The 57671-nt window shown below is 36.9% G+C and carries 48 protein-coding genes and 1 tRNA gene (2 of these 49 running past the window's edge); 15 read left to right on the forward strand and 34 right to left on the reverse strand.

Translation table 11 applies throughout. The features are described 5' to 3' along the window. Positions 1-133, forward strand: partial view of a PD-(D/E)XK nuclease family protein gene (locus IEW94_RS03010; protein WP_188649821.1) — the 3' portion only. It extends 2633 nt beyond the left edge of the window; the window shows 133 of its 2766 coding nt (coding positions 2634-2766); its start codon lies beyond the left edge, outside the window; it ends in the stop codon at positions 131-133. A 3-nt stretch (positions 134-136) separates the two neighbouring features. Then, entirely contained in the window at positions 137-976 is an 840-nt protein-coding gene (locus IEW94_RS03015) for an alpha/beta hydrolase family protein (RefSeq protein WP_188649823.1), read from the forward strand. A gap of 7 nt (positions 977-983) precedes the next feature. On the opposite strand, the gene IEW94_RS03020 is transcribed toward IEW94_RS03015, so the two are convergent. The 3 genes from IEW94_RS03020 to IEW94_RS03030 form a co-directional block, all read right to left on the reverse strand. Beyond that, the gene (locus IEW94_RS03020; RefSeq protein WP_188649824.1) at positions 984-3335 is read right to left on the reverse strand and encodes a hybrid sensor histidine kinase/response regulator; all 2352 of its coding nucleotides are present in this window, start codon (positions 3333-3335) and stop codon (positions 984-986) included. A gap of 151 nt (positions 3336-3486) precedes the next feature. Continuing rightward, positions 3487-3560: transfer RNA gene (locus IEW94_RS03025), tRNA-Ala, on the reverse strand. Between the two features lie 7 nt (positions 3561-3567). Further along, entirely contained in the window at positions 3568-4365 is a 798-nt protein-coding gene (locus tag IEW94_RS03030; protein ID WP_188649826.1) for a universal stress protein, read from the reverse strand. Between the two features lie 230 nt (positions 4366-4595). Between IEW94_RS03030 and IEW94_RS03035 the strand changes: the two genes are divergently transcribed. From IEW94_RS03035 to IEW94_RS03050, 3 genes are all read left to right on the forward strand, one after another. Beyond that, positions 4596-5921 carry an MATE family efflux transporter gene (locus IEW94_RS03035; protein WP_188649828.1) on the forward strand — a complete coding sequence of 442 codons (1326 nt, stop codon included), beginning with the start codon at positions 4596-4598 and terminating at the stop codon, positions 5919-5921. Positions 5922-6256: 335 nt separating this feature from the next. Beyond that, the gene (locus tag IEW94_RS03045) at positions 6257-6709 is read left to right on the forward strand and encodes a 6-pyruvoyl trahydropterin synthase family protein (protein ID WP_188649831.1); all 453 of its coding nucleotides are present in this window, start codon (positions 6257-6259) and stop codon (positions 6707-6709) included. Between the two features lie 10 nt (positions 6710-6719). Next, entirely contained in the window at positions 6720-7472 is a 753-nt protein-coding gene (locus IEW94_RS03050; protein ID WP_188649984.1) for a UDP-2,3-diacylglucosamine diphosphatase, read from the forward strand. On the opposite strand, the gene IEW94_RS03055 is transcribed toward IEW94_RS03050, so the two are convergent. From IEW94_RS03055 to IEW94_RS03065, 3 genes are read right to left on the reverse strand one after another with little or no spacing between them, the layout of a single operon-like run. Continuing rightward, entirely contained in the window at positions 7469-8737 is a 1269-nt protein-coding gene (locus IEW94_RS03055) for an MFS transporter (RefSeq protein ID WP_188649833.1), read from the reverse strand. The two genes, IEW94_RS03050 and IEW94_RS03055, sit on opposite strands and share 4 nt — an antisense overlap. Continuing rightward, positions 8730-10439: a single-stranded-DNA-specific exonuclease RecJ gene (gene recJ, locus IEW94_RS03060; protein WP_188649836.1), complete on the reverse strand. Its 1710-nt coding sequence runs from the start codon at positions 10437-10439 to the stop codon at positions 8730-8732. Before recJ ends, IEW94_RS03055 begins: the two co-directional genes overlap by 8 nt. A 22-nt stretch (positions 10440-10461) precedes the next feature. Beyond that, a complete protein-coding gene (locus IEW94_RS03065) occupies positions 10462-10884 on the reverse strand; it encodes an OsmC family protein (RefSeq protein ID WP_188649838.1) in 423 nt (140 codons plus the stop codon). 64 nt (positions 10885-10948) lie between these two features. Here IEW94_RS03065 and IEW94_RS03070 point away from each other — a divergent pair, with 64 nt between their 5' ends. After that, entirely contained in the window at positions 10949-11539 is a 591-nt protein-coding gene (locus tag IEW94_RS03070) for a carboxymuconolactone decarboxylase family protein (protein WP_188649840.1), read from the forward strand. A gap of 12 nt (positions 11540-11551) precedes the next feature. Beyond that, complete coding sequence (locus IEW94_RS03075) at positions 11552-12334, forward strand: toxin-antitoxin system YwqK family antitoxin (protein WP_188649842.1); 783 nt, start codon at positions 11552-11554, stop codon at positions 12332-12334. 4 nt (positions 12335-12338) lie between these two features. Here IEW94_RS03075 and IEW94_RS03080 read toward each other — a convergent pair whose 3' ends face one another. From IEW94_RS03080 to IEW94_RS03090, 3 genes are read right to left on the reverse strand one after another with little or no spacing between them, the layout of a single operon-like run. Beyond that, entirely contained in the window at positions 12339-12908 is a 570-nt protein-coding gene (locus IEW94_RS03080; RefSeq protein ID WP_188649844.1) for a uracil-DNA glycosylase family protein, read from the reverse strand. A 1-nt stretch (position 12909) separates the two neighbouring features. Next, positions 12910-13584: a 16S rRNA (cytidine(1402)-2'-O)-methyltransferase gene (gene rsmI / locus IEW94_RS03085; RefSeq protein ID WP_188649846.1), complete on the reverse strand. Its 675-nt coding sequence runs from the start codon at positions 13582-13584 to the stop codon at positions 12910-12912. Beyond that, positions 13581-14318 carry a DUF8457 domain-containing protein gene (locus tag IEW94_RS03090; RefSeq protein ID WP_188649847.1) on the reverse strand — a complete coding sequence of 246 codons (738 nt, stop codon included), beginning with the start codon at positions 14316-14318 and terminating at the stop codon, positions 13581-13583. The genes rsmI and IEW94_RS03090 overlap by 4 nt, the downstream gene beginning before the upstream one ends. Before the next feature lie 106 nt (positions 14319-14424). On the opposite strand from IEW94_RS03090, the gene IEW94_RS03095 reads away from it, so the two are divergent. From IEW94_RS03095 to IEW94_RS03115, 5 genes are all read left to right on the forward strand, one after another. Beyond that, on the forward strand, positions 14425-15072 hold the full coding sequence (locus IEW94_RS03095) for a thymidine kinase (protein WP_188649849.1): 648 nt from the start codon (positions 14425-14427) through the stop codon (positions 15070-15072). Then, a complete protein-coding gene (gene alr, locus IEW94_RS03100) occupies positions 15065-16171 on the forward strand; it encodes an alanine racemase (protein ID WP_188649851.1) in 1107 nt (368 codons plus the stop codon). The genes IEW94_RS03095 and alr overlap by 8 nt, the downstream gene beginning before the upstream one ends. 63 nt (positions 16172-16234) lie before the next feature. Further along, positions 16235-16636 carry a large conductance mechanosensitive channel protein MscL gene (gene mscL, locus IEW94_RS03105; protein ID WP_188649853.1) on the forward strand — a complete coding sequence of 134 codons (402 nt, stop codon included), beginning with the start codon at positions 16235-16237 and terminating at the stop codon, positions 16634-16636. Between the two features lie 134 nt (positions 16637-16770). Further along, the gene (locus IEW94_RS03110) at positions 16771-17760 is read left to right on the forward strand and encodes an aspartate-semialdehyde dehydrogenase (protein ID WP_188649855.1); all 990 of its coding nucleotides are present in this window, start codon (positions 16771-16773) and stop codon (positions 17758-17760) included. Positions 17761-17778: 18 nt separating this feature from the next. Continuing rightward, complete coding sequence (locus IEW94_RS03115; RefSeq protein WP_188649857.1) at positions 17779-18219, forward strand: hypothetical protein; 441 nt, start codon at positions 17779-17781, stop codon at positions 18217-18219. Between the two features lie 62 nt (positions 18220-18281). Here IEW94_RS03115 and IEW94_RS03120 read toward each other — a convergent pair whose 3' ends face one another. Next, on the reverse strand, positions 18282-19238 hold the full coding sequence (locus IEW94_RS03120) for a M28 family metallopeptidase (protein WP_188649860.1): 957 nt from the start codon (positions 19236-19238) through the stop codon (positions 18282-18284). A 115-nt stretch (positions 19239-19353) separates the two neighbouring features. Between IEW94_RS03120 and IEW94_RS03125 the strand changes: the two genes are divergently transcribed. Together IEW94_RS03125 and IEW94_RS03130 are read left to right on the forward strand one after the other, a co-directional pair. Then, a complete protein-coding gene (locus IEW94_RS03125) occupies positions 19354-21501 on the forward strand; it encodes a prolyl oligopeptidase family serine peptidase (protein WP_188649861.1) in 2148 nt (715 codons plus the stop codon). 34 nt (positions 21502-21535) lie between these two features. Continuing rightward, positions 21536-22450, forward strand: a complete 915-nt coding sequence (locus tag IEW94_RS03130; protein WP_188649864.1) for an ABC transporter ATP-binding protein — start codon at positions 21536-21538, stop codon at positions 22448-22450. Here the strand turns inward: IEW94_RS03130 and IEW94_RS03135 are convergent. The 9 genes from IEW94_RS03135 to pdxA form a co-directional block, all read right to left on the reverse strand. After that, positions 22443-22904 (reverse strand): GreA/GreB family elongation factor, encoded by a 462-nt coding sequence (locus tag IEW94_RS03135; RefSeq protein WP_229669426.1) that lies wholly within the window; start codon positions 22902-22904, stop codon positions 22443-22445. The two genes, IEW94_RS03130 and IEW94_RS03135, sit on opposite strands and share 8 nt — an antisense overlap. Next, positions 22901-23593: a monofunctional biosynthetic peptidoglycan transglycosylase gene (mtgA, locus tag IEW94_RS03140; protein ID WP_188649866.1), complete on the reverse strand. Its 693-nt coding sequence runs from the start codon at positions 23591-23593 to the stop codon at positions 22901-22903. The genes IEW94_RS03135 and mtgA overlap by 4 nt, the downstream gene beginning before the upstream one ends. A 1-nt stretch (position 23594) precedes the next feature. Then, a complete protein-coding gene (locus tag IEW94_RS03145; protein ID WP_188649868.1) occupies positions 23595-24710 on the reverse strand; it encodes an NAD(P)/FAD-dependent oxidoreductase in 1116 nt (371 codons plus the stop codon). Positions 24711-24884: 174 nt separating this feature from the next. Further along, on the reverse strand, positions 24885-26237 hold the full coding sequence (accC, locus tag IEW94_RS03150; protein WP_188649870.1) for an acetyl-CoA carboxylase biotin carboxylase subunit: 1353 nt from the start codon (positions 26235-26237) through the stop codon (positions 24885-24887). Positions 26238-26320: 83 nt separating this feature from the next. Next, entirely contained in the window at positions 26321-26812 is a 492-nt protein-coding gene (gene accB / locus IEW94_RS03155) for an acetyl-CoA carboxylase biotin carboxyl carrier protein (protein ID WP_188649872.1), read from the reverse strand. Between the two features lie 11 nt (positions 26813-26823). Continuing rightward, positions 26824-27828, reverse strand: a complete 1005-nt coding sequence (locus IEW94_RS03160; RefSeq protein ID WP_188649874.1) for a beta-ketoacyl-ACP synthase III — start codon at positions 27826-27828, stop codon at positions 26824-26826. Between the two features lie 177 nt (positions 27829-28005). Next, the gene (rpmF, locus tag IEW94_RS03165) at positions 28006-28209 is read right to left on the reverse strand and encodes a 50S ribosomal protein L32 (protein WP_188649876.1); all 204 of its coding nucleotides are present in this window, start codon (positions 28207-28209) and stop codon (positions 28006-28008) included. A gap of 9 nt (positions 28210-28218) precedes the next feature. After that, positions 28219-28758 (reverse strand): YceD family protein, encoded by a 540-nt coding sequence (locus IEW94_RS03170; protein WP_188649878.1) that lies wholly within the window; start codon positions 28756-28758, stop codon positions 28219-28221. Positions 28759-28832: 74 nt separating this feature from the next. Continuing rightward, a complete protein-coding gene (pdxA, locus tag IEW94_RS03175) occupies positions 28833-29879 on the reverse strand; it encodes a 4-hydroxythreonine-4-phosphate dehydrogenase PdxA (RefSeq protein WP_188649880.1) in 1047 nt (348 codons plus the stop codon). 65 nt (positions 29880-29944) lie between these two features. Here pdxA and IEW94_RS03180 point away from each other — a divergent pair, with 65 nt between their 5' ends. Beyond that, positions 29945-30544, forward strand: a complete 600-nt coding sequence (locus IEW94_RS03180; protein ID WP_188649882.1) for a riboflavin synthase — start codon at positions 29945-29947, stop codon at positions 30542-30544. Here the strand turns inward: IEW94_RS03180 and IEW94_RS03185 are convergent, their stop codons facing one another. From IEW94_RS03185 to IEW94_RS03255, 15 genes are all read right to left on the reverse strand, one after another. Continuing rightward, positions 30545-30733: an Fjoh_0651 family PID-CTERM protein gene (locus IEW94_RS03185; protein WP_188649884.1), complete on the reverse strand. Its 189-nt coding sequence runs from the start codon at positions 30731-30733 to the stop codon at positions 30545-30547. A gap of 342 nt (positions 30734-31075) precedes the next feature. Further along, the gene (locus IEW94_RS03190; RefSeq protein WP_188649886.1) at positions 31076-35839 is read right to left on the reverse strand and encodes a glycosyl hydrolase; all 4764 of its coding nucleotides are present in this window, start codon (positions 35837-35839) and stop codon (positions 31076-31078) included. A 118-nt stretch (positions 35840-35957) separates the two neighbouring features. After that, on the reverse strand, positions 35958-37496 hold the full coding sequence (locus IEW94_RS03195; protein ID WP_188649888.1) for a T9SS type A sorting domain-containing protein: 1539 nt from the start codon (positions 37494-37496) through the stop codon (positions 35958-35960). Between the two features lie 362 nt (positions 37497-37858). Beyond that, on the reverse strand, positions 37859-38797 hold the full coding sequence (locus tag IEW94_RS03200; RefSeq protein WP_188649889.1) for a glycoside hydrolase family 17 protein: 939 nt from the start codon (positions 38795-38797) through the stop codon (positions 37859-37861). Positions 38798-38814: 17 nt separating this feature from the next. Continuing rightward, the gene (locus IEW94_RS03205; protein WP_188649891.1) at positions 38815-39699 is read right to left on the reverse strand and encodes a glycoside hydrolase family 17 protein; all 885 of its coding nucleotides are present in this window, start codon (positions 39697-39699) and stop codon (positions 38815-38817) included. After that, complete coding sequence (locus IEW94_RS03210; RefSeq protein ID WP_188649893.1) at positions 39689-41146, reverse strand: MFS transporter; 1458 nt, start codon at positions 41144-41146, stop codon at positions 39689-39691. Before IEW94_RS03210 ends, IEW94_RS03205 begins: the two co-directional genes overlap by 11 nt. 31 nt (positions 41147-41177) lie before the next feature. Continuing rightward, a complete protein-coding gene (locus IEW94_RS03215) occupies positions 41178-42443 on the reverse strand; it encodes a glycoside hydrolase family 17 protein (RefSeq protein ID WP_229669427.1) in 1266 nt (421 codons plus the stop codon). Positions 42444-42458: 15 nt separating this feature from the next. After that, positions 42459-44279, reverse strand: coding sequence for a glycoside hydrolase family 3 protein (locus tag IEW94_RS03220; protein WP_229669428.1), 1821 nt, complete (start codon positions 44277-44279; stop codon positions 42459-42461). 3 nt (positions 44280-44282) lie between these two features. Then, complete coding sequence (locus IEW94_RS03225) at positions 44283-47738, reverse strand: 1,3-beta-D-glucan phosphorylase, GH149 family (RefSeq protein WP_188649897.1); 3456 nt, start codon at positions 47736-47738, stop codon at positions 44283-44285. A 74-nt stretch (positions 47739-47812) separates the two neighbouring features. Beyond that, a complete protein-coding gene (locus tag IEW94_RS03230) occupies positions 47813-49132 on the reverse strand; it encodes a glycoside hydrolase family 2 TIM barrel-domain containing protein (RefSeq protein ID WP_188649899.1) in 1320 nt (439 codons plus the stop codon). Between the two features lie 13 nt (positions 49133-49145). Next, the gene (locus IEW94_RS03235) at positions 49146-50711 is read right to left on the reverse strand and encodes a sugar porter family MFS transporter (RefSeq protein WP_229669429.1); all 1566 of its coding nucleotides are present in this window, start codon (positions 50709-50711) and stop codon (positions 49146-49148) included. Next, on the reverse strand, positions 50692-52212 hold the full coding sequence (locus IEW94_RS03240; RefSeq protein ID WP_188649903.1) for a glycoside hydrolase family 30 protein: 1521 nt from the start codon (positions 52210-52212) through the stop codon (positions 50692-50694). Before IEW94_RS03240 ends, IEW94_RS03235 begins: the two co-directional genes overlap by 20 nt. Before the next feature lie 97 nt (positions 52213-52309). Next, positions 52310-53173, reverse strand: a complete 864-nt coding sequence (locus IEW94_RS03245; protein WP_188649905.1) for a glycoside hydrolase family 16 protein — start codon at positions 53171-53173, stop codon at positions 52310-52312. 33 nt (positions 53174-53206) lie between these two features. Next, complete coding sequence (locus IEW94_RS03250; protein WP_188649907.1) at positions 53207-55072, reverse strand: immunoglobulin-like domain-containing protein; 1866 nt, start codon at positions 55070-55072, stop codon at positions 53207-53209. A 14-nt stretch (positions 55073-55086) separates the two neighbouring features. Continuing rightward, positions 55087-57671: the 3' portion of a glycoside hydrolase family 2 TIM barrel-domain containing protein gene (locus IEW94_RS03255; RefSeq protein ID WP_188649909.1), read on the reverse strand. 565 nt of this gene lie beyond the right edge of the window; only the last 2585 of its 3150 coding nucleotides appear in the window; the start codon falls outside the window, past its right edge — the gene reads right to left on this strand; its stop codon occupies positions 55087-55089.

Raw genomic sequence — 57671 nt, forward strand, 5'->3', positions numbered from 1 at the left:
CCGGGTTGGTGCTTATGCCAAAAAGGATACTTTAATTACCGATGAAACATTGGAGCATTTTAAGGTTGAATTAAAAAGCCTTATTTTAGAAATCTGCAATCCAGACGTTCCGTTTACTGAAAAAGAAATCTAAACTATGACTCAAGGAGAAACCATTATTCAAGGCAAGCACGAAAAACCAATTCTAATTGACTATCATTATTTGGAAAATGGGCAGTTAAAACCCATTATCATATTTTGTCACGGCTACAAAGGATTTAAGGATTGGGGCGCCTGGCATTTAATGGCTGAAGCATTTGCAAAAGCTGGTTTTTTCTTTGTGAAATTTAATTTTTCCTATAATGGTGGCACCATGGAACAACCTATTGATTTTCCAGATTTAGAGGCGTTTGGAAACAATAATTACAGCATCGAGCTTGATGATTTAAATAGTGTTATTGATTGGGTTTGTTCAAATTCTGAAATTAAAAATGAAAGCAATAGAAACGACATTTCATTAATGGGCCATAGCAGAGGTGGTGGTATTGTATCGATTAAAGCAGAAGAAGATTCCCGTATAAAAAATGTGATAAGCTTGGCAGGCGTGAGCGACTATAAATCCAGATTTCCTAGTGGTGAAGCTTTTGAAAATTGGAAAAAAGACGGTGTTTACTTTGTAGAAAATGGTAGAACCAAACAGCAAATGCCCCATTATTTTCAATTTTATACCAATTTTATTGAAAACGAAGAGCGTTTGACCATAAACCGAGCGGTTAAAAACCTAAAGATTCCTCATTTAATCATCCACGGAGATGCCGATACCAGTGTTTCTATAGAGGAAGCTAAAAAACTTCACGCATGGAACCCAAAAAGCACGTTGCAAATCATTGAAGGCGCCAATCATGTGTTTGGAGCTTCCCACCCTTGGAAACAGAACGATTTGCCCAATGACCTAAAACTTGCCATCAATACAATTATTACATTTTTAAATAAGTAACTTGGTTCTAAACGGCTTGCCTAAATTGGTTGATTTTTTCGATAAGCAAATCAAATTTTACAGGTTTTGTCATGTAGTCGTTCATTCCCAAATCAAATACTTTTTGTCTTGTTTTATCCATAGTATCCGCTGTAACGGCAATAATTGGCAGATTGATCAATTGTTCACCTATTTCGCCGCTTCTAATAATTTTAGTGGCCTCAAAACCATCCATAACGGGCATTTGTAAATCCATAAGTATCAGATGGTATTTAGCCTTTTTTAACGCCTCAATAGATTCGGCCCCGTTATTTACAACTTCAAACGTAATATTGTCGCCCTTACTCAATAGTTTTTTCATAATCATTTGGTTCATTACGTTATCTTCTACTACCAAAATATTAACTGTATTGCGTATTGATTTCTCTTTACTTTCGTTATTTATTTCGGATGACTTATTTATAATCGCTTTCATGGGCAATTCTAAAGTCACTTGGGTACCTTCTCCCTTAATACTATCTATTCGGATTTTGCCATTAAACAGATTTACCAAATGGTTTACTATGTTTAATCCCAAACCAACGCCACCAAATCGCCTTTTGTTATCCAATCGCATTTGGCTGAAACTATCAAACACATGCTCTTTCCTTTTGGTATCCATGCCAACACCCGTATCTGAAATTATAAAACTAAACAGATACTTATCATCCGGTAACAATTCCCAATTTGCCTTAAAACAAATGTGACCGTGTGTTGTGAATTTTACAGCATTGCTGAGTATATTGTTGATAATCTGCTGAAACCTATCGGCATCGCCACATGCATTCTTGGGGAAATCTTGAGATATCTCCAATTGATAGGCCAATCCTTTATTTTGGGCTTGTGCTTCCCAATTATTGCTGATTTGCGTTAATGACAAAAATGGGTTGAAAGCCTCTTCTCTTAATATTAACTGGTTTTTTTCAATTTTTTCATAATCCAAAATGTCATTTACGCTGCTCAATAAGCTTAAGGACGCATGTTTGATAAGTTCGTAATTCTTTTTATCCTCAACCGTTTTTAATGAAGCCAGTTGTTCTTCGGCAATTCCCATAATGGCATTGATGGGCGTTCTTAGCTCATGGCTCATATTAGACATAAAATAACTCTTTAGCTCGCTAATCTCCTGAGATTTCTTTAAGGCTTGCTCTTGTGACAATTCCTTTTCTTCTCGTAACTTTCTAATTAAATTGGTCATGGAAAGAGATAAAAATATAACCTCAAATCCTGATCCAAACTTGGCGCTGTTGAGTGTTACAAAATTGTTGGGGAGCATGCTCAAATTGTTCATCACAAATCCCAGTAAGCCTATTACCAAAAACAGAATTCCGAAGGAAAAATAAGTGTCAACTGGAATACGTTTTACATACATAATGCCCAAAGCCGTCAAAATCAATAGTAAGCTCAATAACCCATTTACATTGCTCAACGGATAAGACAATTCCATTGTTTGTGGACTAATAAGCACCATGATAAACAAAACGACCAAACAACCATATATAAACTGAAAACCATAGTGGACTACCCGCAACCTTTCTTTAATCTTTAAAAAGCTTGCGCAATATTTCAATAAGAAAAAATTTGACAATAAGGCCGTTATCAAAACCGCTTTACTATTTAAAAAACCTCTTGGTAGAATATATTCAAAAATCAAACCGTCCAACGAAGCTTGTAATAGAGCTATTGAAAACACATATAAGCTGTAATATAGAAACGTTTTTTCTAACAAGCTACTGTAAAAAAACAAATAGATGAATCCTGCCAATAGCAAGAGACCGTAAAAAATCCCTAAGAAAAGTTGTTGCTGATTGTTAACCAATAAAAACTCACTTTCAGTATATAAATTAAGTGGTAGATTAATGGTCTCTCCATCACTTTTTAAATGCAGATAAAACGTGCTTGAACTTTTAGCAGACAATTTTATTTTGAAAACTGAAGCACGATGGCTGACTTGACGCTCATTGAACGGGATTTGATCACCACTTTTATAATGTTTAATATCTCCGTTTGTTATTTGATACAAGTCAACCTCATCTGTTATGGGGCGAGCTGTTTGCAAAAAATATGTTTTAGTCTCGTCATCTGTGTTTTCTAACAAAAACCGCATCCAAAAATGACTGGACGTAAACCCAACACTTTGGTTTTCTGATTGCAGCGGTTTAAATTGCAATACGGAATCTTGTATAACCTTATTGATTGCATACCGTTCATGGCCTCCATTGGCAAATTCTGCATACTCATAAAGTTGTCCTTTACTATGCTTATAATTAAATGGTGTGGTTTGCGCTTTTAATCCTAGTACTAAGCAAAGCGCGGCGGCTATTGTAACTAATTTTTTCATGGCTTTGGGAGTTAGAAAAATATAAACGGAAACCAATAAAAAAGGGTTTTGAAAGTGTGAAGTTTTTAGATAAAATGATTGGTTTTATCTATAAAATACTGATTTTAAACAAAAAAAGGCAATGTTAAAACATTGCCTTTTTTGATAAAAGTGGAGAAGATGGGGCTCGAACCCACGACCTCTTGGCTGCCAGCCAAGCGCTCTAGCCAACTGAGCTACATCCCCAAAATATTTATTTCAATCCGCTTAAAACCAATACCGGAATATCGCTTGAGAAATCTTTTTTCAAAATTACATTTTTTTCCCATTTTTTCATGAAAAATCCTCTTTTTCGTCGAACGACACATAACATATCTGGATTGTGGGATTCATAATGTCTCAAAACTCCTTGAAAGGTTGTTGCGTTTTCTGTTTCAGTAATGTTATCAACCAATTGTGACAGCTCGTCGTTAACATCAAAATCACCTTCATTGTGATACGGTGTCTTAACCAATAACAAATCTACAACGGGTTTAAAATGGTCTTTAAAAAACTTAAGCGGCTCCAACACATTCTCTTTTTTAATGATTGCCGATTTTACAGCCATTAAAATATGCTTAACCGGTTTAAAAACATAGCCTTCTGGAACAATTAACGTTGCCGGTCCATTCATTTGTTTTATGATTTTACCGGACGTTTCTCCTAAAAACACTTCGTCATTAACAGAATTTGTTCTAGGCTCTATCATGATCAAATCTATATTGGCTATTTTACAAACCAACTCCAAGGTATTTATTATTTTCCCCTTTAATGCTTTAGTAATGACCTCAACATTCTTAGTGTCAATTTTAGAAACAAGATCATTTAAAAACTCCTTACTTTCGCGTTCTAAAATTTGATCTAAATTAACCATTGTGCCAGCCTTGCTGTATACTTTATAAACATGCACAACATAAAGCTTTGCCCCAAAAGATTCGGCAAAATCTACCGCATATTGCAAATGGCTAATGGTGTTTGGGGACGTTCCAACTGGTACTAAAATGTTTTTCATGAGTGACCGTTTAAAAACTAAATTTACAACAAAATGTGGTGCAAAATTAAACATAAAATTGATTTGAAATAGATCTCTTAAAAATATTCATGTTTTTTTACATCCATTTGGTTAGATTCGCTTAAAAAATAAAAAGAAGCAAAAGTTTTCCGATCTTTGAAACTAAAGATGTAAGGCTATAATTTCAAAAATAAAGTGAACATGCTTTTATTGTCTCTTGAAGGAATCTTGTGAATTCAGATATTAGCTTCAAACATATAAACAAGCTAGCTATTCCGGCTTTAATTTCCGGAATATCGGAACCTATACTATCGTTAACTGATGCCGCAATCGTTGGGAACATACCTGTTCATGCTACAGAATCTTTGGCTGCTGTTGGAATAGTAAGTACGTTTTTGTCCATGCTTATTTGGGTATTGGGGCAGACCCGCAGTGCTATTTCGTCTATCGTTTCACAATATTTGGGTGCCAATCAATTAGAAAAAATAAAAAATCTTCCTGCCCAGGCCATTTTTATAATAACCTCTATCAGTGTTTTCATCATTCTGTTTACCTATCCTTTTGCGAGGTCCATTTTTAAACTTTATAATGCTTCTAACTTAATTTTAGACTACAGTGTTTTATACTACAAGATCCGTGTGTTCGGGTTTCCATTCACACTTTTTACCATAGCTGTTTTTGGTGCTTTTAGAGGATTGCAAAACACTTTTTACCCAATGGTCATAGCCATTTTAGGTGCTTTAATAAACATTGTTTTGGATATTGTTTTGGTTTATGGCATTCATGGTCTTATTGAGCCTATGAATATTGAAGGAGCCGCTTATGCCAGTGTCATTTCCCAATTAATCATGGCCTTGTGCGCTGCCTATTTTTTACTTAAAAAAACCGTAATTCCGTTAAAGGTTAGCTTTCCTTTTAATACAGAAATCAAGCGCTTTGTTTTAATGATTTTAAATCTTTTTGTTAGAACTGTCGCATTAAATGTTACCTTATATTTTGCAAGTGCATTTGCCACAAGTTATGGTGCCGAATACATTGCGGCATATACCATAGCCATTAATTTGTGGTTTTTGGGTGCTTTTATTATCGATGGTTATGCCAGTGCCGGAAATATTTTATCTGGTAAATTTTTGGGAGCTCAAGCATACCAACTGCTAATCCAACTAAGCAATCAGCTCATTAAATACGGAATCATTGTTGGCATTATTACGGCTGTCATTGGAGCGGTTTTTTATGTTCCTATTGGACATATTTTTACTTCAGACCCCAAAGTGCTCACCGTTTTTTACAATGTTTTTTGGATTGTCTTGCTCATGCAACCCCTTTGTGCCCTAGCCTTTATTTTTGATGGCATGTTTAAAGGAATGGGTAAAATGAAATATCTAAGAAACGTCTTATTGTTTTCAACATTTATGGTGTTTGTCCCTCTATTGTTTTGGTTAGATTCACTCCATTACAAACTTTACGCTATTTTTATAGCGTTAACCGTTTGGATACTTGCAAGAGGCGTTCCTTTAATAATAAAATTTAGGCGCCTATTTTTACCTCTTATTTAAAACACCTAACTTTGAATTTAATTTTTTAATTTAAAATGTTGTTAACCGCTCTAATACAAGACATTAATATTGAAGAAAAAATTAAAACTGCACCTGATTCCAATTATGAAATAGGTGTTTTTATTGGCTCCATGCTGCCTTTTGTTGTATTGGTGGCTCTGGCTTATTTACTATACAGATATAACAAAAAAAGACTAAATAAAGACTCATGAATATTTTAAGATTTTTTAGCGGAAATGGCTTATTTCTTTTATTGGGCTTAGTACTAATAATAATCTATTTTGTAAACAGAAGAAAAAGAAGATAGTATCTTTGCACTGTAAATAATTTTACTAATGAGCAATATTCGCATCACAAAACAATTTTCTTTTGAAACAGGCCATGCCCTTTACGGATATGATGGTAAGTGTAAAAATGTACACGGCCATAGCTATAAATTATCAGTTACCGTTATAGGAAAACCAATTACTGATAATACTAATGTAAAATTTGGGATGGTCATAGATTTTGGTGATTTAAAAAAAATAGTGAAAGAGGAAATTGTAAATGTGTTTGATCACGCTACGGTATTCAACAAAAACACACCACACGTTGAACTGGCCAAAGAACTGGAAGATCGTGGCCATAATGTGTTGCTTGTTGATTACCAACCAACCAGTGAGATGATGGTTATTGATTTTTCTAAAAAAATAAAAAGTCGTTTACCAAATCACATCAAGCTCCATTCTTTAAAACTACAAGAAACCGATACCTCTTTTGCAGAATGGTACGCCAGTGATAATGACTGATCCAAACCACATATCCATACCAAAAGGAGGAAAAATTTATTTTGCCTCAGATAACCATTTAGGGGCGCCAACCAACGAAGACTCGTTACCTCGCGAAAAAAAATTTGTAACTTGGTTAGATGACGTAAAAAAAGATGCTGCTGCTATTTTTTTATTAGGCGACTTGTTTGATTTCTGGTTTGAATACAAAACGGTCGTCCCAAAAGGTTTTACCCGTACACTTGGTAAATTAGCTGAAATATCAGATGCCGGAATACCCATTTATTACTTTGTTGGCAACCATGATTTATGGATGGCTAATTATTTTAACAAGGAGTTGAATATTCCTGTGTTTCACAGACCACAAGAGTTTACACTTAACAACAAAACGTTTTTTATTGGCCATGGTGATGGCTTAGGTCCCGGTGATAAAGGTTACAAACGCATGAAAAAAGTGTTTACCAATCCATTTTTTAAATGGTTGTTTAGGTGGTTGCACCCTGATATTGGCGTTCGTATTGCACAGTATTTATCGGTAAAAAACAAATTGATTTCTGGTGAAGAAGATGCTCAGTTTCTTGGTGAAGACAATGAATGGTTGGCACTGTACAGCAAGAAAAAATTAGCCGAAAAACACCGTGATTATTTTGTGTTTGGCCACAGACATTTGCCTTTGGAAATTCAACTCAACAAAACCTCAAAATACATTAATCTTGGTGATTGGATAACACATTACACCTATGGCGTTTTTGATGGAGAAACCTTTGAGTTAAAAACGTATTAGTCTTCTTTTTCGTGTTCCTCAATATCTTTGGTGAGGTCTAATCGTCTAAATGATGGAGATACCAATCCTGTTGTGACCACGGTAATCAAGGTCATAGTTCCGCCAAAAACCACCGCCGTTACCGTTCCCATAAGTTTAGCTGTTAAACCACTTTCAAATGCTCCCAATTCATTGGAAGAGCCAACAAACATAGAATTTACTGATGCTACACGACCACGCATATTATCGGGTGTTTTTATTTGCAGAATGGTTTGCCGTATCACCATGGAAACGCCATCGGTAACCCCACTAAAGAATAATGCTAAAACGGAAACCCAAAAAATGGATGACAATCCAAAAACAATAATACAAACCCCAAATCCAAAAATAGCGCCCAACAGTTTCATACCCGCATGTTTGCTGATGGGCAAATAGGCCGTAACCAACATGGTCAAGAATGCACCTACTGCTGGTGCCGCCCGTAATACACCAAATCCTTCTGAGCCAACTTTTAAAATATCCTGCGCAAACACTGGCAACAAAGCCACGGCTCCTCCAAACAAAACGGCAATCATATCCAACGTCAATGCACCTAAAATAGCTTTCGTTTTAAATACAAACCGAACACCTTCCTTTAAACTTTGAATAACGGGCTCTCCCAATTTCGGATTTAATATGGGCTTTCGTTTTATTTGAAGCGTTATGAAAAGCGACAGAACCACCAATCCAAAAATGATACAGAGCGACCAGTGTACGCCTATCCAACTAATAGAAAACCCCGCAAATGCTGGACCCAAAACCGATGCCATTTGCCAAGTAGAACTGTTCCAAGTAGCGGCATTGGCGTATAATTTTTTGGGAACAATCAGTGCTATAAGCGAAAAGATGGTCGGACCAAAAAAGGATCGTAAAAAGCCTCCGAAAAATACCAAGGCATATATGGCGTACAAAATGGATTTGGTTGACCAACCTGACGTCACCTTGTTCCACGTTAGCAAAAACAATCCGAAACTAATCAGTGAAAACGCAGCGATACACATTGCCAAAAGATTTCGTTTTTCCTTTTGATCTACAATATGCCCAGCAAACAAAGCCATAGTAAAGGCTGGAATGATTTCCATGAGGCCAATAACGCCAAGTGATAGTGGGTCTTTAGTAAGGCTATAGACTTCCCATTCAATGACAATAAATTGCATGGACCATCCAAATACCAGGACAAACCGCAATAATAAAAAAATGTTGAATTCCTTGATTCTTAAGGCAGCATAGGGGTCGTTATTAGCCATCAATTTCGTTTATATCTTTTATGTCCCTTAATTTTAATTGCAAACTTACGTTGCCCTGCCATTCGTTTTCATCAATGGAATAGACCGCTTTAAATGGTTTTTTATCAGAAATTATATCATATTTATCGCCCATACCAAAACCTATGGCTACTAAGCTGTTTGACTGCGGTTGTTTGACCGTTATTCGTAAATGGGTTTTATCCTCTCCAACACATTTACCATAGCCTGTGTCCTGCAAATGATCCGTCATAAAAACAGGTGTCATGTTTTGGGGTCCAAAAGGGGCAAATTGTTTAAGAATTCTATAAAATTTTGGTGTTATATCTTTTAAATCAATTTGGGCATCAATCTTAATTTCAGGAACCAATAATGATCTATCAATGGTTTTGGAAACTTCATCTTCAAAAGCTTGCTTAAAGGCTTGATAATTTTCTTCTTTTAGGGTCAATCCAGCCGCATATTTGTGTCCGCCAAACTGTTCAATGTGCTCACTGCAAGCCTCCAAAACATTATAAATATCAAAATCCCTTACAGAACGGGCTGATGCCGCTAGCTTGTTGCCGCTTTTGGTAAATACCAATGTTGGTCTGTAATACGTTTCCGTTAATCTGGAAGCGACTATCCCTATAACGCCTTTGTGCCAATCTTCTTGATACACAACTGTGGTAAGATTATGTTCCTCTTTATTTTCTATGATTTGATTTAAGGCCTCTTCGGTTATGCGTTTATCTTCTTCGCGCCTATCCGAATTATAATCATCAATCTCTTTGGCATGCAGCAGCGCTTTTTCATAGTCTGTTTCAACCAACAAAGTTACCGCATAATTGCCATGTTTCATACGCCCTGCGGCATTGATTCTGGGCGCCACAATAAAAACCACATCGGTTATGGTCAGTTCTGTTTTATGGACTTGCTCTAGTATAGCTTTGATACCTGGTCTTGGGTTGCTGTTGATAACCTGCAATCCAAAATAAGCCAGCACCCTGTTTTCACCATTAATAGGAACTATATCGGCGCCAATAGCCGTAGCAACCAAATCAAGATACGCAACTAAATCTTCAACTGTTTGTCCATCTTTGGAAGCTAGCGCTTGAATCAGTTTAAACCCAACACCACAGCCGCATAATTCTTCATAAGGGTAGTTACAATCGTCTTGTTTGGGGTCTAAAACAGCGATTGCATTGGGTACCTCACTACCCGGTCTATGATGGTCACAAATAATAAAATCGATGCCTTGTTCTTTTGCATAGGCCACTTTTTCAACAGCCTTTATACCACAATCCAAAGCAATAATAAGCGTGAAGTCATTTTCTAAAGCAAAATTGATGCCTTTGAGTGAAATACCATAACCTTCATCATATCTGTTTGGAATATAGGTGTAAACCAGAGGGTATTTGGTTTTTAAGTATGAAGCTATTAATGCAACAGAAGTAGTTCCATCTACATCATAATCACCATACACCAAAATATTTTCATGATTGGCAATGGCTTGTTCAATGCGAGCAACGGCCTTGTCCATATCTTTCATCAAGAACGGATTGTGTAAATCATTTAAACTCGGCCTAAAAAATTTTTTGGCTTCATCAAACGTTTCAATGCCTCGTTCTAAAAGCAAGGTTGCCACAACAGGATCTACTTGAAGGGCGTTTTGTAAGGCTTCAATTTTTGATGAATCGGGTTGTTGCTTAAGTGTCCAGCGCATGAAACATGTAGTTTTTAAGAACTTATTTTTTGTGAAAATAGGTCTCTACTTTTAAATCGGCAAACTGGCGGAACATTTCCATAACACCGCAGTATTTTTCAACTGATAAGTCAACGGCTTTTTGAAGTTTACTTTCTTTGAGGTCTGACCCAAAAAAATGAAACGCCATGGTTACCTTATCATAATATTTTGGGTGTTCTTCTGTAAGATTGGCATCTATTTCAATTTTAAAATCGTCAACTTGTAACTTCATTTTCTTGATGAGCGATGCTACATCCAACCCTGAACAACCCGCTAATGCTGATAACATCAAGGCTTTGGGGCGATAGCCTTCACCGTTTCCATCGTTTTCTGGTCCGGCATCAATAAACAAATTATGCCCAGATGGATTGGTGCTTTCAAACTTCATGTTGCCCAACCAAGTAGTTGTGATATGAATTGCCATTTCTTTGATTTTTTTGTTACTTGTAAGTTCAAAAATACATATAAATTCACAAAAAAAGCATCCTATGCCATTAGTTAATCCGCTTTCTGCAGACCACGATTTAGAAACCAAGCGCCTTGCAGAATTTTTTAATGAAACCTTGGGCTTTTGTCCAAACTCGGTTTTGACCATGCAACACAGACCCGCCATAAGTAAGGCCTTTATTAATTTAAACAAAGCGGTGATGGCCAATGAAGGCAAGGTAACTTCAGCCTTAAAACGCATGATTGCCTGGGTAAGCAGCAATGCTTCTGGATGCCGGTATTGTCAGGCACATGCCATACGAGCGGCCGAACGTTATGGTGCTGAACAAGAACAGTTAGATAACATTTGGGAGTACAGAACGCACCCTGCTTTTAACGAAGCCGAACGCGCTGCACTGGACTTTAGTTTGGCCGCATCACAAATACCCAACGCTGTGGATGAGTCTATTAAAAAAAGATTATATGAGTATTGGGATGAAGGAGACATTGTTGAAATGCTAGGCGTTATTTCATTATTTGGTTATTTAAACCGATGGAACGATAGCATGGGAACGTCTATTGAAGAAGGCGCTGTTGAAAGTGGCACCAAATACTTGGGAAAGCATGGTTGGAACAAAGGGAAGCATATTTAAACTCAAACTATTATGAAATCTATTTTAAAAATACCATCTGTAGCCCTCCTCTTTCTTGCGCTCATCTTTCTAATAAGTTGTAAAGAAGAAAAGAAATCGTCTGGTTTTACTCTAATAGAAAGGAATTCATATTTTATGGACTCTTATAACGGTATCATTGTTTATCGTGATAATGAAACCAAAAAACCAATGGATGGCTACTTTATTGTTGGTAATAAATACTCTAAATGGGAAGAATTTAATTTAAAAAATGGTGTTTTGAATGGTGATGATATTGTGTTCCGTGATAATGGAGAAATGTATACCCATTCAACCTATGTAAGAGGGAAACTTCATGGTGAAGAAAAAAAATATTATCCATCTGGAAAGCTTCAAAGTGTTGACACCTACAATAACGGCATTCAATATGGAAAAAGTAAAGACTATTATGAAAGCGGCCAATTAAGAACAGAATCAAAAATTGAAAATGAAACAGTCGTTGAGTCTATAACGTATGATATTATTGGAAATATAATTTCACAAATGTTTATAGATGACGGCAGAAAGATAACACAGTACATTAAAAATGGGAAACTGTTTTCTGAAGATATATCATCAACCTATGATAATTTTGAGGCCAAGAAATTTTATAATAGGGATGGCAGTTTAAAAATTTATCTACAAATGCTGGATGATCAAGATGATAACCATTTTTTGATAGAACTTGATGAAAATGGCGATGAAATAAAACGAATTGATGTTAAAGCAAACCCTCAAGAGTTTTTAAAATACAGGCAGTATTTTGTAGATATGTGATTTTTTATAATAACTCTCCAACTCTATTTCTTAACTCTGGTAGCACCTCAACTTCAAACCACGGGTTTTTGGTTAACCAAAATCGATTTCTTGGTGATGGGTGTGGTAATGGTAAATATTTAGGTAAATAAGCTTGGTAGTTTTTAACGGTTTCGGTTAATGTTTTCATGGCCTCTTTTCCCAAATAATAATTTTGTGCATACATACCAATTAAAATAACCAACTCAATATTCGGCATTTTTTCAAGTAACACATTATGCCATTGCGTAGCACATTCTGGTCGTGGTGGTAAATCGCCCGTTTTTCCTTTTCCAGGATAACAAAAACCCATAGGAACTATTGCAAACTTAGTTTCATCATAAAAAACATCCTCAGAAACATTTAACCAGCTTCGAAGCTGTTTTCCACTTGCGTCATCCCAAGGAATACCAGACGCATGCACTTTAGTTCCTGGAGCTTGACCAATGATTACAATTTTAGCATCTGGATGAGCCGTAACAATTGGTCTTGCTCCAAAAGGTAAGTATTTCTCACAGATTGTGCATTGCTTTATGTTATGCAATACATCTTTCATTTTACTGTTTTTTTCCTCCAACCACAATCACAATTTCGCCTTTAGGTGGTTTGTTGGTGTAATGCTCTAAAACTTCTTTGGCCGTTCCGCGAATGGTTTCTTCATAGAGTTTGGTCAGCTCTCTGGACACAGAAACGGGTCTGTCTTCTCCAAAATACTCACAAAAATGGGTTAACGTTTTAATCAATTTATGTGGTGATTCATAGAAAATAATGGTTCTGGTTTCTTCAGCCAGTAGCAATAATCGTGTTTGGCGACCTTTTTTAACGGGCAAGAATCCTTCAAATACAAACTTATCATTGGGCAAACCAGAATTTACCAAAGCTGGTACAAAGGCCGTTGCTCCTGGTAAACAATCCACTTCAATACCATGTTCAATACAAGCACGCACCAATAAAAATCCAGGGTCTGAAATGGCTGGTGTTCCGGCATCGCTAATTAATGCCACACTTGTACCGCTCTGAATTTTTTGAATGAGATTTCCAACGGTTTTATGTTCATTATGCATATGATGGGATTGCATGTGGGTGGTAATCTCAAAGTGCTTTAACAATTTCCCTGAGGTACGGGTGTCTTCAGCAAGGATTAAATCCACGTCCTTTAAAACGGCAATGGCCCTAAAGGTCATATCGTTTAAATTCCCAATAGGTGTAGGAACAATATAAAGTTTGCTCATGAATTAAATTTGCTTTCAATGATTTCCATGAAGCGCTCTTCAACCTCTTCTTTTCCAATCCAATTGTTGTAGTCTGGTTTCACTATTTTTTGGATGAGCTTGCTGGCCTCAATAAAACTACTGGATGTGTTTATCTGGGAAATAACGCGTTCGTAATCTTCAGTTCTACCATCAAACAAATGCTTAATAAACGCTAACTTATCATTTAATCCAATATTTAAAGTGTTGGCTTTAAACTTATCGTTGAGTGATTTTTGCTTGTTTGACTCTACTTTGCTGGCACCAACAACAGGCTCAAAATCAGGCAAGTTTTCAAAACCAGCCGTTAAATCTTCCAAATGCTCACTGCGACTGCTTTTCTGCGTATTGGCAATATGCGTAAAGGTATCTTCTTCTTTGGGCATGTGCTCAACCATGTCCCTGATGGTTTTCATACCCGGTTCCATAATGGTATCGTCTTCAACCTCATCAAGATTGATATAGATTTTATCTTCAACTTCTATGGTATCACTTAACGTGTTATTAAAAGCATTATCCAGCATGCCAAAAAATGACGAATCATTTCCAATGGACGGAAAGTCTTCTTCCTGATTTTCATGGGCAAATTTTAGCACCGATAATTTTTCAAAAAGAACGGATACTTCAGCATGCATTTTTATAACATCTTCCTTGCCTTTTAATTGAAGAATTCTGTGGGCTATACTCATCAATTCACTTTCCAGCTTCTTCTTCATTTTTTTTAATTTTTAGAATTATAGTTATTGGGCTTTTATTTTTAATAAATTTACGCCACCTTTATACAAACGAATAATCGATTTGTTTTAGTGTTAAAATTACAAAATGTTTCTCGAAAATACCGTAAATCATAAAGAACAATTTGGATGGATTGAAGTCATCTGTGGCTCTATGTTTTCAGGAAAAACTGAAGAACTGATACGCAGGCTTAAGCGTGCCCAGTTTGCCAGGCAAAAAGTAGAGATTTTTAAGCCTACCATTGATGTGCGCTATGATGAAAATATGGTGGTCTCACATGACGCCAATGAAATTCGTTCAACACCTGTTCCAGCAGCTGCTAATATTCCTATTTTGGCAGATGGTTGTGATGTGGTTGGTATTGATGAAGCCCAGTTTTTTGATGATGAAATTGTACGGGTTTGTAACGACTTAGCCAATAAAGGCGTCCGTGTAATTGTAGCAGGTTTGGATATGGATTTTAAAGGAAACCCTTTTGGCCCCATGCCACATTTAATGGCAACGGCCGAATATGTTACCAAAGTGCATGCTGTGTGTACCAGAACTGGTAATTTGGCACAATACAGTTATAGAAAATCAAAAAATGACAACTTGGTTCTTTTAGGTGAAGTTGATGAGTACGAACCATTGAGCAGAGCGGCTTATTACAAGGCCATGATGCGGGATAAAGTGAGAAACATGAAAGTCAACGACCCTGAAGAAGTCATTTCAAAACCTAAAAATACGGATGCCTAAAGCTCAAGAAACCATCCTTGAAATTGATTTAAAAGCACTTAAACATAATTTTGAGTATCTAAAATCACAAACCAAACCAGGTACTAAATTGTTAGCCGTTGTCAAGGCTTTTGCGTACGGCAGTGATGCCAATGAAATTGCCAACTATCTACAAGAACTTGGTGTTGATTATTTTGCGGTTGCCTACATACATGAAGGTATAGCGTTACGACAAGCTGGTATTACCAAACCTATTTTGGTGCTACATCCACAGGCGGTTAATTTTAAACTATTGATAGACCATTGTCTGGAACCCAGTATTTACAGTACCAAGATTTTAAATGAGTTTATTGAAATAGCCACAAAAGAAAAGCAAACGCACTACCCGGTTCATATTAAGTTCAACACGGGTTTAAACCGGCTTGGGTTTGCTGAAAACAACGTTGATTACTTGATTTCTAAATTAAAAGAAACAACGTCAATAAAAGTAGCGTCAATCTTTTCACATTTAGCTGCCAGTGAAGATTTAACCGAAAAAGCATTTACTTTAAACCAAATACAATCGTTTAAAAACATTTCAGAAGACTTCATCCCAATGTTAGGATATAAACCCATCCTGCATATATGCAATACATCGGGTATATTAAATTATCCCGAAGCTCATTTTGATATGATACGTACCGGCATTGGTTTGTATGGTTTTGGAAATTCAGAAAAAGAAAACAAACACTTTAAACCCATCGCAACTCTAAAAACCATTATTTCACAAATTCATACCATTGAAAAAGGTCAGTCTATCGGCTACAACAGAGCCTACAAAAGTGATGCTCAAATGAAAACGGCCACACTCCCAATTGGTCATGCTGATGGCATAGGCAGACAATATGGCAAAGGAAAAGGGTTTGTAACCATTCATGGGCAACGGGCACCAATTATTGGCAATGTTTGTATGGACATGATTATGGTTAACATTACCAATATTGATTGCAAAGAAGGGGATGAGGTCATTGTCTTTGGTCCAGATTCTACTGCTGAACAGTTGGCAGAACAAGTCCATACCATTTCTTACGAACTCATAACAGCTATTTCACAACGCGTTAAACGGGTCTTTTTAAAATAAAAAATCCATTTCATTACAAATTTTTAACTATTTTAGATTTCACTAACTAAAAATTTAATAAACATGTTAAAAGAATTTAAAGACTTTGCAATGAAAGGCAACCTTGTAGACATTGCGGTTGCTTTTGTTATGGGTGCTGCCTTTAATAAGGTAGTTACTTCTTTCACAGGAGGTATTGTTTCTCCATTGGTTGGATTGATTTTCAAATCGGATTTTAATGATTTAAAGTATGTCATAACACCGGGCACTCTAGATGATGCTGGAAATATGACAGGAGAAATTGCTGTTCTTTATGGTAGCTTTATAACCAGCCTAATAGATTTTATAATCGTTGCATTTGTCATGTTTATGCTAATAAAAGGCATTAGTAAAATGAAGAAAAAAGAAGAAGCTGCGCCAGCAGCTCCTGCAGGGCCATCTGATAATGATTTATTAAAAGAAATAAGAGATTTGCTTAAAAAATAACAAAATGTTAAATAAATAACTTTGTGTTATTTGTTGTTAAAAAGACCTCGTTTTTTAAAAATGAGGTCTTTTTTTAATTTATAAAATATAATTAATACCTAATTTTGCCTACTGAATTTTTTAAAATAAAACACATGAAAGTAGCTGTTGTTGGTGCAACCGGTATGGTTGGCGAAGTAATGCTAAAAGTACTTGCAGAACGTAATTTTCCAATTACTGAATTATTGTTGGTTGCCTCAGAACGTTCTGTAGGTAAAAAAATGACCTATAAAGACAAGGAATATACCGTTATAGGATTGGCAGATGCCGTTGCGGCCAAACCTGATATTGCTATTTTTTCTGCCGGAGGAAGCACCTCTCTGGAATGGGCTCCCAAATTTGCAGAAGTAGGAACCACAGTTGTTGATAACTCTTCGGCATGGCGAATGGATCCTACAAAAAAATTAGTTGTTCCAGAAATTAATGCCGACGTACTTACAAAAGAAGATAAAATCATTGCCAATCCAAATTGTTCAACCATTCAAATGGTTTTGGCCTTGTCACCGCTTCATAAAAAATATAAAATGAAACGTGTTGTGGTTTCAACCTATCAATCTGTTTCTGGTACTGGAGTCAAAGCCGTTAAACAATTGGAAAATGAAATTGCTGGTATTGAAGGCGAAATGGCCTATCCATATCCTATTGGTAGAAATGCTTTGCCACATTGCGACGTGTTTGAAGAGAACGGTTACACCAAAGAAGAAATGAAGTTAGCAAGAGAGCCTCAAAAAATATTCAACGACAAGTCGTTTTCAGTAACGGCTACAGCCGTTCGTATTCCGACTTCTGGTGGGCATTCAGAATCCGTAAATGTAGAATTTGAAAATGATTTTGAGTTGGCTGAAGTTCGTCAACTGCTTAGCGAAACACCTGGGGTAGTCGTACAAGACAATACGGCTACAAACACGTATCCAATGCCAATTTTTGCGCATGATAAAGATGAAGTTTTTGTTGGTAGGTTAAGACGTGATGAAACCCAACCAAACACCTTGAACATGTGGATTGTAGCTGATAATTTACGAAAAGGTGCTGCTACTAACGCCATTCAAATTGCCGAATATTTGGTAGCAAACAAATTAGTTTAAAATAGTAAACAACAACAAATGAAAGCTTTAAAAGCAATTCTATTATCATTAATTTTAGTGCTCACTGTTTCTTGTGAAAAAAAACCATCACAAGAAGCTCAAGCGTTTAAAAAAGCATTTAAGAATGTCATGACCGTTCATGATGAAGTGATGCCCAAAATGAACGAAATGGGTAAGTTGTCAACTGAGTTAAAGACAAAAGTTGATACTACTGCAGCGGGGAAAACCTATCAAAAAGCATTGGATTCTTTAGGAAATGCCCACACCTTAATGATGACATGGATGGAAGATTTCAGTAATAGATTTCCGTATGCTGAAGACCGTTTAAAAGGAAAATCAACAGAACAAATTCTTGAAGATATTGAAGCACTCAAAAGCGAGAAAAAAAAGGTTGACGCTGTACAAAATGCTGTAAATGGCAGTATTAATAACGCTAAAACTGTTTTGGCTGAAGAATAAGATTTCTTTTAATTAAACTATACTGATATTAAGCTTCTACGTTTTTGTAGGAGCTTTTTTTATCAATCCTGGTTAATAAAATGCATCTCATCGGTTGTTGAGGCCTTTTGTAAAATCGTTTGAAAAACATATTCACAAACTTGTTTCTCACCTTCTAGATTTATTAAATCCAAGGTGTCTTCGGGGGTATGATATTGTGGATGCCCGCCTGTGTGAATGCCCAAAACAGAGATTCCTTTTTTATAAAAAGACACATGGTCTGACCCGCCTACAGAGCCTGCATGAACCACTGGATTCAACCCTAATGATTTTCCTAAAGTGTTCATAAAATCCACACCCCCAGGAAAGGTTCCCGCGCCACCCATATATACTTGCTTTTCGGCATTTAACCTACCAACCATGTCCAAATTAACCATGAGCTTGATTTGGGAAAGTGGCACCGTTGGATGCTCAACAAAATACTGACTACCCAACAAGCCTTGTTCCTCGGCTCCAAAAGCAATAAATATTACACTACGCTTTAATTGTTCTCTTTTAGAAGCTAACTTTTCAGCAATTTCCAATAATGCTGATGTTCCGCTGGCATTGTCATCGGCACCGTGATACACAACACCACGTTTATCGGATTTAGACGAAGGGCCGCCAAGCCCTAAATGATCATAATGAGCTCCTAAAACAATATATTCTTGTTTTAAAACTGGATCATTCCCTTCAATAAAACCAACAACATTACAAGTTGTTACAATTGGCTTTTTTTCAATACCTTTATCTACACGCAACTCGGCTTTAAAGACTTGCTTGTAATTCCCGTTAAAAGGCTTAATCCCTAATCTTTTGAACTCATTTTTTATATACTTGACAACCCATCTGTTTTCTTTTCCTCCCGGATATCTTCCCGCATTTTTATCTGAAGTCAAAAATTGTATGTGTTCTTTTAGTTCTCTTTGTGTAATGTCTTCTTGTGAGAATGTATTTAAACATATCATGCTCAAAAGAAAAAATAATAATATCCTTTTCATGGATGCTTGTTTTATAAATTGATACTGTCAAATATAGAATAACTCTTTTTGAACGTAACAGTAAAGCTCAAATATTAACTGATTTTGCTTATTTTTGGTAGTAAAGATCATCACAATGAAAAAAATATTTTTATCCATCATTTTACTTGTTTTATTAATAAATTGCAAAAATGAACCAACAGAAAAAAAAGCGTTATCCGTGAATTATCCCACAACAAAAACCGTAGACACTGTTGATACTTATTTTGGTGTTGAAGTAAAAGATCCCTATAGATGGCTGGAGGACGACAGAAGTAGTGAAACCGAGGCGTGGGTAACTTCTGAAAACAAAACGACTTTTGACTATTTAGACAAAATCCCTTTTAGAAAAGAAATCAAAGACAGGCTTTCCAGCTTATGGAATTATGAAAAAATTGGAGCGCCATTCATTGAAGGTGATTATACCTATTTCTCAAAAAACGATGGTTTGCAAAACCAAAACGTTTATTATAGAAAGAAAAGTGATGGAGAAGCTGAGGTGTTTTTGGACCCCAATACCTTTTCTAAGGACGGCACGATATCACTTGGAGAATTAAGTTTTTCGAAAAACGGTGAAATTCTTGCCTATTCCATCTCCGAAGGCGGTAGTGATTGGCGAAAAGTAATCGTGATGGATGTTGAAACGAGAACCATTATTGAAGACACGCTTAATGATATTAAGTTTAGCCAAATTTCATGGTATAAAAATGAAGGTTTTTATTATTCAAGCTATGATAAACCAAATGGCAGTGAGCTATCGGCCAAAACAGACAGGCACAAAGTATATTATCACAAACTTGGGACTCCGCAAAAAGAAGATGTTTTGGTTTTTGGCGGTCAACCAGATGAAAAATACCGCTATATTTATGGGAATGTTACAGAAGATAATAAATATTTAATTATTACACCAAGGAACTCAACTACTGGAAACAAGCTGTACATTAAGGATTTAACGGTTCCAAACAGTAACCTAATACCCATATTGGACCATACAGATAGTGACACTTATGTATTGGAAAATGAGGGAGATAAATTATTTCTGGTCACAAATCTTAATGCACCAAATAAAAAAATTGTAACCGTTGATGCCTCAAATCCAACACCAGAAAATTGGGTAGATTTTATTCCAGAAACCGATAATGTTTTAACACCGACTAAAGGTGGTGGTTTTTTCTTTGCCAATTATATGGTTGATGTCATTTCACAGGTAAAACAATATGATTATAAAGGGAATCTTATAAGGGAAATTGAACTACCGGGGTTAGGCACTGCTAGTGGTTTTAGTGGTAAAAAAGAAGATTCGGTCGTTTATTATGCCTTTACCAATTACCATACACCAACCAGTATTTATTCATTAAATCCAAAAACAGGAGAAACTGCCTTGTATTGGAAACCTAAAATAGATTATGATAGTGATGCCTATGAAAGTGATCAGGTTTTTTATAATTCTAAAGACGGCACAAAAATCCCTATGATAATTACTTATAAAAAAGGGTTGGTTCGCAATGGTAAAAACCCTACTATTTTATATGGTTATGGTGGATTCAATATTAGTTTAACTCCTGCTTTTAGTATTTCCAATGCCGTTTGGATGGAACAAGGCGGTATTTTGGCTGTTCCTAATCTTCGTGGCGGCGGTGAATACGGTCGTGCCTGGCATAATGCCGGAATCAAAATGCAAAAACAGAATGTCTTTGACGATTTTATAGGAGCTGGCAAGTATTTAATTGCTAACCATTACACATCACGTGATTATCTAGCTATTAGAGGAGGGTCCAATGGTGGATTATTGGTAGGTGCTACCATGACGCAACGTCCTGATTTAGCTAAAGTAGCACTGCCAGCCGTGGGAGTTTTAGACATGCTGCGTTACCACACCTTTACAGCTGGAGCTGGTTGGGCTTATGATTATGGTACAGCTGAAGATAGCAAAGAGATGTTTGAGTATCTTAAAGGGTATTCGCCTGTTCATAATGTAAAAGAAGGTGTTGAATACCCTGCCACATTGATTACAACAGGAGATCATGACGACCGTGTGGTACCAGCGCATAGTTTTAAATTTGCTGCCGAATTACAACAAAAACAAACCGGAACAACCCCCATATTAATTAGAATAGAAACCAATGCCGGCCATGGAGCTGGAACACCAATCAGTAAAATCATTGAACAATATGCCGATATTTTTGCGTTTACCTTGTTTAATATGGGATTTAATAGTTTGCCAAATGAAAAAATAAAGACATAATGTAAAAAGACCTTAATTATGGTATTTTTGCATCATGCTACAGGTAAAAAACATGACGTTTGGCTATCAAGACAAACCCATTATAGAGAACATAAGTTTTAAAGCAGACAGAGGGGAACATCTTTCCATTATTGGCGAAAGTGGTTCTGGCAAGAGTACACTCTTAAAACTAGTGTATGGAACCTATGATTTGGACGAAGGTCAAATATTTTGGGGAGAACATAAGATTTTAGGCCCCAAATACAATCTAATCATTGACCCTGAATACATGAAATATGTTGCTCAAGAATTTGATTTGATGCCCTTTACCTCGGTGGCTGAAAATATTGGTGAATTTCTTTCAAACTTTTATCCTGAAGAAAAACAACAGCGTATTGCTGAACTTTTAAAAGTTGTTGAACTGGAAGCTTTTGCCAAAACCAAGGTTAAACTATTAAGTGGTGGACAAAAGCAACGTGTGGCATTGGCCAGGGCGTTAGCCAAACAACCAGAAATCATATTGCTTGATGAGCCATTTAGCCATATCGATAATTTTAAAAAACAGTCACTCAGAAGAAGCCTTTTTAAATACTTGAAGGATAAACAGATTACCTGTATTGTAGCCACTCATGACCAAGAAGATGTCATTTCGTTTTCAGATAATATGATGGTGTTACACAATGCGCGGATTTTAGCTTACGGAAGTCCAAAAGATTTATACAATAATCCTAAAGATAAATTGGTAGCCTCCTTTTTCGGTGAATTTAATTTGATGAAAAATCTCGGTATTGTGTATGCCAATCAGTTAAAAGTCGTGCCTAAATCAACCATCGAAGCAACCGTTAAAAAATCATATTTTAAAGGACATTATTACTTAATTGAGGCCACAGTAAATGAAGATACCGTATTTTTTGAACACGACACTGCTTTACAAAAGGGATTAAACGTGTTCCTAAAAGTCATCAAATAACCTGTTCTATTTTAAATTTTTGATTTCTAAAATCAACTATATCTCCAACCTGTTTTGAAATTAGCATTTGCCCAATTGGTGACAGTTGTGAAATGGCATAAAATTTTTGGTCTTTAAATGTGAGTTCGCCTGCTGAAATAGCAATAAAATAATTCACGCTTGAAGTAAACACCACACTGCCCAAACCTATTTTTTCATGGCTTTTTGAGATATCGATTTTTGCCAGTATTTCCTGTAGTTTTTGGATTTCCACTAATTGATTTCCAGCTTTTTCACCTTCCAACTGAAGCATGGCTCGTCCTGTTTCATGCTTATCGCCGGCTGTGCTTTTTGTTTCTGAAAGCAAACTCTCTTGAACTTCCTCAATTACTTTTTGAACGTTGCCCAGTCTTGCTTCAACATATTCCAAACATTGTTGAAATAAATTTTTCTTGATTTCCAATTGAGCGTTCATTTTTTAGTATCATAATCAAGCGGTCCATAAAACCCCATTTGTCTTACAATCCAGTTCTTTCTTCCTTCAATATAATTTGTGGCCGGATTGGCCCGATATCTTAAAGGATTTGGTAAAATGGCAGCAAGAGCGGCGGCCTCATTCCTATTTAATTTTATGGCTGATTTTTTAAACCAAAATTTGGAGGCTGCTTCTGCTCCGTAAACACCATTTCCCATTTCAATACTGTTCAAATACACTTCCATGATACGCTCTTTGGACCAAATTAATTCTATTAAAAATGTGAAATACACTTCAAGCCCTTTACGGAACCAACTGCGTTGTGGCCATAAAAACACATTTTTGGCAGTTTGTTGGCTAATGGTGCTGGCGCCTTTTATACGTCTTCCTTTTTGGTTGTTATCCATTGCTTTTTGAATGGCCTTAAAATCAAAACCATGATGGTTTAAGAAATTTTGATCTTCACTGCAAATAACGGCCAGTTGCAGGTTTTTGGAAATCTTATCAATAGAGACCCAGTCGTGTTTTAAAACCAATGGTTTATTGTTTTGGTATTGCTCAACATTTCTGATTAACATTAATGGGGTAATAGGCACAGGAATCCACCTGAACAAAACAACCAAAACAATAGAAAATATCACTAACCACAGTAGTACTTTAACTATAAATTTGAAGAATTTCTTTATCATATCAATCCGTTATCTGTGCTAATTCCTTACCAATTGTTGACCCAATGGCTACGCCTATGCCACCCAGTCTCACACCACAAAACACATGATTGCTTATTTGTTTTACTATGGCTTTCTTTTGATTGCCAACGCCCATAATACCACTCCAACGGTGCTCAATTTCAAAAGGTGTTGTTGGTAAAATGGTGTCTTTTAAAATAGTTTCCAAGCTATTTTGAATTAAAGTTGTTTGCGAAAATGCCGTGGTTTCCTCACCCTTAAAATCCAAATTACGGCCACCACCAAACAAAATCCTGTCATCAATGTTTCTAAAATAATAATACCCTCTATCTAAATGAAAGGTGCCTTTTATACGTAAGTTCTTAATTGGTTTGGTTATTAAAACCTGCGCTCTGGCAGGTTTAACAGGTTCGTTGATTAATTGTGATGCAAACCCGTTGGTTGCAACGAGCAATTTTGATGTGGAAAATTCCAAAAGATTTGTTTTTACAGAAATAGAGCTATTGGATTCCTGATAGCTTTCTACTGATATATTGTTCAATATTTTGATGTCTTTGCTCTGCACTTTTTGCAGCAAGGCTTCCATCATCTTGCCCGTATCAATTTGTCCTTCAAACGGATTGAACACGTAGTGCTCGTTGATATTCTTAAACTGAAAACAGTTTCCCTTAATGCTAAAAACATCTGCCTTAAAAATGGGTTTCAGCAAGGAGTTAATTGCCTCTCGTTTTGATAAACAGGTTTCATAAAGGACATCATCATCTTTGGAAAACAATTCATAGCCACCATATTGCAAATAATCTATGGTTCTGTCACCAAGATTTTTTCGTAAAAGCTGCAGACCTTCCACCCGTTTTTGCACCAAATTGAGTACCTCGGCTTCTGAATGCGCTTTTAAATCATCCAATATTTCACTGAGGCTGCCAAAACAAGCAAATCCGGCATTTTTTGTACTGGCACCTTGCGGTAAGGTTCCTTTTTCCAACACCAATATCTTTGCTTTTGGGTAACGTTCCCTTAAATGCAATGCGCAGCTTAAACCAACTATACCGCTACCAACGATAGTAAAGTCAATGTTGGTAAACCATGATTTTATTTCCCAATAAGATAGGTTCAATGTTGTTGCTTTTAATTACTGAAATGTACTAAATTTTTGTGTTAAGGATGGCAGCGGCATCCTTTTTTAGTGTGCTAAAAAAGATATAGCGAACAGCCTGACTTTTGCTTTTTATGGAAAAGCAAAAGGAACACCATAAAAAAACTCCGAAATAATTTTCGGAGTTTAGTATGTTTATTCTTCTGTTTCTGGTTGCATGACAAAGTCTTCCATAAACTTGGTGGTATAATTACCGGCTAAATAATCTGGGTGCTCCATAAGTTGTCTATGAAACGGAATGGTTGTTTTTATCCCTTCAATAACAAACTCGTCCAAAGCACGTTTCATTTTATTGATGGCCTCTTCGCGCGTTTGTGCCGTGGTAATTAACTTGGCAATCATGGAATCGTAATTCGGCGGAATGGTATAGCCAGCATATACATGCGTGTCTAAACGAACCCCGTGGCCACCTGGCGCATGCAATACGGTTATTTTACCTGGTGATGGCCTAAAGCCATTAAACGGGTCTTCCGCATTGATTCTACACTCTATGGCATGAAGCTTAGGCGTGTAATTTTTTCCTGAAATTGGCACACCTGCGGCTACCAATATTTGTTCACGTATCAAGTCAAAATCAATAACCTGTTCGGTAATAGGGTGCTCAACCTGAATACGCGTATTCATTTCCATGAAATAAAAATTACGGTGTTTATCTACCAAGAATTCAATGGTTCCGGCACCTTCATATTTAATATATTCAGCTGCTTTTACAGCGGCTTCTCCCATTTTGTTACGAAGTGCAGTTGTCATAAACGGAGACGGCACTTCTTCTGTTAACTTTTGATGACGGCGTTGAATGGAACAATCGCGTTCTGATAAATGACAGGCTTTTCCTGTGGAATCCCCTACAACTTGAATTTCAATATGTCTGGGCTCTTCAATAAGTTTCTCCATGTACATATCATCATTCCCAAATGCCGCTTTACTTTCTTGTCTGGCCGATTCCCAAGCTTCTTTTAGTTTTTCTGGTTTCCAAACGGCACGCATTCCTTTTCCACCTCCTCCAGCGGAGGCTTTAAGCATAACTGGATAACCGGTTTCCTTTGCTATTTTTTCACATTCTTCAAAAGACTCAATAATGCCATCACTTCCTGGAACACAAGGAACACCGGCTGCTTTCATGGTGGCTTTCGCATTGGCTTTATCACCCATTCTGTCAATCATTTCTGGGGATGCACCAATGAATTTAATACCATGTTCGCCACAGATTTTAGAGAACTTGGCATTTTCTGATAAGAATCCGTATCCTGGGTGAATGGCATCTGCATTGGTGATTTCTGCAGCTGCAATGATATTTGACATTTTTAAGTACGAGTCTGTACTTGACGGTGGGCCAATGCAAACTGCTTCATCAGCAAATTTAACGTGTAAACTTTCGGCATCTGCTGTTGAATAGATGGCAACCGTTTTAATTCCCATTTCTTTACAGGTTCTAATAACACGCAGTGCTATTTCTCCTCTGTTGGCAATTAATATTTTTTTAAACATAACTTTAATTTTAAAAATTCAATTCCAAGCACCAAATTCCAACAATTGGATTTAGGGATTTGTGTATTGGAATTTTTAATGGGTTATGACGGATCTACTAAAAATAGTGGCTGATCGAATTCTACAGGAGACGCATCGTCAACTAATATCTTGACTACTTTTCCTGAAACCTCAGATTCTATTTCGTTGAATAGTTTCATAGCTTCTATGATACAAAGTACATCGCCTTCGGCAATGGTTTGACCAACTTCAACAAACAATGGTTTATCTGGTGATGGTTTTCTGTAGAAAGTACCAATGATTGGTGATTTTATGGTTATGTATTTTGAATCATCTTCAGATTTTGCAACTGGTGCGGCTGGTGCTGGTGTTTCAGATGCTTGAGGAGCAGTTTCTTTGGACATGACAACTGGGCTTTGTGCCACAGGTGCTTCTGAGATGTATCGTACTTGAGTAGTATCTGATTCTGATACGGTTTTAATGGTGATTTTTATGTCTTCCATTTCGAGTTTAACCTCGCTTGCTCCAGATTTGGCAACAAACTTAATTAAGTTTTGAATCTCTTTTAAATCCATAATATAGTTTTTTAGTTAGTAGAATGCGTATATGCCCACTTCAAGTAGATTGACCCCCAAGTAAATCCACCACCAAAGGCTGCAAAAATTAGATTATCTCCTTTTTTGAGTTGTGATTCGTAATCGTTTAATAATAACGGCAAAGTTGCTGAAGTCGTATTTCCATATTTATGGATGTTCATCATGACTTTTTCTGACTCAAGACCCATTCTGCTTGCCGTAGCATCAATAATACGTTTATTGGCTTGATGTGCCACTAGCCAAGCCACATCTTCTTTTGTCAGGTTGTTTCGCTGCAACATTTCTGAGGAAACGTCTGCCATTCTTGACACCGCATTTTTAAAAACGGTTTTTCCGTCTTGAAAAATATATTGCTTTCCTTCTTCAACGGCTTCTGGTGTAATGGGATATGATGATCCGCCATACGTGGCTTGCAGAAATTCTCTACCTGATCCGTCACTTCTCAAATACTCGTCTTGTAATCCAAGATTTTCTGTAGTTGGCTCAAACAACACAGCTCCGGCTCCATCTCCAAAAATAATACAGGTTGCTCTATCCTTATAATTAATCATTGAAGAGTTTTTGTCAGCTCCAATTAAAAGAACATTTTTGTATTTACCGGACTCAATATATCGTGCAGCAACAGACATGCCATATAAAAAACTTGAACAAGCGGCTTCCAAATCAAAAGCAAACGCATTGACAGCGCCAATATTTGTTGCCGTGAATGCAGCTGTGGCAGCGGCTTTCATATCTGGTGTGGCAGTAGCAACAATTACCAGTTCAATATCTTTGGGGTCTATTCCTTTTTTGTTTATTAGATCTTGAGCGGCTTTAATGGCTAAATAAGAAGTGCCTTTGCCAACGTCTTTAAGAATTCTACGTTCTTTGATTCCGGTACGGGTAGTAATCCATTCATCATTAGTGTCAACCATGGTCTCAAGAATTTGATTGGTTAACACATATTCCGGTACATAAGCACCTACAGCTGTAATGGCTGCTGATATTTTACTCATAACTTTATCGTTAATTCGACCAAAATTCGTAAAAAATGACCAAAATTTTCAAAAATTTGTTCAAATTACTAATTTTTGTCTAATATTACGCAAATTAAGTTGTTTTTGGCTCTTAGAAAAACTTATCATAAAAAAAACGCTCACATGTGAGCGCTTTGTTATTAAAGTTTAACCTTTTTAAGCTACGTTTTCTATTGCTTCAGAATTATCAATCAACACTTGACCTCGGTAATATAATTTACCTTCGTGCCAGTGAGCTCTATGGTACAAGTGAGCTTCTCCTGTTGTAGGACATGTTGCAATTGTTGGCGCAGTTGCTTTATAATGGGTTCTTCTTTTATCTCTTCTAGTTTTCGAGATTTTTCTCTTAGGATGTGCCATTTTCTATCGTTATTTATCCGTTAATAGTTTTTTTAAAGTATTCCAGCGAGGGTCTATGTCCTCATTTTTCTTTTTTTCGTCATCAAGTTCTGGGCTTAACTCCTTTAATTTTTCAAGTATGTCTGAACTCAACGTTCCGTCTTCAACTCCTGGATGAATGCGTTTTATAGGAACTGCCAACACAATTAATTCATAAATATATTGTTGAATATTGACTTCATAAGCTCCATGCGGAAGAATAAGAATATCTATGTTTTCATCATTATATTCATCTCCAAAGTTAACCACCAAATCAAATTCATTATTTATAACTTGATCGTAAGGTTCATTGGTAACATCACAATTGATGTTGACGGTTCCTGAAATTGTAAAATGCAATTCCAGTAACGTTGTGTTTTTAACCAGTTCAACATCTACATTAATGTTGGAGTTGTTAAAATCCTCATACTCAAAATACTCAAAGAACGCTTGCTCAATTTTAAAATTAAAGTGATGAGTCCCCAGTTTTAATCCAACAAATGGAATTGTAAACTCTTTTAATGGCTTCATCGTCACTTCTAATTTGAGCCTGCAAATATATAAATTTTTAATTTATGCCACAGCACTTATTTACATTTTTTTGCTTATCTCTGTTTTTCTGTTTGCTTTAATGGGTTTTGTGTAAGCAACTCATAATCAGACCTGTTTTTAAATATTTGCAATGCAGTAAATACGGCCTCTTTAAATGAACTCTCATCAGCAGTTCCTTTGCCAGCAATTTCATAGGCTGTGCCGTGGTCTGGCGAAGTTCTTATCTTGTTTAAACCCGCAGTGAAATTAACACCTTGCCCAAATGACAGTGTTTTAAATGGTATCAATCCTTGGTCATGATAGGAGGCAATGATGGCGTCAAAATTTTTGTAATTATTTGAGCCAAAAAAACTATCGGCAGCATAAGGTCCATAGACCAATTTACCCTCATCTTTAATTTTTTTAAGCGTAGGCCGCATAATATCATCATCTTCATTGCCAATAACACCATTATCGCCATTGTGTGGATTGATGCCCAAAACGGCTATTTTGGGCCTGTTTATTTTAAAGTCTTGTTGAAGTGTTTTGTAAACCGTGTTGATTTTTTTTTCGATTAAATCAGCTGAAATTTTTATGGCTACGTCTTTAACCGGCACATGGTCTGTAAGCAATCCAACCCTTAAGTTTTCAGCAACCATGAGCATTAAACTTTCGCCTTCAAGTTCTTGGGCAAGATAATCAGTATGTCCTGGAAACTTAAACTCCTTAGACTGAATATTGTGCTTATTAATAGGGGCTGTTACCAATACGTCTATTTCATTGTCTTTAAGCGCCTTTGTTGCTGCTTGTAACGACTTGATGGCATATTCCCCAATTTTAAGATCTTCCTTCCCAAAATCAATGGTAACAGGTTCTTTCCAGCAATTTAGAACATTGACCCTGCCAAAAGTTAACTGATTTAAATGGTTAATATCATTAAAATTGATGGTAGAGTTGAAGTGGTTTTTTAAAAACGCCATGACTTTTGATGAGGCAAAAATAACCGGTGTACAAAAGTCTAAAATCCTAGAGTCTTCAAATGTTTTTAAAACAATCTCACCACCTATACCGTTTAAGTCGCCTATAGATATCCCAACAACTATATTTTCTGATTTCTTCATTAAGAATGATAACTTTTGTTCGTAATTTTGTTACTGCAAATTTAACCAAATAAACAGATAATAATATGTTTACAGGAATAATTGAAGATATGGGTGTGGTTACCAATTTAAAACACGATTTAAACAACCTTCATATTTCAATAAAAAGCCAGTTAGCACCAGAACTTAAAGTTGACCAAAGCGTTGCCCATAATGGCGTTTGCTTAACAGTGGTTGACATTAATAACGACGAGTATACAGTAACAGCCATACAAGAAACCTTGGACAAATCAAACCTTGGAACGCTAAAAGTAAGTGACAAAGTCAATTTAGAACGAGCCATGAAGCTAGGTGATAGACTTGATGGGCATATTGTACAAGGTCATGTAGACCAAACCGCAACGTGCACCAACATTGAAGAAGCCAATGGTAGTTGGGTGTTTACATTTTCTTATGATTCGAAATTAAACAATATTACCATTGAAAAAGGGTCTATCACCGTAAACGGAACCAGCCTTACAGTAGTCAATTCAAAAAAAGACACGTTTAGTGTGGCCATTATACCATATACCTACAATCACACCAATTTTTGTGATTTTAAGAAAGGTACTGTGGTGAATTTAGAATTTGATGTGTTGGGAAAATATGTCGCGAAACTTATTGACTTGAATTTGTTAACCAAATAACTACTTACTGCTTAACAATTTTTTACTGCCATACAACAAGGCAACACAAGCACCAATTATTACTCCTCCGTCTATAGGAAACCCTGGTGGTGGTGGTGGCCCAGGCGGAGGTGGTGTTTGAGCTGAGCATACAAAACTTATTAATACAAATAAGATTGAGGCAAATATTCTTTTATTTTGTACAGTCATTGTTTGGCAAAAGTATTAAAAAAAATGAATGAACAATGATTTTGAGCGTTTTTTCTTTCAAAAAAAATCTTTGAAGCGCTCAAAAATATCGATGAAGCGCATTTTGCTGTCGTAAAAACCATATATTTTGAATCTTTAACGCGCTTTTATACTTAAAAGTATTGTATTTGAAAAATATGTATCCCTCAAATTTTTCATTCACCCAACAAATATATAGAATTTAAAATGAATTATAAATTGCTATTCAACTAATATAACAGTTTTTTAATGTATTGATTTATAAAAGAAAAGCGTGTGATTAAACCTCACACGCTTGATAGTAAAAAAGCAAAAAAACTAAACTCAATTTTTAAGCAGTTTTAAAGTGCCAACTCCGCTATCTGTAATTACTTTAGCGAAGTATAATCCAGATTTCAAATTAGCTCCGTTTATCTTAACCGCGCTAGTATTAGGTTGGAATGATAACACGTTTTTACCCAAAATATCAAACACCTGAATAGATGTTATGTTTATGTTTTTGGTTTTAAGTGTCCACATTTCTTGGGTTGGATTTGGAAAAACTTTAACTAAGTCCAAATCTAAATCACTTAACCCTAATGCTGAACAATTATCTCCTACCGTATAAGAAAAATATTTGGTGACAGCCAATCCACCTGCAAAAGCAAATTTGCAAGCGTAACTTAAATTTGTTCCAAGCACTTGATTTGGTATTGTTACAGAAAATATTTTACCCGAAACGTTGGTCATTGGGGTTTCCCCAAACGGACTTTCTTTCCACAGATATGCTATAACACCAGACTTGTTGTCAAGCAATTCAAATGTAAACGTAACGTTGTTTTCTGATGTTGAAAACTCATAGTTGTATCCTATATCAAAAGAACCTTGTTGAGCCTCTATGGATGTTCCGGAACAGCTTGAATTTGAACTTGTCAAAGTTGTTGCCTGAAGAGCGATAGGGTTATTATTAGCCAAGTTCCCAGCTGCATCACTTGCTGAAACATTAAAGGTATAAAGCGTACTAGGTGTTAATCCATTTATTATTTGTGATTTTTGAATTCCTGAATTCCCACTTGCAATTATAGTAGAGCTTCCGTAGTTAATTGTATATGTAACCGAGCCAGAATCATCGGACCCATTTAATAGCAGCTCAACCGATGTCGCTTTTATATTACCTACTGTTGCCGTAAAATTTGTTGGAGACTGAATGTCGTTAGTCGTATTACAATCATTGCCAACAACATAACTGACATACCTTGTTGCAGAAAGACCTCCAGCATAGGCAAATTTACAAGCATAACTAATGGTTTGTCCAGGTGTTTGACCGCTTAATGTCTTGGTAAAAATATTTCCTGTAACTTGATTCATTATAGATTCACTAAAAGGCGATTCCTGCCACAAGTAAGCAACCACTCCAGATTTATCTGTGTCTAACAATTCAAAGGTTACAATTACGTCTGTACCAACAGTTTCAAAAGTACTTGTATAACCAACTGAAAATGATCCTTGTTGTGCAACAGAGGATGTCTCGGCGCATAATTTTACTTGTTGTACCGTTATATTGATTGAAGAAGAAATCATACTTCCTGAGTTGTCATCTATGGCTTTTGCTGTCAACACATGATCGCCCAAACTTGCTCCAGACCAAACAAAGGAATATGGCTGGGTACTGTCTTCCCCTATTTTAGTGGCTCCATCATAAAATTCAACCAAAGTAACGGTACCGTCCAGATCACTGGCAGACGCTGTAAGTGTTATGTCTTCTCCTTCCTTAAAGGAAGCATTGTTTGTAGGAGTGTTCAATGAGACCGTTGGATTTGTGTTTCCAGTAGCTGTCACAATAATCAATACATCACTTGTTGAAAAATAAACCCCGTCATCAACCGTTAGTTTTACTTTATAAATGCCTTCTTCAAGATTAGAAACAGTTGGTGAAACTGCCGTTTGATCTGAAAACATGATTGTTGAAGGTCCATAAATTTGTTCCCAATTGTAATTTAAGGTTGGCGTATCAGCATCGGTACTTAAAGAGCCATCAAGCGAGGCCGTTGTAGTGGGTAAAATAACCGAAACATTATTACCAGCATTGGCTACTGGCGGACTGTAACTTAATGGACTTGCATAAGTAAACGTTAGTTTTCCTAAATTAAATTCACCGCTTGAAAAAGACAGCCTTAGTACTTGTTTTCCTTTGTTCAATTCAATATTATTAATGGTTGCAGTTGCCCACGTAGACCAATTAGTTGTACTTGTAGAATTGACTAAAATGTCCGAACTGATTGGGATTCCATCAATTTCAAGATGAAAAGGGCCACCTCCGGCAGCATTACCAGATGCATACCTAAAAGAGAGATCATAATTTCCAGCCGTTTGAACATCAATGGTATATTCTAGCCATTCGCCAGCAGAAATCCAACCAACATAAGTACCTTCATTGGTGTCTGTTGCAGCATCTACATATTCATCTGTTCTAAAATCACCCTCATTAACTTGTGAAACATCAACATAGGCAATGCCTTGGCCAACTCCACCTTGAAATTTATCATAATACCCTGGCTCTATAATACCTGGAATTGAAATAGGTGTTCCTGAATACGGTACTTGCTCCCCTACTTGAACTTTGACAATATTGGTAACACTAAATTGTGCGCCTTTATAAACCTTAGCATACATTCCATGCACACCAAGTTCTAAATTTGTTGCCTTTAATTGATACGGACTTGACACATCATCTCCCAACAATGTTGTTCCATCAAAAAATTCAACCTTGGTAATACCAGTGCCTGATGTGGCCACACTCAAATTAACACTTCCGTTAGGAAATGCCTGTTTAAAATCAGATGATAATACCCCAGAAACGTCAACATCTTTACTGGTTGCCATTTTGTGAGCCGGAACGTCTAAAGTAAAACCATCGGAGAATGTAACTGTAATTGGGCTATCAGAATAATTATGCGCTACGTAGGTAATATCACCGTTTTTGTTGAACACAGCTGCAATGGGATAGTTGGCTGTAATGGATGCTTCAACCGTTCCCAAGGTATTCATGGCGTGCAGCCAATGATAGGTTTGGGCGTCTGATATGCCAAACTTCATGATTCTGTTTGGATATGCATCATACATATCAATAGCTGTCTGAGGATCTATAAAAGACAAATATTTCCAAAAGGTATCATGCCATAAATTAGGGTTCGTACTTGATGTACTTTGTATTTCTGTATAGGTTTTTAGTTCATTCCAAATTTTCTGTACATAGGCTTTGTTTTGCCCTAAATATAAAGATCCGCCATGTATAGGGTACATTTCAATACCATAAGAGGCCGTAATATCACCCGTCCAAAATGTGCCGTTGTCATAGGAGTTGCCCCATACCCTGGAAACCATACCATACTGTTGTGTGGGTTTAAAATTGCGCTCATTCATATCAAACCAATATTCCTCAATAGCCGTTTGCTCTGTTGTATATAGGTAAATACCCAAATCACGAATTTCATTATTTCCTGTTATGGTTCCCCAATGGATTAAGGCAGAATTGAACTGCATGCTTTCTGAGGTTGATTCTTGGTTATTGCCCTGCGGAAAGGAGGCAAACCCATCGGCCCAACAATGTCCAGCATACGGACTAAAATTTCTTAAAAAGGGGAATTTATCATCATTCCTGTTTGAAGACGCTGCGTCCCTGACCAATAAATTGACCATGCCACCCCATTGGTTTGCCCAACCAGGTTCAAATTGCTCCATAAATGCAGCCGCATGGATAAAGTAGCCCCAATGAAAATGATGGTCATTAATGCTACTATCTTGTCCATATCCTCCTGGATAGCCTAACATGGTAGACCAGATACTATTATAGTAAAATAAAAAAGCAACCTCACCTGACTGATATGTTAACCAATTTTCCAAGCGTTCTTTAATGGTCGCAATTATTTTATCCCTTGCTTCTATGTTTCCTGTTTGGTCAGCTATTCTTGCCGTTTGTATCAATCGGTTCATGGATTGTCCCTCATTGTAGGTATCTGTCCAGGTGGCAAGACCATCATTTTCAACTTGGGAGATTTTATTTTCAAGTTCTGATGGGTCAAAACCTGGGCTGTAGTTAGCCAAATATGGTAGGGTAGGTAAAATGCCTTTAAACGTGTTTTCTACGCTAAAGGTATTGCCTTCCAAAGTTTTTAATTCACCTCTGGCTGTACTATAGCTATATTTATCAGGAATTGCCGAACTTGGAGCCAAGTGACTCCACTGGTGTGGCAATAATCCTAATAACATATTGGTGTTTGTGCCTTCTTTTACATCTGTTGAAACGGTAAATGTGGTTGAAACTTTTGAGCTGCTCTCAGTATAATTCCAAGTAGCAGTAGTGTTGGTTGGAAATACGTAAGCATATTTTTTATATTCTGTGGCTACGGTTGTTATGTTGGGAGCTGTTAATGGCAACATGGCCATGGACCAGTAGTTTTTATTGTTTAACGTTGAGGTGTACACATTACCGTTTTGTACCCAGTTGCTTCCAACTGGGGCATAAAACACAAAATTGCCACCATTTCTGGCGTTCTCAACTATTAACATCTCATTTAATATGGTAACCGTTCCTAAATTGACTTGAATTTGAGCTACATCACTGCTCCCTTTTTCAAAATAAATAAAGGGCATCCCTATGCCAGAGGTTGCGTTCATATTATGAGTTCCATCATTCCAGTTCATGGTAACAGTCCAATCTGAATAATCTGAAACGGTTGTATTGGTAACACTCATACCAGTTGTGCCCACTAAAATAGGTTCTTGATCATCGATAACACCCCAAGGGATGTATGTAACAACCAAACCATTGTTTGTGGTTTTTAAGGTCATGGGGTAATTAAACAAGTTACTTGCTTGATTCTCTTTTATTAAACTTGACCACCAGTCGTTGGTAGGAACGGGTTTACCCACAGCATTACCACTTAATTGTGGTGACCCAGATGGATAGGAATTCCTTCCTGCACTATCGGTTCCCGGGAATGTTGTTGTATAACTACCACTCCCCACAACTGTTTGGGCTTGAGTGATTGTACTAAAGCTTATGACTGATATAATTACAAGTTTAAGTAAAAATGAATTGCGTTTCATGAAAATTATGTTTAGTGTAGCTTATTATTTGATTTTATGGGCATAAAAAAAGGAGTGACTTAAACTTAATTACATCACTCCTTTTAAATTATTTAAATATTACAATTGAATACTTTTTCTATTCTTTCACCAATTTTAGGGTACTTGCCCCGTTAGCGGTGCTTATTTTTGCAAAATATAATCCAGATCTTAAATTAGCGCCATTTATTTTAGCCTCACTGGTGTTGGGTCGTAATGATAACACATTTTTACCAAGGATATCAAATACTTGAATAGATGTCATCTTGATGTTTTTAGTACTAACCGTCCAGTTGTCTTTGGCTGGGTTTGGATGTACTTTAAGACCAGCTATGGCAAAATCTTTTATCCCTAATGCTTGATCCTTACTAAAATATACATTATCAAAATACAACGTTCCATTACCATCAAACTTCCATTGGAAAATATCAGTTAAATCATAAGAATAAGTTCCAGTATCGTAGTTTGCAAAATGTGATAAAGGTATGAATACACTTTTCCATTCACCTTGTACTATTGTTTCATCTCCACCAGTTGTTGCGAAGGCATAACGTGGTTCTGCTGCATTTCCTCCAGGAATTCCTGCAGTAGCATCTATTAGATAAAAGTTGAATGCTGTTGATGTTGTTGCATAATAATCTAAATGCACATAATTATACTTAGGAACCCCAGCAGATTCTTCAACAGTTAAATCTACAGCATCCCATTGGGCACCATAATATGTTAAATCTTGTAATTTTCCCGATAGATTACTATTGGATTCAATATCAACAGTAGTATAAGTACCTGCACCATTAAAAGCTAGAAAATTAAAATTTGTAACTGTATTTGTTGGATACGTTTCACTGAAAATTGACAGAACCTGACTTTCAGGTAATGTTGGTGCTGGAGCCGAAACAGTAGGATCTGTTATAGTTGTACAAGGAGCACAAAATGTACCACCACAATCTACTCCAGTTTCATCGCCATTCTTGATACCATCTGAGCATGTTGGTGCTGGACCAGCAGTTAATGTGATTTTAATATTATCATAAAACAAGTGTGCGGAAGAAGTACCTGCACCCCCAGTTGTAGCAGATAACTGTAACGTTACTCCTCCACTTACATCTGGCCCCAAAGTTGTAGTAAAAGAAAAACTTTTCCAAACATTAGGATCAACATCTAAGGCTAAAGGACCGCCTCCTAATATCTCAGATTTTGATACACCTCCTCCACTTAGCTCAGAGAATAGCTCTGCAAAAGCTACGCCACCATCAACTGTTGTGCCACGTGCATCAAATGTTACTGTAACATCTTGATTAGCTACTGCAGTTCCAACTCCCACGTTAGCATCTTTTATTAAACTTGCCGATGCTGGCACAGTGTTGTTTAATTCAGCGCAATATGTTCCCACAGAAGGATTAGTTGTAATTATATTTTGTGTACCACTAATAAATTGTGTCCATCCTGTAAAATCACCAGTTTCAAAGCCTCCATTTACTGCAATATCTGTTTGACTGTTCATAACGCCAACATTAAACAATAAAGCAAAACAAAAAATAAATGTGCTGTTTAATTTGTTTATCCAAGAAAGTTTGTTGAGATATAATCCTAAAGAGTTAAAATAACTCGTAGTAAAAGAATGTAATTTTTTTTTCATAATCCTGTGTTTTTAGTTAATTAATAAATATTTGAGTTTGAGTTTTTTTAAAGATATGCCTTGTTCTCTTAATAATATACAAAAAATGCCCATACAAAAAACATACAAAACAAAAAATCAATGCTTTTGTTGCGGTTTTAACATTCCTTGTCTTTAAATTTGTATTTCGTCGGGTCAGGTTGCATTTAATCGTGTTTTGTTAAAGTGTTATTTGTTTTCTTTTTATTTGACAATTAACACTTTACGCCTTTTGTTGTGGTAATGTATAGGTGGCTTTAGCATCCATTTTTTATCAAAACCACTATCGTTAAATAAAAAGTGTCATTTTTTTAACACAGACACCTTAATTTATGCCTTGGCAATTATTGTTTTAGACTATAATACTTTTTGCTCATCACTAATTTTGGTGTTCTGTCGACTTTGAATAGTCCCCAATGTTTTTCGGGTTCCAGTGGTTCAGGAGATCCTTTCCACGGTTCATCAAATGCTTCAAAAACAAAGGTGAGTATCTGTTCTTGTGTTGTCCATTCCATCAAATCATTATAATATACTTCTTGATTTTCTTCACTTACATTTGATGGATGAATGCCACGTCCGTTAGAATTGGTTGCCCAACCTGCCTCTGTAATAAGTACAGGCTTGTTGGGATACTTTTTTTGGACTGCATAAAAATTATCCTTTGTATATTCTAGTGCATCATGAATATGTTTGTATTCCCAAACAGGATAGGTATGTATTGAGATAAAATTCACTTCGTGGGCAAGGGCCTTCAGTTTATCCAGCCAAGGCACATAATTTTCACAAAAAGTAACAGGTTGTTTTGCGCCTTTTTTTATCATTTTCACATAATTGATCACGCTTTTTACGGGCACATAATGGTCTGTCCAGTCAACACATGCCTCATTTCCAGCAGACAAAGAAAATATTATATCTGGGTATTGATTGGCTAGTTTAATTAACTTTTCTATTTGTTTTATGTTTGTGGTTTTGTTATTCTCCAACTGTTCTTCAGAATATGTAACACCCCAGGGACAGCCAAAATTATTCATCTCTGCAACAATATAGGCGCCAAGCATGACCTTAAAATCAAGATGCTCTTTTTCTATAACATTCAGCACCGTTTCTGAATGCTTATCACAGTCATATAACCTAAGATATTTCCAGTTTTTTTGTAAAATCAGGAGGTCTTCCTTTACCTCATCATAGCTTGGATAGATACCTCCAGGACTTTGGCCTTCTCTAAATCCTGAATAACAAATAGCGTTAGCAAATGGTATGTTTAGTGTTTTGGGTTTACTCATATAATCAGTTATGGATTTTAAAATTTTAGCTTTTCATCTTTGTCCCACAATCCCCAATAAGCGCCTACATCACCTTCGGCACCAACCTTCCAGGACTCATCAAATGACGAAAAATAAAACATTTCTATATCATCTTCCTCAGACCATTTTTGTGCGTTCACAAAGTATCTTAATGCATTTTCATGCGACGGTATAGCACCATGTAATCCTTCTCCTTGGCTTGGCCATCCTGTTTCTGAGATAATAACTTTTTTGCCATTTCCTGCGCTGCGTGCCTGATTGTACATATCTTTCATATAAACCAGTGAATATTCATTGCTACAACCTTCCCAATACGGATAGCAATTTGCCAAGATAACGTCACAAGCTTCGGTGATTTTTGGTCGATGTGAAAACTCATAATACGCATCAACATACCCCATTGGAACATCAGGAATTTCCTTTTTTACGCGATACATAAAGTCTAATAGTTCATCTTCTGTTAAATCTTTACGGTACATGACTTCATTACCCACAGCGGCAATATCAACAAAACCTGCTTTGGCCAAATCAATCAACCCTTGTATTTCTCTTTCGTTAATATCCGGATCATTCCCCAGCCAAGCGCCAACCAATGTTTTTATTCCATATTCATGTGCAATACGCGGAATCATTTCATTACCATCAGTGCATGAAAAAGAACGAATCCATTTGGTATATGGTTGAATAATTTTCATACGCCTTCTTATTTGTTCCTCCGTTAATTGGTCCCCTGGATTTTGCCCTTCAACATACGGGCTAAAGCACAGACCGTGCATACCGTTTTTAAGTACGGTACTGAAAAGGGATTTAAGTTCTGCATCAGATTTATTGGCAAAATCTATCCCTGTTAATGCTTTTATTTTACCTGCTCTAATTGACATCTTTTTTTGGTTTTAAGTTATAACTCAATCTTTTTTCTTCTAATTGCTTTTTAATTTCCCTTGCCCGTTCTTCGGTAATATTATAATTCCACATAACCCAAACTGCCAATAGAGCTGTAACGGAAGGGATTATAATATCGGCTAAACGCAATTTGGTTATTGTGTCTACTGATTGTATGGCTATCTCTTCGTTAAATCCTACCAAACTTAAAACGGCTCCGCCTATGGCAAGTGCCAAAGCTTGTCCTAGTTTAACCATCCACCAATAAACAGCTCCAAAAGTGCCTTCTTTTCTTGGGATTCCATTTCTCAATTCATCTAAATCACAAACATCAGCTGTCATGGACATCATTAAAGTGAACAACCCACCAATACCAAAAGACATTAAGGGAATAGGAATTAATATTAGCCATGGGTTGGTAGGGTTAAATGCCCACCATTTCATGATATATCCAACAATGGAAATAAACGTAGCAATGATAAAAGCGCGCCGTTTACCCCAATTTGATGCAATCCATGATATAATAGGAATTACCAAAAAGGCGGTTACCACTGCGCTGATGGTGGAAAACCAAGCTGGCCATTGACCGGCATCTGCATTACTGCCTTTAAACATATAATACACAATGATGAAATAACTGAAAGAGGCTACTGTTTGAAAACCATTAAACACCAAAAAAGTGGCTCCACACAACCTCATAAACGGATTGTTTTTTGAAATTTCCTTAATCCCTTTTATCAATGATTTGAGATTTGAACCAAGTTCCTTAAAAGACAAATTAGATCTTGATTCTAAGTTTGTTTGATTGATTTCCCTGCAAAAAATAGCTGGCAGAATTCCTAATACAATACATGTGGCCCCTACTAATATTGATAGGCTGCGAACACCTTCTGCCTCCGTTGGATAAATTTCCGGACGAGCAATAAGATACCAGAACCAAGGCACTATCATCCAAGCCAATTGTCCAACTATTTGAGAGGATGCCATTAAACGTGTGCGCTCATTATAGTCAGTTGTCATCTCATATCCCAATCCAATTAAAGGTGTTGAGAAAATAGTGTTTCCAATGAAAAACAACAAAGCGAAAATCAGGAAATAATAAAAATTATACATTTCTGAATTTTCTGGATTGAGTTGCCAAAGAATCATAAATAAGATACCACTCAGTATGGCTCCAATGAAAATATATGGCTTTCTTCTACCCCATCGTGATACCGTATTATCTGAAATATAACCCATAATAGGATCTGTTAAGGCATCCATAAACCTGGGAATAGCCGCCAGTAATCCTGCCAAAAAAGGGTTCATCCCAAATGCTGTGACAAGAAAATACATAAATACGCCCAATGCAGCAGGCAATAAATTATTTACTAAATTTCCAGCTCCAAAAGCAATTTTCTGCACTACTGGAACAATATCCTCTGGTGGTGTTTTGTAATGTTTCATCTTATTTATGTTTAGTTAGTGATACTCTTTTTTATTGTTTTACAAATGGAATTTTAACACTTTCCATTAATTCATTTATGTTGCCATTGTATGTTTTGGTAATGGTTTTCCCGCCTCTTTGCAATCCATCAAAAGTGCCTTTATCAACCAAATCCCAAAGGGCATATTTTGCCTGGCCTTTTAAATTGATGAGTCCAAAATGGTTTTCAGACCCCAATGGATTGTTGGCATCTTTCCATTGCTCATCAAAGGCCTCAAAGTAAAAACATGACATTCCTGCTTTGTTGGTCCATTCTCGCATATGTTTGTAAAATAATGCTTGTTTATATTCATCAGCCGCTCTGGAGCCTTCTCCTTCTGGGCCATACAATCCATCTGAAATACTTGCCCAACCAGTTTCTCCTATGTGGATGGGTTTATCAAGACCAAGACTTTTCATATAATTAAAAACACCTTGGTATTGAGATATGGCATAATCTCTGGCACGCAACATAGCTGCATCTATTTTTTCTTTGTCTGATAGGTTTTGCTCGCTGTCTGGTATTTTCCAATAGGCCGGTGTGTAATGGGAATCATGGAATGGATAGGTGTGCATGGAAATAAAATCAACAGCTTTTATAAGGTTTTCAAGGTCTTTGGTGTGATATATTTCATCTCCACCTCCCCATGACGCAAAATTATCTGAACTGGTAATCCATACATCTTTTGGGAGTTTGCCTTGTGATTTTAAGTCCTGTAAATAATTGACCCATTTTAAAATGACCCCAGGTTGCACATAATAACTTGTTGCCCATTTTACCATAGCCTCATTGCCAACCGCTATCATTTTTACAATATCAGGGTATTGGTTTGCTAGGGCAGCAGCTCTTTCAATCTCTGCCGCGTTTTCTTGTTCGTCTTCAACGTCATGGTTTGGTGTAATAGTGTCTGTCCATTTAAATGCTCCTTCGCAGCTTATCCAGGCTCCAACCATAACATACATTTCAAAATTTGGGTCTTCTTTTTTTAGTTCTGAAATGGCTTTAAGTAAATTGGATACCTGTTGAAGTTTTGTATTGTAGGTTCTCAAGACCTTAACATCCATGGCAGAGAGAATCTTCATGTCTTCTTTAATATCAGAAACTGTAGGCTGGATGTCTCTTGTGTTTTCCCTGTATCCGCCATAAGACATAGCAATATAATTGGGGTTTCCCAATATGTCTGCAGCCGTGATTTCTGGCTTCTGATTGGTTTTAGAACATCCTAAAACAACTATTAGGCTGGCTATTGTTAGTATGCTTTTGATCATTGTTTTCATTTGCTAGATATTAAGTTAATAGCTTAATCCATATCCATATTCATACAAAGGTTTTATTGATTTGTCCCAGAAGTTAGGGCCAAACCGTCGGCTAAAATTTTCAACCGATCTAGGCCAAGAATGGGGCAGTTTTCCTGTAAAATTATACTCTCCAAAAAGCACTTGGGCTATACCATCGCCTTCTGAACCAGGCAGCCATGCTGCCACAAACGCATCAGATTGTTTTATCTGATCTGTAACCACAAGAGGTCTTCCTGAAATTAAAACAACCACTGTTTTTATACCTTTACTGGCATAGGTTTTAATATACTTTTGGTGTTCGGGGCTAAGTGTTAATTTATAGGTTCCACTACCGTCACCTATATCTCCAAAAAATTCAGCATAAGGTGATTCCCCAACCACAATAATAGCTATGTCTGCATCAGTATAATTTCCGGTAGCATCTTTATCATAAACAACCTCGCCTTCTGCAATGCTTTTTATACCATCCAAAATACTGGTTGCTCCTGAGTAATTTCTGGTTAAGCCTTGCCAATCAACAGTCCACCCTCCAGATTGAAGCCCTGTATTATTTGCATGCTCACCAACAACCACAATTTTCTTGGTCTTTTTATCTATTGGAAGTGCCTTGTTTTCATTTTTTAAAAGCACTAATGATTCCCTTACAGCCTGTCTGGCTATATCTCTGTGTTCAGGACTTCCAATGCTTTTAATGAGTGTGGAATCTGGAAACGGATTTTTAAATAGTCCTAGCCTAAATTTCTGTCTTAAAATTCTTTTAACTGCATCATTGATTCTATCAATTGATACCGAATCCTTTTCAATACCTTGCTTAAGGCCTTCTTGAAAATCATCCAAATCGCCATCAACAGCCATAATCATATCCACTCCGGCGTTTATCACTTCATTTTTGCCAAACCTTGAATATCCTTTCCAATCTGATATAACAATACCATCAAAACCCATAGCCGTTTTTAAGGTGTCCGTAATAAGCGTTTTATTAGCGTGCATAGGCATGCCCGATAGTGTATTAAAAGACACCATAATTGATCCAACACCTGCTTTTAGGGCGTCTCTGTACGGTGGCAATAATCGGGTATTAACCTCCTGCATGCTAATTGTTGTATTACCGCCTTCAACACCAAAATCTGTGGCACCATCCCCTATAAAATGCTTAGCGGTTGCCAAAACGGTCCGTCCATCTGGTAATTCTGCTTGAATGCCTTTTACAGCAGCAACGCCCATTTTTTGGGTAAGCTCTGTGCTCTCAGAAAAGGCTTCATAAACACGACCCCATTTTTCATTATATGGAATGGCCACACATGGCGAGAATATCCAGTTAAACCCAGTGGCCTGAGCCTCTAAAGCCGTAATTTTTGAGACTTTTTCAACTAATTCCTCGTCTCGTGTGGCACCCAATCCAATGTTATGAGGAAATATAGTTGCACCTTCAAATGTGTTTTGTCCGTGAACAGCATCAACACCAAATAATAGCGGAATACCCAATCGTGTTGATAATGCTTTTTTCTGTAATTGGGTGAACTTGGCCTGCCATCCTTTAGCGTCCTTGCCTGGCGCTGGGCCTTGGGTATGAATGACTGAACCGATGAATTTTGTAGCTATCTCATCTTCGGTTATATCATCAAAATGCCTTACTTGGGACATTTGTCCTATTTTTTCGTCCAAAGTCATTAAAGCCAGCAAAGAATCTACTTTCTTTTCAATGATAGCATTGGCATCAGATTCAACACGTTTATTTATGCATCCACTTAACATACTAGAACATAGACTTATTATAAATATGAGTTTAAATATGTATGTGTTTGTTAATTTCATGTATCACTTTACTGAAACTGTTATTTTGCTTACGGCTCCTGTTCTTTCAAATATTTTTTTACTAGTTTCAGCATCAAGGCTCAAGGTATCCAGTTGACTTGAGGAGCCATTTATAAAATCAACTGTTAGCTTGTCGGTTTTTTCCTGTTTGTAAACAACAGGTATTTGGCAATAGGTAAAACACAGTGATCCTGTTTCTAGTTTTACACTTTGAGCATTATTGTTTACATCAACATATTTAAATACCGATGGAGCCTTTAAAAACTCATTTTTTCTTAATAATCGAGGGTTAAAAAACAACTTGCCTTCTTTTACAAAAACACCTAATTCGCCTATACGGCTTAAAATATCTTCTTTTACTTGACCTGTCATGCCCGGTTGCTGAGCGCCTTTTCCGGCAGGTGTATGGGAGTAAGGATCTGTTGGAAATGCCCCATACAATTCTGGTGATTTATGTACACCAATGCCAGCATTGATTTCATAATAATGATCTAGCAATTTCCCAATAAGAACCTCGCTTTCATTATTGTGAACCGCCGTTAAACAATTTTCCTGAACCGCTAACAGCAACTTAGATACCATGTGCCAGTATATGGATCCCAATCCTTCATAGCCATAAAAGGTGCCTGAACGCCCCGTAAATGATTTATGATCAAACACCGATTCAAACATATCCAACAATAGTTTCGTATCTTTTTCAACAAGTGGTTTGTACTCTGCAGAAAGGTTCTGTAAGGCTCTTTTTAAACTATTGGCATTGTTGAAACTGCCATTGAAGTGATATTGACCCAAAACATCCTTTTCTATGATTTGTGCGTTGTCATTTTCAATTAATTGCTTGACAAGTTCTGACTTTTCAACACTTTCTTTTGGAATGTTGTTCTTTTTGTCAAATCTTGGCAGTTCTTTGTTGGGATATAAAATATAACTGTATTGGTCTGGTCTAAACAAATCACTACTTTTTAAGCCATCCAACAATTCTAGAGCCTCTTTTGGAGACAAATAACCAGCACTTAAAGCTGCTACCTGACCTTCTAACATAACCGGCAAATACGAAATAGACACCTCAGCATCATTTTCAATGGTCATTAAATTGTATGCATGATACAGGTTATCGTCACGCTTATTTGCCTTGATACTATGGTCAAGATATTGTAATGTAGTAGTTATAAAACCTAAGATATCTTGCTTACTTACAGTTGCTGTATGGCTTGAAAATCCGTTTTTATAAATTGTGGTTCTGTACTTGCTTCCTGCTTTGCCCAAACCATCCAAAACTGTTTTTCGGTCTGCGCCTGAAACTTTTCCTGAAAGTATCTGAATGTTTTCATTGAGTGTAGCCACCACTTCATTAAAAAACAAGGCAAGTTCTTTTGAAATTTCCATGCTTTCTGTTGTTGCATTTGAAACAATCTTTTCAAGGAAACTCAAAAAGCGGCGTAAATAATATAGGGTTACCATAGATACACCATTGCCTACCAAGGCATTATTGGCATCATTCCATTCTGGTCGTTGAGTATTTAACCAAATACCGCCTTCTGGAATAAAATTGGATATTTTTGCCAAAACGGTTGCCAATAGTTTTTCCATTAAATTGACATTGCAAATTGAGGAATTTGCATCTCTCAATAAAGCGCCATCGGCACCCAATTCTGATTTTTTATCCATGATTTTATGATGCAACTCATGGTCAAAATCTATGGTGTCTTTTGGATTGTTTAAGATGTCGCTATACGGTTTGATTTTGTAAGGCACGTTGGCATACACAAAAACATCTTTTTTAAAGTTGCTGGCCAGTTTATTAGGGTAATGACCTTCAATAAACTCCAAGAATTTAAGTAAGTAAATGATTTGATGATCGCCCCAATAACCTATATATGACCACGGATCGTGCTCTTCAATAACCTCCCAATCAAAACCATCTTTGGTTACCCTGTATGGATTATAGCCATCAAACGTAGTTGCGTTTAAAAACTTATGGATCATGCTTTCAATAAACTCTGGATAGGAATGAGCCAATGCTTCCCAGTTTTGAAAAATATCTCGCCAGTTCCCTTCATAATCAAGAATTTTAGAGCCGTCTATTTCACTTCTGGTATTAATAGAAAACTTGTTCCATGGCCTACTAGGGTCTCCATGGCGTCTACTGAACTTAAGTGGTAAGTATTCAAAACAAAGCCGCTTGAAATTTGTATCATTATGTTGCTCTGCTATTTGTTTTATATCATGCAATGAAAACAATTCAGGCATAGCTTTTAAAACGGCTTCTTGTTTTTTGAAAACTTCTTTATTGGCTTGGGCTATGTACTTTATAAAATCACGTTTTTCAATGTTATAATTATCATCAAAAATACCACCACGCATGATGTTGAACATGGTGTTTGAAAAATGCCTCGTATTGGTTTGGGTATCGGCCGTTAGTTGTAATCCATCAGAAGCAGCTCCAAGATTTATTAGGTTTTTGGTTCCTAAATCAATATCATCTTGAACTGTTTTAGTGATATTTTTTTGGTTTTTGATTAATTGTGAAATGTAATTGACACTTGTAATGGATTGATTAACGTTGGCAACAAACATCCAAGTACTCTCTGAATTAGCCTGTAAGTTTAATGTAGAAGAAATAAAATAGGCACCTTTTTCTGCCTTAACATCAGTTTCTTGAACAATTGGTTTTCCTTGTCTGAATTTGTTAAGTTGTAAGGATGATATTAAATACGTTGGGTTTGTCATTCCAACAGACCAAACAATATTGGCCTTTAGTGCTTCACTTGGTTCAGCCTTATCAACTATAAAAGCACTTAACGCATAAATGCCCAATCCTACTTCTTTTTGAAGTTCTGATTTTTTATAGGCGTCAACCAAATTGCTCTTACTATTTTGTAAATCAGCTCCAACACCAGAAGGCAATAGGTTTTGTAATCCGTCAAGAACTGTAACTGAAACGCTGGTTTGCGCATGGTTTATAAGTTTTGATTTTTTTACAAATCCGTACTCATTGCTGGAATTCCATTGGTATCTGAATGTGAGGTTGAAATCGTGATTTGTTTCTTCAAAAACAATCTTATTGCCATAGGTGTTTTTATATAAATTCCTGGTTATATTGTAGACACCTTCATAACGGTTGGAAAACGGTTCCCATAAAAATGTTTTATTGTCTTTATGTACTTGTAAAATTGTTTTACTCCCTGTAATTTCAGTAGACTCTGTTATTTTGTCATCGGTGTAATACGGAAATAATGCCGATTCGGAATCTTTTCTTCCGGCAGATAACCCGCCATTGCTTGATATGAACATCCAGTGGTTGGAATCACTGATTATGCTCATGAAAAAAGGGCGCATGGCATCGCTATTTGAGATTTTATAATACTGCTCATTTTCAAAATTCAATAGCTCTCCTTGAATTTCATCATGTTTAGTACATGTTTTTGAATTCCCTATATAAATTGTTGTATCACTCATTAATTCTTTTTTTACTGATTTTTTTAAAGCCTGATGAAATAGAGCATTGTCAAAAGGTTTGTTTTTCTTTTTTTTTAAATAACTTTAAATGGAATATTTGCCGTTGCAGCATGATCAAAACCATCATAAGCGTAAACAAACAGTCTATATGCTCCTGGTTTGGGCGCTTTAAACCGTAAGGTTCCATTTTGGTTGGTTTTTATTTCTATATCAATATTTTTTGGCCGTTCTTCTTTGTCGCCTCCATCATGTAAATCGGTGCTTTCTTCCAAGACTTCCCAAGAATAGGTAATGGTGTCATGCTCATGGTCCTTGATTATTGCCAGTGCTGAAATTTCTTTTCCTGATTTTGTGGTAATACTATCATAAGCCGTTTTGTTGTTTAGCGTAAATGATTGTATTTGTGGCGTTCTGTTTTTTGGCCACTTGCCGTTCCATAAATAATGCATCACATCAACAGATTCTGTTTCTTTGCCATCTTCCAAAAACAATCCATACCAAGTAGGGGTTCTCTCTTGTTTTTGTCCCCAAAGAAAAACATATGAGCCCAAACATTGTTTGGTGTCTGCTTCTATAACTGTTTTATAACGTTTTAAATAATTAGCAGCTTTAACGGTACTGTTTTCTTCTATAGGTGCTCCCCATTTGGTCAAGGGCACTTCCCAATGGCCAGTAGCTCCCCATTCTGAAATAATATAAGGGCCAGTCCAATTATAATCTTTAATTAACTGAGGGAGTTTAACTATAGCTCCATAGTATTGGATAGACAACACGTCTAAGTCTGGGCATCGTTCCTTAATGTTTTGCACGTCTTGTTTTGAAAATCCGGCAAGAGGTGTTGTTGTTAAATGATTGGGGTCTATTTCATGGATCATTTTTGAAATATCATTAACGGCATCCCAAACTTTTGGGTTTGTAGCCCTCAAATTCAATTCATTTCCTATAGCCCAAATCATTAAAGCTGGGTGATCTTTAAGTTCCAGTACTTCTTTTTTTATGCGCTCTTTTTGAGCCTTAACAGCGGCTTCATCATTATAATCAAACCCATGGCGCTCACGTGCCACATCAATTCCCATGGTAACCATCAAACCGTTTTTTTGAGCTTCATCCAAAACCTCTTTTCCGGTTTGTTTTCCGTTATTGGTGCGCCATGTTCTAAATGAATTTCCGTTGTGTTTTGCTAAAGCAGCAATATTTCCAAACTCACAGCCAGCGCCATCTATATAAAAAGGTTTGCCATTAACCATTAATTGATACGCTCCGTTTGAGCTGTTTAATGTGACTTTTGAAGGTTTGTTTGTGCTATCCACTAATGTATCTGTTTTTTTTTGGTCCTTTTTACATGAACAAAGACATAAAGCAGAAAAAACCAACACTAAAATCCCTTTTCTCATTTTTTAAAAACGTTTATGATCTTATTAATAATTCCTCTACTTGTTCTAGTGTTTTTCCTTTTGTTTCTATGACAAACTTATATACAAATAAAACCGCGCACATTGAAAGCAGCGCATATATGGCAAATGTGGTTGTTGGCCCTAAACGGGACAGTTCCCAGGGAAACACCTGGGTTACTGAAAAGCTTACCAGCGAATTAAAGAACCCCACAACCGATATGGCAATCCCTTTTATCTTGCTTGGAAACACTTCAGAAATGAGCGTCCACATAACAGGGCCCAGCGAGATTGCAAAAGAAGCCACGTACAGCAAAATAGCCATCAAGACCAAGGTGTCATTTATCTGAATGAAGTTTTTGATTTCATTTCGTTCAAACTCCAACGCGTCTTTAGGGGTCAATAGCAGTTTTAATTCCTTGAACAATAAGGATTGGCTCTCAAATGACCTGCCTTTTAAATCCTGCAATGCCATCTTGATTTCAGTGTTATTGACTTTTTCAAGTGTCTTCTCATTAAAATCATAGGTGGCATTGTTAAAAGCAAAGGTTGCCATCAACAATGCAATGGTCATACAGGTAGTTCCAATAAGTAATAATGGCTTTCTTCCCAATCTGTCTATAAGCCAAATGGCAACCAGTGTAAACACCAAATTTGTGAGCCCTACAACAATGGCTTGAAGAAAAGACGAATCCGTACTGCCGCCCGCTTGTTCAAATATGGTTGGCGCATAATAAAAGATGGCGTTGATTCCTGTTATTTGTTGGAAAAAAGCAATGCCCAGCGCAATTATCATAATGGTTGCATATTTACTGCTCAACAAATCTTTGAGCTTGCCCTTTGTTTCTTTCTTTGCAATACCACGCTGAATTTCCTGTATGGTGATTTCGGCATACGCTTCACCACCTATTTTCATTAAAATTTTTCGTGCCAAAGCTATGTTGTTCAACTTAAGAATGAGCCATCTGGGGCTTTTGGGCACCGTAAAAAGCGAGATAAAATATATGATGGCCGGAATGGCCTCAACTCCCAACATCCACCGCCAGCTATCCGTTCCAATGTCAACCAAAAAGTAATTTGAAAAATAGGCCACCGAAATGCCTATTACAATATTCAACTGATTGAAAGACACAAGGGTGCCCCTTAACTTAGGTGGGGCTATTTCGGCAATATAAATTGGGGCTATCAAAATAGCGCCACCAATGCCTATGCCACCAATCATTCTGGCAATGATAAATTCCGCATAACCTGTTGCCAAAGCAGACCATATTGCTGAAATACTGAATAATGCCGCTACGATAATCAACACTTTTTTTCTTCCTAACCAGTCACTCATGGGACCTGCCAGCAAGTTTCCGGCCATGGCGCCAAAGACAACACAGCCTACCGAAAACCCAACCATGGTTGGGGTCATTTCAAAATAAATGGTGATACCCTTAACGGCCCCAGAAATAACGGCACTGTCAAATCCCAATAAAAAGCCGCCCAGCGCCACTATTAAACTAATTAAGATAGTATATGACTTGTTCATTTTTACCTTAATACTTGGGTCTTTTATGTCCTTATTTACCATCTTGTTCATTGCTTTTTAGCACAATACTTTGTATTGAATGCGGTAAGAGTTTTAGCTGAGCTGTTTGGGTTTGCACGGTCAAACTGTAACTTAATTGGTTTTCGCCAATGTTCATTACCACAATAACCAGGCTGCCATCTTCATTTTCAAATGCCGTTGTTAACAGACTGTTTGTGCTGGATGCGCTACTTATTCTTTTGGCTCCTGGACGGATAAATTTTGAGAAATGACCGATATAATAGTAGGAATCTGTGAATGTTAGCTCTCCCGTTTGAGTGTTCCCATGAACGGGCGAGAAACAGAGATTGCCTACATGGTTTGGTCCACCAGTTTGGTCCAAAAGTATGTTCCAATCTGTCCATGCCACGGTTCCGTTATTGAAATCATGAATCATCGATTTTCCGTAACGCTCGGCCAATTTGGGGTCTTCGTTTTCTATTCTACTCAAATCATAAGCTTCATTGCACCCTTCTGTAAAAATCAAATGTTTGTCAGGATACGCTTCTTGAACGCGCTTAACGGCATCGTACATGGGGATACCGTCCTTCCAGTCTTCATACCAATGAAATCCGGTGCCCCAAACATATTTTGCCACTTCTGGATCGTTCAAAATAACATTGGCTCTTTGGAACATCAAGTCTCTGTTATGATCCCAAACAATAATGTTTTTATCTCCCAAACCTTCTTTTTCCAAAGTTGGCCCAAGATAGTTTTTAACGAAATCGCGCTCATCCTCTGCTGTGTAAATGCAAGACTCCCAACGTTGCACGGCCATAGGCTCGTTTTGAACCGTGAGTCCCCAAATAGGTATTCCCTCTTTTTCATATGCCTTGATAAACTTAGCGTAATAACTGGCCCATGGCTGAAAAAATTCTGGCTTGAGCTTTCCGCCGTGCAGCATATCATTGTTTGTCTTCATAAAGGCGGGCGGGCTCCATGGGCTTACGTACATGGTCAATTTTCCTGCTGTGGCAATGGCTTTTTTTATGAAGGGAATGCGATATTGCTTATCATGAGCAATGTTAAAGGTCTTCAAATCGGCATCGCCTTCATCTATGTAAGTGTAGCTCTCGCTTGAAAAATCACAACTGTGAATATGGGTTCTGGCCAGTGAATAGCCTATTCCCTTGTCAACACTAAAGTAAGCCTTAATAAACGCGTCTTGCTTTTCCTCTGGAAGCTTGTAGAAGGTTTCTGCTGAAGCATCTGTTAACGCGCCTCCAATCCCTAAAAACGTTTGGAAATGCTTGCTCGGGTCCACTACAATGGACGCGTCTGTCTCTTTTGGCTGTTTGAAATCAGTGAATTGAATAGGGTCTGTTAAAGACAATCTTAAATTTGTGTTGTGAGCTGTAGTGAATACCTGACTTTTCATATTGGACACATCCATAGGCTTTTTAAGATTTTGAATTGGTGATTCATTACTTTTGGTCTTTGTGCAATTCGTTGATAAAAGTATCAACAGTGCCAGACTTGATTTAAAAAGAATATCCTTGACTCTTATTTTCATCTGTTCTATTACATTTTCCTTGACAGTATTGTCCGGTTTGATTTTAAGAAAAAGGTTGGCTTGATGAAAAACCAACCCTAACATTATGTGATGTATTTTATTTATAAACTCTTACATAATCCACCAACATGGTTTGTGGAAAAGATGTTTCACTATTTGGTGAACCCACAAAACCACCTCCAACAGCTACATTCAAAATGATATAAAACGGATGGTCATACACCCATTCTCCAGTTACATCTTCAGGTGTAATTTGGTTGTATAATACATCATCAACATAAAAGTTTATATAGTTTTCTCCCCATTCAATACCAAACACATGAAAATCTGTATCAAATCGGTCATTTTGTAAACTATAGCTTTTGAAAATAGATTGACCACCTGAGTAACCGGGCCCATGTACGGTACCTTGAACAGTTGTTGGTTCTTGTCCGCGGTACTCCATGATGTCAATTTCTCCGCATTGTGGCCAAGAAACTTCATCTGAATTAGCCCCCAACAGCCAAAAAGCTGGCCAAATTCCCTGTCCCCAGGGTAATTTGATACGCGCTTCAAAACGGCCATATTTTTGGTCAAACAATCCTTTGGTCAAAATTCTTGCCGAAGTATACTGCGACCCCATGAATGACTCTTTTTGAGCTGTTATCTTTAGCATTCCGTTCTCAACTTTTATATTTTCTGGGCGGTCTGTATAATATTGCAGCTCACTGTTACCCCATCCGTTGTCACCTGTTCCAATATTATAGTCCCAAATAGCTGGGTCTGGAGCTCCGTCTGTACTGAATTCATCCTGCATCACCAAGTTTGTAAGATTTGTGACTTTCTGTGTCTCACTGGTTGAACAATTAAAAATCACAAGAGGCAGCATGATTACAAATAAGCATCTTGCTAAAAGCCATATAAATGATCCTGATTTTGTGCGCTTATTTGTTTCTGATTTTATTTTAAACTGATTTGTCATATCGCTGGTTTTATTTTATGAAATACCTTCTTTTTAATTATGGAAATAAATGTTGTCCAAATAAATATCTCCATTACCATCAAATTTAAATTGAATAATATCAGCCAAGTTTACCGGATTGAAATCTGTCAATGGAATTTCTAAGCTTACCCAGCCTGATGCCGTTGGCACAGAAAGCGCTTTAGCCTTTTCTACAGGGCCCGTGCTTATTAAATATGCATTTAAAGCCGTTGAATTTGCCGAGTAATAATCCAAGTGCAGATAGGTCATTCCTGACACATCTTGGCTACTGCCCAATTGAAGTCCTTGATAGTTTAATCCAGCATATTTTAGGGTATTGTTTCCTTCAATAGGCACTTGTGTTACAACGGTTGCTTGTCCCCAATTTGGGTTTAAATCTGAACCAGCAACATTGGTGTAGGCATCACTAAAAATTGATATCACATTTCCTGCAGGAACTGTAGGACTAGGTGCCGCTGTTGGGGGTGTTGTTGGCACTTCATAGAAATATATGTTATCTACATAAATATCTGTTATGGTGGCATCAGAAACAAACACCACTTGTGCCAAATTGGATTTACCTGTTAAGGTAGTCAAACTCGCCAATGGAATATCAATACTGGTCCAACTATTAGCATTTAAATTGGCACTTGTTAATTTAACTTCACCTGATGAATCATCACCTGTCCCAAAAGTATTGTCAGGGCCAATATCTGCCAACCTAACAATGATATAATCAGTTGGGTCAATTGTTCCTACTACCTGAATATCCACATGAAAATTGGTCATCTGAGAAATATCAATAGTGGGTTTTGTAAATTGGATACCTACAAAGTTTAATTGAGAGTATTTAATGATATTGTCATTATTGATTGTAATATCATTTTGCCCTTGAGTTGTTTGGTATGGCGCCCAATAACCGTTGTAATATTCTACTGGCTGGTTGGTATATGCATCACTAAAAATAGAGATTACATTGCTAGGGTCTTGGGTAGGTGTAGGTGCAGCTGTAAAATTACCTAAGGACTCTAATGTTAATGAACCCCTGGCATCAACACCTCCTAATGTTGCTGTTATCACTGTTGTACCTGTGCCAACTACCGAAACCTCTCCTAGTTCATTAACTGTTGCAACACTTGGATTAGAAGACGTAAAAGCAAAATAGCCAGGAGCTGCTGAAACCGTTTGATTATGACCTGAAGCCGTGTTAAATGTTTGGGTAAGCCCCGTTAATTTAGTGGCCGAACCAATAAATGTCTGTTGACTTACATCAGCTCCATTTAAAATTGATGGCATTGGATGGGCCAAAGTTCCCAACTTTTCAAATTTTAAGTCATCAATCCAAAATGAATAACCTTTGCCATCTTCTGGTCCTTCTGCATACCAAAACATACCTGTTTCTTGTGTTAACTTTGAAGCGTCTGGTATGGGAATAATGTATTGTCTCCAATTGGTTGTTAACTGAAAGCTTGTGCTTACTTGGTATTTATTCTCACCAAAATCTTGGCCAAAACCAATTTCATTTATGGTTCCGCCTTGAGTGCCTTTTGCCCAAAAGGTTAAAGCGTCATATCCTGATAAATCTCTTCCGGTGGCTGTACGGAAAATAGCGCCCGCATAAGCTCCGTCTGGATCTCCCACATTAGGTATATCAAAACGCATTGCGGCAGAGCCATCATATTTGGTCTCAGTATCTACTGAAAACGCTTTAAAATAAGAATCCCCAAATGGATAATAGTCAAGTCCTGAGCTAAAACCATCAATAAAAACATCTCCGTTTTTTGAGAAACCCGCTAATACCGCATCGTCTGAAATATCTCTTTGACAACTAATCGAAGTCGTTAAAATCACCCCAAATAGGAATATGATTTTTATGTAAATATATTTTCTAGTTTCCATGTTCTTTTTTTTAATTATTTCCCAATATTGATATGTATGTACGTTCTTATTTCCCATTCATTTCCATCGTCAAATCCAACGGGGCTCAAAATAGGAGCTGTAGCAAACTCGCTGGCTGTTTGGTTAGGAAGATATCTAGGAGAATATTGGTTCAGTGAACGCCAAGTTCCTCTAATTCCAATGCGTGTGCCAGGTAAAATAAACCAATTTGGTTTACCTACCGATGTTGATATGTCCAACATCAACTGTACAGGAAAGGTTAAGTTGAAATCACGGTGATAGTCAAAAGGCCCCCAATCATTAATTTTGAAGGAATGCACTATTTTGACTTTATTGTAAATTAATCTAATGTCACCTCCAAACCTTTCAATTAATCTGCTGTCACTACCATTGGCTTGGGCATTACCAAAGTAAAGATTGGCAATCAATCCCAAATCTGGGCTTATCTTAGAAACGATACGAGAGTTCGCTTCCCACAAATCATGAGCAGGTGCAGAGTTTGGAAAAGCAAATGAGGTACGATTGCTCAAAAATCCGATAGCGGCATCTTGGGTTGTTGGATAGTGATTAAAAACAAAACCAAAATTCATTGCTAACTTTGCGTCTTCAGCTCTATCATTATCCCATTCATAAAACCAAGTGCCTGGAGTAGGATCATAGGTCAATAAAAGTTCTCCTGCTGTTGTTTGCCTGTTTGCCCGAACGGCAAATGGATCATCCTGAATATTTCTTAATCTGCCAGGAGCTTGCACATCATTTGGCATAGCGGCTACAAGCGGTTTTTGCCATAAAAAGTTTGGTGCTACTTGAAAATTGCCGAATGTGAGGGCGAAACCTGTTAAAAAGTTGGTTTGGTTACCACTTCCGGTATCTTTTAATCTCCAACCAGCAAAGGTTTGTGTTTGATCGGCACCTCCATTGGCAACCAAGCCTTGTGCTGCTGCTTGGGCATACCAATTAAACTTGCCCTTTTGATAGGTTATTTTTGCTTTACCTCCCCAATTGTCTTTTGAGGATATTTTATCTTCTTTGATGATGTAGTTGCCAGAAGTACCTCCGTCAACAACCTGAAATGTTCTTCCGTTTAAAGGATCTCCTGCCCAAATACCACCAAGTTGAATTCCAAAACTTCCAAAATCCCTTTCTATGGACAAAGTTGCCCTGCGTGTTTTTGGAAAAGGAATTGCTCCTGATGTAACAGCTTGTTGTCTTTGTTCTAAATCTTCATGGTAAATACCCGTTACATCGTATTTTCCTAATTTAGTGCTATATTTTAAAAGAACTGCTGGGTTTGCTCCCCACCACAATTGAGGTCCAAAGGCTGCTTTTAATCCGTTCAAGCTCTTTTTACCGTCAATTTCAAAACCTGATATCTCACCATTATAAATATCTAGATTGGGACCATAATTAGCTTCAGGATACAAACCAAACAAATCGCCTTCATATCCCCAATGATAATGGCCTGTTCTGTAAAACCCTCTTAAGTCAAAATCTTTGGCATTCCATTCATACTCTGCGCTATATACTTGAACCCTATTAGGATCGGATATATCAACAGTACCATCAGGAGTATTTACAGTTTGAGGACGACCTCTATTTTCATAAAAAATTTCATCAATAGGGTTTTCTGCAACATGCCCCAAGATATTAAAGTTAACATTGGCCCTCATATTAGCTGAAGGATTTCCTTCAAAACCAACATAGTAAGATTGCATGTGGTCAAACCCTAGTTTATTGGGATACACATTTGCATTTGGATCAGCTTCATCAGGTGTTGTAATTAAACTCCCTCCCGTGTTATATGTAGTAAACTCAGCTCTTAAATTACTGACTTGAATTTTATCATTACCCTCAGAATTTAAAGCTGCTTTATCACCACGAGCCTTTAAAACGGCATCCATTAAATTGATGTTTGAAAAATAATTGTCAATAAAGTCAATATTTACTCCATCTTCATAGGGGTTTAATTTATGCGCTTCTTTTAAGGCATAATAGGCAGCGCGTGGGTATAAATCATACAGTCCTCTGGAATTGGTTGGCCCTTTAGCACAAATGCCAAACCACTCTTCGTTCATATTGTTTTCGCCTGCTTTATAATCTATTTGATAGCCTCCATTACTCCAAGATGCATCATTATCATGTATGTCTGCATTTTTACGATCATTAAAACCATATTTCCACCAACCATCACTAAACTGAAAGGTGAATCCTCCTATTGAGTTATTGGCTTTTCCTATACCTGCTGCATTTTCATAGATTTCTTTCCAGTTTCCTAAATCATAATAGGCTTGCATTTTTTGATCTTCTTTGTTATCAATAGCATTAAATGCATCAGCTCCAAACTCAGTGAACATAACAGGTTTATCAAGTTTCTCCTTGACAACCTGAAATAAATCTGTGAAAGAAACACCACGATATGAGTTTACCCCATATATATCAACATCTTTACATTCTTCTGCAATAATATCTATGAACAGTACATCCCCGTTACAGATTGCAACTGGATGAGATGAATCCAAAGCTTTCATTCTTTTGGCAGCTTCGTTCATCAATTTATACATAGGTCTTCCTCGATGTTCACCAATAAACTTCTTTTCTT

The sequence above is a fragment of the Yeosuana aromativorans genome (assembly GCF_014646655.1).
Taxonomy (GTDB): domain Bacteria; phylum Bacteroidota; class Bacteroidia; order Flavobacteriales; family Flavobacteriaceae; genus Yeosuana; species Yeosuana aromativorans.

Bases quoted from the DNA above. Each gene is read 5' to 3' on its own strand.
- IEW94_RS03015 (WP_188649823.1), top strand. From the start codon at position 137: ATGACTCAAGGAGAAACCATTATTCAAGGCAAGCACGAAAAACCAATT.
- IEW94_RS03020 (WP_188649824.1), bottom strand. From the start codon at position 3,335: ATGAAAAAATTAGTTACAATAGCCGCCGCGCTTTGCTTAGTACTAGGA.
- IEW94_RS03030 (WP_188649826.1), bottom strand. From the start codon at position 4,365: ATGAAAAACATTTTAGTACCAGTTGGAACGTCCCCAAACACCATTAGC.
- IEW94_RS03045 (WP_188649831.1), top strand. From the start codon at position 6,257: ATGAGCAATATTCGCATCACAAAACAATTTTCTTTTGAAACAGGCCAT.
- IEW94_RS03055 (WP_188649833.1), bottom strand. From the start codon at position 8,737: ATGGCTAATAACGACCCCTATGCTGCCTTAAGAATCAAGGAATTCAAC.
- recJ (WP_188649836.1), bottom strand. From the start codon at position 10,439: ATGCGCTGGACACTTAAGCAACAACCCGATTCATCAAAAATTGAAGCC.
- IEW94_RS03065 (WP_188649838.1), bottom strand. From the start codon at position 10,884: ATGGCAATTCATATCACAACTACTTGGTTGGGCAACATGAAGTTTGAA.
- IEW94_RS03070 (WP_188649840.1), top strand. From the start codon at position 10,949: ATGCCATTAGTTAATCCGCTTTCTGCAGACCACGATTTAGAAACCAAG.
- IEW94_RS03075 (WP_188649842.1), top strand. From the start codon at position 11,552: ATGAAATCTATTTTAAAAATACCATCTGTAGCCCTCCTCTTTCTTGCG.
- IEW94_RS03080 (WP_188649844.1), bottom strand. From the start codon at position 12,908: ATGAAAGATGTATTGCATAACATAAAGCAATGCACAATCTGTGAGAAA.
- rsmI (WP_188649846.1), bottom strand. From the start codon at position 13,584: ATGAGCAAACTTTATATTGTTCCTACACCTATTGGGAATTTAAACGAT.
- IEW94_RS03090 (WP_188649847.1), bottom strand. From the start codon at position 14,318: ATGAAGAAGAAGCTGGAAAGTGAATTGATGAGTATAGCCCACAGAATT.
- IEW94_RS03095 (WP_188649849.1), top strand. From the start codon at position 14,425: ATGTTTCTCGAAAATACCGTAAATCATAAAGAACAATTTGGATGGATT.
- alr (WP_188649851.1), top strand. From the start codon at position 15,065: ATGCCTAAAGCTCAAGAAACCATCCTTGAAATTGATTTAAAAGCACTT.
- mscL (WP_188649853.1), top strand. From the start codon at position 16,235: ATGTTAAAAGAATTTAAAGACTTTGCAATGAAAGGCAACCTTGTAGAC.
- IEW94_RS03110 (WP_188649855.1), top strand. From the start codon at position 16,771: ATGAAAGTAGCTGTTGTTGGTGCAACCGGTATGGTTGGCGAAGTAATG.
- IEW94_RS03115 (WP_188649857.1), top strand. From the start codon at position 17,779: ATGAAAGCTTTAAAAGCAATTCTATTATCATTAATTTTAGTGCTCACT.
- IEW94_RS03120 (WP_188649860.1), bottom strand. From the start codon at position 19,238: ATGAAAAGGATATTATTATTTTTTCTTTTGAGCATGATATGTTTAAAT.
- IEW94_RS03125 (WP_188649861.1), top strand. From the start codon at position 19,354: ATGAAAAAAATATTTTTATCCATCATTTTACTTGTTTTATTAATAAAT.
- IEW94_RS03130 (WP_188649864.1), top strand. From the start codon at position 21,536: ATGCTACAGGTAAAAAACATGACGTTTGGCTATCAAGACAAACCCATT.
- IEW94_RS03135 (WP_229669426.1), bottom strand. From the start codon at position 22,904: ATGAACGCTCAATTGGAAATCAAGAAAAATTTATTTCAACAATGTTTG.
- mtgA (WP_188649866.1), bottom strand. From the start codon at position 23,593: ATGATAAAGAAATTCTTCAAATTTATAGTTAAAGTACTACTGTGGTTA.
- accC (WP_188649870.1), bottom strand. From the start codon at position 26,237: ATGTTTAAAAAAATATTAATTGCCAACAGAGGAGAAATAGCACTGCGT.
- accB (WP_188649872.1), bottom strand. From the start codon at position 26,812: ATGGATTTAAAAGAGATTCAAAACTTAATTAAGTTTGTTGCCAAATCT.
- IEW94_RS03160 (WP_188649874.1), bottom strand. From the start codon at position 27,828: ATGAGTAAAATATCAGCAGCCATTACAGCTGTAGGTGCTTATGTACCG.
- rpmF (WP_188649876.1), bottom strand. From the start codon at position 28,209: ATGGCACATCCTAAGAGAAAAATCTCGAAAACTAGAAGAGATAAAAGA.
- IEW94_RS03170 (WP_188649878.1), bottom strand. From the start codon at position 28,758: ATGAAGCCATTAAAAGAGTTTACAATTCCATTTGTTGGATTAAAACTG.
- pdxA (WP_188649880.1), bottom strand. From the start codon at position 29,879: ATGAAGAAATCAGAAAATATAGTTGTTGGGATATCTATAGGCGACTTA.
- IEW94_RS03180 (WP_188649882.1), top strand. From the start codon at position 29,945: ATGTTTACAGGAATAATTGAAGATATGGGTGTGGTTACCAATTTAAAA.
- IEW94_RS03185 (WP_188649884.1), bottom strand. From the start codon at position 30,733: ATGACTGTACAAAATAAAAGAATATTTGCCTCAATCTTATTTGTATTA.
- IEW94_RS03190 (WP_188649886.1), bottom strand. From the start codon at position 35,839: ATGAAACGCAATTCATTTTTACTTAAACTTGTAATTATATCAGTCATA.
- IEW94_RS03195 (WP_188649888.1), bottom strand. From the start codon at position 37,496: ATGAAAAAAAAATTACATTCTTTTACTACGAGTTATTTTAACTCTTTA.
- IEW94_RS03200 (WP_188649889.1), bottom strand. From the start codon at position 38,797: ATGAGTAAACCCAAAACACTAAACATACCATTTGCTAACGCTATTTGT.
- IEW94_RS03205 (WP_188649891.1), bottom strand. From the start codon at position 39,699: ATGTCAATTAGAGCAGGTAAAATAAAAGCATTAACAGGGATAGATTTT.
- IEW94_RS03210 (WP_188649893.1), bottom strand. From the start codon at position 41,146: ATGAAACATTACAAAACACCACCAGAGGATATTGTTCCAGTAGTGCAG.
- IEW94_RS03215 (WP_229669427.1), bottom strand. From the start codon at position 42,443: ATGAAAACAATGATCAAAAGCATACTAACAATAGCCAGCCTAATAGTT.
- IEW94_RS03220 (WP_229669428.1), bottom strand. From the start codon at position 44,279: ATGAAATTAACAAACACATACATATTTAAACTCATATTTATAATAAGT.
- IEW94_RS03225 (WP_188649897.1), bottom strand. From the start codon at position 47,738: ATGAGTGATACAACAATTTATATAGGGAATTCAAAAACATGTACTAAA.
- IEW94_RS03230 (WP_188649899.1), bottom strand. From the start codon at position 49,132: ATGAGAAAAGGGATTTTAGTGTTGGTTTTTTCTGCTTTATGTCTTTGT.
- IEW94_RS03235 (WP_229669429.1), bottom strand. From the start codon at position 50,711: ATGAACAAGATGGTAAATAAGGACATAAAAGACCCAAGTATTAAGGTA.
- IEW94_RS03240 (WP_188649903.1), bottom strand. From the start codon at position 52,212: ATGAAAATAAGAGTCAAGGATATTCTTTTTAAATCAAGTCTGGCACTG.
- IEW94_RS03245 (WP_188649905.1), bottom strand. From the start codon at position 53,173: ATGACAAATCAGTTTAAAATAAAATCAGAAACAAATAAGCGCACAAAA.
- IEW94_RS03250 (WP_188649907.1), bottom strand. From the start codon at position 55,072: ATGGAAACTAGAAAATATATTTACATAAAAATCATATTCCTATTTGGG.